Source organism: Longibacter salinarum (assembly GCF_002554795.1).
Classification (GTDB): Bacteria; Bacteroidota; Rhodothermia; order Rhodothermales; family Salinibacteraceae; genus Longibacter; species Longibacter salinarum.
Genome location: NZ_PDEQ01000002.1, coordinates 461,372 through 519,042, shown reverse-complemented (window position 1 = coordinate 519,042; position 57,671 = coordinate 461,372). Strand labels below are relative to the sequence as shown.

The window sequence follows — 57,671 nt, the reverse complement described above, 5'->3', positions numbered from 1 at the left end:
GCTTCGCGAAGGAGGCGAACAATTCGAACGAAGAGTCCTGCGACGACCACCGCGCCGAACGGATGAGCAGCGAAGGAAGCTGCCCACTCTCCGCGCGCCATAAAAGCAATCGCATGACCGAGACCACAGCCCGGACACCATTCAATACCTAGGCGGGCAAAGAGGCACCACGTTTCGCCTTCAGCCGACGGATTCATGAAGGCCATGAGCACAAGGCCCGCCGTCCAGAGACCGGCTTCGACGGGAAAGCGGCGCATATGCCCGCCCATCGCCCGTGTAAGTATGTGTCGCGTCGTCATGGCAGTGATTGTCTCCTCTCAATTCACCCACAGCACGTGCTCGCCCGTATGTTTGTTACGCACGGCTCCGGAAATGTGGTAAGCGGAACGCTGATGGTTGTGACGGAGCATGTCGACTCGTATCTTTTCAGCGGCTGTCTCTCTCGACGCTCGAAATCTGGTCTCGACGGCCACCCCGACCGACCTCTCCACGCCCCTCCTCGGTATGCGATTTTTAGCTTTACTCTGTACGCTCGCCCTCCTCGGCGGTACCATCACGCACGCCCAACCTGCCGCCGACGCGAACGCCAGAACGTCTGAGCTCTCTGTCGAGCAGATCATGCAGGACCCGGAACGTTGGGTCGGTGACTGGCCGGAGAACCTCCGCTGGCACGACAACGGACGGATCGTTTACTTCGACTGGAATCCCGGTGGCGAATTCCCCTCCGACTCCCTCTTCTCCTACAATGTGGAGACGGGCGAGCGCCCTGCGAAGGTCTCTCCTGAAGCCCGACGTGCCGCCCCACCCACGTTCTCGGGCTGGCACCACGGCGAACACGTCTACGACCTCGACCAGCAGCGCAAGGTGTACACTCGCGATGGCGACCTGTACCTGTACGACCGCTCTGCCGACCGGATCACGCGTCTGACGGATACGCCCGACACAGAATCCAGCCCGCGGTTTTCGCCCGACGGACGTCGTGTGGTGTACCGACGCGCCAATGAGCTCTTTTCCCTCTCCCTCACAACGGGTCTGACGCGACAGCTCACGGATCTCCGATCCGGACGCGGTCCAGCGCCCGACACGACCGCTCAGGATGCCTTTCTCTACGAGCAACAGACGGCCCTTTTCGAAACACTCAGGGAAGAGCACGAAAAGCAGGAAAAAGCAAAAGCTGCCCGCGAACGGGAGCGCGCGGCGGACAACGATCCTCCGACGTATTACTATGGAGATGGCTCGCTTCGCCAACTTCAGATTGACCCGTCCGAGCGATTCGTATCGTTCACCGTGCAGGAAGAATCGCCGGATGCGGAGGAAACCCTCCTCGCCGATTACGTAACGCTCTCCGGTTTCGCGGAGGCGATCGAGGCGCGTCCGAAAGTCGGCATCCAGCCGGGTGCATTTGCTCTCTACGTGCAGGACGTTCAGCGGGACACGACGTACGAAGTTGACCTGCATCAGCTGCCTGGTGCCTACGACATTCCGGCGTACCAGCAGGAGCAAGGCGTCGAGATGGATTCGTCAGAAGCTAAGCGCTCTCTCTACGCGTATGGGCCGTACTGGAATTCCGAGGGGAGCAACGCGGTCCTCGTCGTTCGGGCGGACGACAACAAAGACCGATGGATCGCACGCCTCGACGCGGCAACGGGTGATCTTACCGTTCTCGACCGCCAGCAGGACGACGCCTGGGTCGGAGGCCCCGGCATCAGTGCCTATGGCGGTCCCGGTACAATCGGCTGGATGCCGGACGGGGAAACCGTCTACTTCCAGAGCGAAGCCACCGGCTGGAGCCATCTGTATACCGTGGACGTGTCGTCTGGAGAGATCACGCAGTTGACGACGGGCGAATTCGAAGTCTCCGATCCACGGCTCTCCGAAGACGGCTCGACCTGGACCTTCCAATCGACAGAAGAGTCGGCCCACGAGCTCCACGTCTACGAAATGGACGCGGATGGCGGAGACCGAACCCGCCTGACCGACCGAAGCGGACAGCACTTCACGCCGCCCTCCCCGACCGGCACGCTCGCAACGCTTTACGAGTACAGCAATCGGCCTCCGGACATCTACGTTCAGGATCGTTCGGAAACGGCTGAAGCCGAACGCGTCACCTCTTCTCCCACCGACGAGTGGCTGGCGTACGACTGGCGCGATCCCAAAATCATCACGTTTGAAGCGTCAGACGGGGTCGATGTGCCGGCCCATCTCTACCGTCCGGACGATTCGAACGGCGCGGCCGTCATGTTCGTCCACGGCGCCGGATACACCCAGAATGTGATCAAAGGCTGGCCGTATTACTTCCGCGAAATGATGTTTCACAACATGCTCGCGGACCTCGGCTACACCGTCATCGACATCGACTATCGTGGATCTGCCGGGTACGGCCGCGACTGGCGGACGGCGATCTACCGGCACATGGGCGGTCGCGATCTCGGCGATTACGTGGACGGCTCTGCCTACCTCCAGGACGAGTTCGGCATCAATCCCGAACGCACCTTCATCTACGGCGGCTCGTACGGCGGCTTCATGACGCTGATGGGGCTCTTTACCGCGCCAGAGTCGTTCGGTGGCGGCGCCGCCCTGCGCTCTGTCACGGACTGGGCACACTACAACGACATTTACACGTCGAACATCCTGAACACGCCGGCGACGGACTCAATCGCATACGCTCGTTCTTCACCGATTTACTTCGCCGAGGGCCTCGAGGACCCACTGCTGATGCCGCACGGCCTGGTCGATGCCAACGTGCAGCCGCAGGACATCTTCCGGCTCTCGCAACGCCTGATCGAACTGGGCAAGGAAGACTGGGAGCTTGCGATGTACCCCGTCGAGCCGCACAGCTTCGAGAAACCGTCAAGCTGGACAGACGAATACCGGCGCATCTTCGAGCTCATCCAGGAGTCGGTGGGCCCGATGTCCGAACACGCGGACTCATCCGCGCCATAGCACATCAACACTTACGCTGTGTCTGAGGAAGCAGGCCGTCTCGCACTTTGCGGGCGGCCTGCTTTTTTGGTTGTGTAAAACACAAACCGACGGGCCGTTGGTAAACCGCCTCATAAGTTTTCCGAATGATATTGTCGGGACCGCCCAAACCGTGACCTAGCAGCAGCCCCGATTTGGGAAGAGAAACGATTCAACAATACACGTTCAAACATTCTTCTGCCTGGGTGTGGTGCGTTTGCCGAATCGAATCCGTTGGAGACACCGACATTTCAAAGTTGAAACGGTATTACTCAGGCCACAGAAGTAATCCACGTAAAAAGGCGACACCCTCCGGAGAAGGTGCCGCCTCACAGTCGCTGTAAGTCTTTTCAGATCAGCTTACGGACGTGCAGGCGGATCTGCGAATACACGTATTTGAATGGATGCGGACGGGTTGCTTTCCGCCCCCCCTGCACCAACGGCGGTTACCCGATAGGAATAAACGGTCCCGCTTTGCACGGACGAATCTGAGAACTGTGTATCACTAATAGATGACTCCCCGTTCACGGGCGTGCCCGACACATTAACCTCTGCATCTCCACGTGCACGATAAACGTTGTACCCGTCTGCACGATTAGACGCTTTCCATGTCACATCTACGGCTGCGCCCTGCTGCACAGCATCAATCCCGGTCGGTACAGAGGGGGCCTCACCCGAAGGACCGCTATCCCCGCCTGAATCACAACCTGCAGCGAACAGAAGTACGACTACGAGCCCCGTTGCTGTCAGACGGCGCAATGGATTAATTACAATTCGGCAGAGCGGTATCATCGGATTCGATCTATAAGGAAGCAAAGAAAACAGTCGGGTATGATAGACAATCAGCGCACGTGCACGACTTTGTGGACGTGCTGAACAGCCCCCAGATTCATGCGGACAAAATACATCCCGCTCGACAAGGACGCACCGTTACCTCTCGTGCCGTTCCACCGAATCGTGTGTTCTCCGGCTGATTGGCGCTTATTAACCAGCGTGTGCAAGCGACGCCCGAGAAGGTCATACACTTCAACTTTGACGTCCTTCGATTCAGGGAGCACGTAGCGAATCGTGGTGGCATCCCGGAACGGGTTCGGGGCTGGCGGTTCAACAACGACCTGATCGGGAGATGCATTTAGCTCCGAGCTCACGTACGCTTCGGTGCCAACCAGTAGCGTCCACGAGGTCGACGTTTGGGACGGATTTACGGACAGCGAAGATGTAGAAGTCAGATCATGACGTACGCCGCTTTCGTCGTTGACAAGAATGACTCGCGTGCCAGCCTGCGCCGGCAGCGATTGCACCCCAAGCGTCACAGCACGGGCATCTTTCGAAAGTAGACGCAACGGGTATGTCTGACCCCCATTCGCGGGTGCGCGTAGATCTCGCGCCAGATATTTCTCCCGTTTGTTGTCAGCCCCTGGTGCTTGGACACGAAGCGCCGTCCGCGCGAATCCCGTTGGTGGAGCGACGTGATCGTACGGATCAATCCCACGGTGAGCGTTCTTCATCTCCCCGACTTGGATCCGGGAGACGTTTCCGCTTCTATCCGTGACCTCAAGCTCCACATGGCGGGTCATATCTATACTGTGTGTCGCAAGTGTAGTGGGGGTCGAGGAAGCCCCGGTCGGAATCGTTAGTTCGGTTAAACCCTGGTCGTTCAGGAAGTAAAACGCTTCCCCTCCGGTTGCAGCCGTAAATGATGCTGTCTGCTGGAAGCTCCCGTCCCATTGCCAAATCGGTTGCAGGGAACCGCCATTCGCGCTAACGACCGCACTCCAGGAAACGTCTAGCGGAAGCGGGTTCGAGATGATATTCCATCCGTCATGAAGCGGGACCGTGGTCGTGTTATTCGAGACATTGACGTTCGACACCGTTTCGGACACGGTCCAATCGCTCGTGCTAAGAAGCCAGAATCCTCGCCCCGGCCTGAAGTTGAACGTATCAGAACCATCGTACGTTTGCAGGTAGTCCTGCGACGCACCCGTATCGTGGAATGCCGTCCAAGAAACTTCTGGTGCTCCGGACAGGGTCGTAGCGATCGACCGATCAACTTGTCCAGCAAGGCCGACGAGACGATAACTGGCCGTCTCCCCTGTACTTCCGAAAGAGAGTGACACATCTAGCTTTGTTTCGTCGGGGATCGTCCCCCCTGCACCCTGTAGATCGCTCGTAGCTAATCCAAGAAGTTGATAACCAGTGTCTGGTTCGTCGCTTTCGAAGCCTTCCCCATTAAACTGCCCAAGCGCACCGGCAAACGTGGTGGTGACGGGAATTTCGACGCCGACAAGCGGTGATCCATCCGGAATGCGCATCGAAACGGCGTCTGTGGGGGTCCCAAGAGAGGCATCGGTGACCGCATAATTTGTGCTTGCCTGAAACGTTGCGTCCCCGTTGGCCTCGATCTGAATATCTTCAACGCGAACAAGTTCAGCCTCATAGTCCTCACCGTTCGAGACGATATCACTCAGCGTGACGACCGGTGGAGTCGGAAGCGTATTTCCCTGTGAGACAGCCTCATACTGACCGTCAGCCACATCCGTGAGCTCGAGGAGTCCGTTGTAGTATTCTAACGAACCCGTAACGCAGAGCTCCGTGCCGACCTGGATGGTGTTGCCAAGATCGCTCCCGAACGCCCCCTGTGACTCGAATACGTAGAGGCCGGCCGTGGCATCCTGGATGTACGGCCCATCATCTGTTAGACGAGTAACGGTACCTTCGACTGTTACGGTCGCTCCCCCGCCTAGCTGTCGAGCCTCACGAATGGAAATAACCGTCGGCGACGGCGAACCCCCACCACTGAAGTAAGCCCGGTCGATCAGCGTAGGATCGACGATAAACGGGTTCACCTTATTACCCTGGTAACTGGCCTGGATGATGTTACGGCGGACCTCTGCCGCATCGACGGGGTCGTCTTGGTGCCACTGAAACAGTGTCTCTCGCTGCTGCTCGTAAAACTGCAGGTTCGCGCGATTGGGATACATCGTGACGAAGTAGAAGGCGGCTCGTGCCACATCACCCTTTACAGCCTCGCGCGGCTCAAACCGCCGGTCGGTTCGGGTGGGACTATCGTCAAGCTCACTCCACGCGTCGATATTCGACGCCGGGATGGTGGATTGCGACTGATCCTCAAAGAACCACGTGTCTGTCTCCGTATTCGGAATCTCACCATACGCGTAGTTGCTTCGCGCGGAGTTAACACTCCCGAAGGCCGGTGCCAGGATGTGCATGTCGCTCAGCGCCGGCTCCTCCTCTGCTCCCTGACTACGCGGCCAGATGTGCTCCGTATTCACTCCATCATCACCGGCCTGCTGACTGGCATCACCTCCGTTCGGATCGACCGTTGCCTGAAAACCAGTGTAAATGCCCTCTACGATGCCACCGTCGTTGTAGATGGTACGGTAGAGCGAATCCCGAGCGATGTCGTATCCGAGTGTCGGTGCCGACCCAAATGTAGCCTGAAGAGTCTCGACCAGTATATCACCCGTCTCCCCACTAGCGACGGTCCCCTGCGCCGTTGCGTCGTCACGAATCCAAATCGTAAACCGACCAGGCACCGCAATGGCACCATCCGCGGACGAGAGAACGAGTTCCAGGCGCTCGAGCCCCTCCGTTTCCGTATCGTCAGAGACATTAACTGAAATGGACTGTGGCGCAGGGTCCGCATCTGTAAATGTCAGCGTTTGGGGTACCGTCAGGCCGGTTACATCCGTACCCACCTCAGCCGTGCTCCCCGCTCCAGCGTCTACGGTAACGGATACGGTCTCGCCATCTGCCACGTTAAGGGCGGAAACGTCAACCGATACCGTACCCGTCCCTTCTTCGACGTTGGCAAAAATGCGATTGAACCGGAATGAGCGAGACGACTGCACGTCGCTTTCCAGTACCGGAATCAACTGATAATCATTGATAAACTGACCAACGACGCCTTCATATTCGAACGCACCTGCCGGAATTGTAGTGCCGGCGAGTTGCGTCTCATCCGCTTGTTGAACGCGGAATGGGAATGATCCTGTTTCTCCTACAACAGTGTAGTCTTCGCCATTCGCAAAGACGCCACTCGCGCTTTGAAAACTGAGGCTCGAAATGGACACCAGTTCCGATTCGTAATCCTCTCCGGCTGACGCCAAGTCATCAATCGACACAGACTGGGGGGCTGGAACGGATCCCTGACCTAACACCTGGTAATCACCCAGGTCGCTCTCATTGATTTGTAGCAGTCCATTAAACTCGGACAGCGTACCGGTCACCTGGAGCTGCGTGCCTGCCGTGATGACACCACTAGTCACATCTGTGTTGAACGGCCCGCTGGTCTGGCGGATGACGAGAGCACTCGCTCCCGTCGTACCGCTATCATCTTGAAGGCGGACGAACGAACCGAAGGCACGGGTCACCGTCCCTTCCACCGTCACCGTCGCATCGACACCCTGGCTCCGCGCCTCAGCAATCGTGACCACTGACTGGGCGACTGTGCCCGATGTGCTGGCAACGACCAATAGCGCCAGGAACGTGAGAAAGCGTAGTAGCGGTTGCGTTCGCATAAAAAAGCAAATACGAGGAGACGAATGTATGGACGCGGCAGATCTACGTCTGGCCACGCTCCGTAACGTACAGGTACGAATATCAAAAAACGAACGGAGACGGTTAGAAAACCGTCTCCGTTCGGTGATTTCTCACAGCCTCCGCCGTTTTGGCCAGACTGTGCGCTCTCAAATCAGCTACCTACCGGCTTACTGCAGATCGCCGTCGCGAAGCGGAAGGAGCTGATAAGCGCCCTGATACTCTCCGACTACGCCCTGAAAGGTGAAGGGCTGTCCTGGAACAGATTCACCCGCGTAGAAGCTATCGCCCTGGATACGGAAGGCCATGCTACCTGACGCGTCGGTCGCGGTATACGTTGTGCCTCCCGAAAATGTACCTGTGGCATCCACTGAGAGACCGGTGACGCGCACTAACTCGCCTTCGTACGCTTCGCCATCGCTCGTGATTTCGTTGATGGTGGCATCAACCGGCGTTGGCAGTGTGTTGTTGCTCGAGAGCACTTCGAAACTGGTTATGGTTGGTCCGACCTGACGGAGGCCGTTGAATTCACCAACTTCGCCTTCAACACGGAGCTCATCGCCGATTGCTGTACCTGAGGCGATATTACCATCAAACTCAAAGGCCACAATGCCAGCGGTATCGTCCTGGAAGAACACATTTTCACCATCGTAGCGCGTGATGATGCCCTCCACTATGACGTTTGTACCGTCGCTGGCTGCCCGAGCCTCAGCAATAGTAATAGCTGGAGCACTGGCGTCCTGTACGTCAGAATCAAGGAGGCCGAGCAGCTGGTAGCCGGTGTTATCATCCGGCTCGCCAAAGTTGTTAAACTGGCCGAGTACGCCCTGGAAATTGGCCGTAGCAGGAATCGGGTCTCCCTCAAGTTCGGAGCCGCCTGGAATCCGGAGAGTGAGCGAACCAGAGGTGTTGCTAACCGGGTAGTTGGACCCGCCGGCGAACGTTGCATCCCCACCGTCGTCAATATCGAATCCTTCGACGCGGATCAACTCGCTTTCATATTCTTCGCCATTGCTCTCGAGTTCTCCAAGCGTTACGACCTGAACATCCGGCAGACTATTTCCAGAAGAAAGAGCCGTCAGGCCATCCGTTCCAACGCTTTCGATCTGAAAGAGACCGCTGAAGTATGTTGTCGAGCCATCGACACGAACCTCGTCGCCTTGAGTGACCTCACTTGAAATGGAGCTGTCGAAGACGAACAACGCGCCGGTGTCGTCTTGGAGATAAAAGCCGTCGCTCTCGACGCGGGTCACAATCCCATCAACGATCGCTCGCTCGCCTTCCGGAAGGGCCTTCGCTTCCATGGTCGTGAGAGTAACATCATCCTCCGTTACCGTCAGCGTAAATGTCGACAGAACCTCGTCCGTTGACGCGCCTGTTGCGTTTTGGAGTTCGAGAATGATGGTTTCATCCCCTTCCAGGAACGTATCATCATCAACGACCTCAAACGTGAACGTTTTCGATTCCCCGCCGGTCGTGCTCTTCGGGAACGACAGCGTCGTGTTCTCCGGGAGCTCAATCTCCGAGGGATCAATTGTGCTGGCCTGGGACAGAACGACATCGACCGTCAATTCCTTGTACCCTGGATCATTGACGACAACGTCAACCGAGTACGTGGACGTATCTTCTGGAGCCGTATCGCTTTCTTTGGCGAACGCAATGGTAGAGTCGTCGCCGACGTCGGACGGAATGCCGGAATTGCTGTCGCATCCGGCGAGCACCGCTGCAAAAAGCAGGAGCGCAAAAGGGATAGAAAGAAACCGTAGCATAGGCTTGCAGATCATAAATAGAGTCTGACGGGGGATGCGCTTGGGGTCATGCCGCGAAGGCAGCGGAGGCCTCACCGAGGCGAGGCCTCCGCGCCATGCGAGCTACTGCGTGATGATGTCGGTCTCGCGAAGCGGAAGGAGTTGATATTCGCCCTGGAACTCACCAACAACTCCCTCAAACGTGAACTCGCCACTCGGGACGTCGGCGCCGCCCACAGGACTGCTTCCCTGAACCCGGAAGGCCATGGAGCCGCTTGCGTCGGTCGCCTCGTAGGTAGTACCCGACGAGAAGGTGCCCTGCGCATTCGTCGTGATGTTCTCGACGCGCACAAGACGACCTTCGTAGCTTTCGCCCGCGCTCGTGATATCGTCGATCGTGACGTTGAGCGGATCGGGGAGATCATTGCCGGTGGATATCACTGAGAAGCTGTTCACCGTCGGACCAACCTGGCGGAGACCGTTGAACTCACCGAGCTCTCCGTTCACGACAATCTCGTCGCCAATGCTCGTCCCGTCAGCGATTTCGCCGGCAAATTCGAACGCGACGATGCCGGCTGTCTCGTCTTGGAAGTAAACATTTCGATCGTCATAGCGCGTCACAATGCCATTGGCAGCAACGGTCCGTCCATCGTCGAACTGCCGAATCTCCCGAATGGGGCGAAATCCGATGGAAACCTCGATCTGGTTGTTGCCGACTGCAATCTGCTCTGGTGAAGAAACGTTCTGCAGGGCAAAGAAGGCCGATTCTCGTGCTTCTGCGTCGAGGGTGTCGAGAATGTTGTACGTGAACGTCCGGGTGACGTCGTCAGTTGTCCCCGCCGGGAACGTGAGCGTCTCGACGACGAAAGCATCACCAATTTGCGGGAGCCCGTCCGTCGAAAACCCAAGATCTTCCGGTCCCGCCGAGCTAGCACCGGCGGCGTAAATAAGTTCGGCCGTGACCTCTGCGCCGATCGGGTTTCGGAGTTCCACGTCGAAGGAGATCGTCGTGTCAATCTCCGGTGCTGCGACTGTGCTGCTTGAGATGGATAGAGTCGGCGCTCCCGGTCCGGATTCCTGTCCGGGCGCCGTGCCGCTGTCGCACGCCGTAAGGCTGAACGCGACGAGCGTCAGAATCGAGAAGAAAAGCGTTCGCAATCGATACATAGGGTTAGTAGAGCGTTGTAGCAACGTTAGGGAGTCATGTGCTACGGTTGGGGTACCGCAGCCGGTGCAGTGCATCAAGCCAGCCGAGCCCACCCCGAAAAAAACGGGGCAGGCGCGGCGGCGGCTGCGTTAGAACGTGTAGCGTAGGCCAAGCTGCACCTGCCAGCGCGACCCGATGTTCGACGTCTGGAAAAGCTCATCCGAAGCCGTTTCCTGAAGATTCGACTCGTCGAAGCTAACGATCGGCTTGCCAACGTCATCTTGCGTAAGGATGCGGCCACCGAGTTCACTTCCGACATCCGCCGATTCAACGTAGCCGCTGAAGTCCCAGGCAACACTGTTCTGGAACTGCACGAACTGCTGACGGCCCCAGTCGTCGTTGATCCAGTTCAGGACGTTCTCCATCGTGGCTGTAATCTCCAGCTTCTGCTGTTGATACGTCACGATGTTTTGCGAAATCTGCAGATCGATCTGATGGCTCCAGGGACCCATGTCGATGTTTCGCTTTGTAAAGCCGCCACGGTAATCATCAAGGCCATCCCAGGCATTGATGAAGGCGTTCATCGACTCCCAGTTCTCCGACTCGAGAACAACATCGTTCGGCCCCTCGGGAACGTACACGAGATCGTTAAAGCTCTGCGTGTCGCCATTGGCATTACCGGCGTAAATCCAGCTAAACGGCTGTCCGGAGCGACCATCGTAAATTAGGCCAACGGTCGTAGCGAAGCGATCCAAGTACTCCAGACGATAGTTCAGCGTACCGAGCACACGGTGACGCAGGGCCTGATCCGTCCGACCGAGACGCGGGTTATTCACGTCCACGTTCTCGTTGAACTGCCAGTTAGAGATCGCACGGCTCGAGGAGCCGGTATTTACCGAGCGAGCTTCGTTGAGTGTATACGAGAGCGACCCGCTCAGGCCTTCACGCACCTGGCGCTGAAGCTGAATCGTCCCGCTGTATGAGTAGCCCTTGTTTGTATTCTTGAGAAGAAGGGCGTTCGTGAACCGGGGGCTCACCGTCTGGCCGTAAATCGGACGACCGTACTTCGATTCGTCCGTCTGCTCGTAATTGAGGTTGGTGAAGGTGACGCCATTCACCGTGCTGGAATAGAGTCCCTCAAGCGTAACAGCGAAGCCATTTGGTAGCTGCTGGTCAATCGCAAGGTTGGTCCGGAAGACCTGCGGGTACTTGAAATCATCCGAAATCACGTTGATCTCGGTCGTAGCAACCGGGGTAATCAGCGCGTTGTCACCGGCACGCGGAAGCTTCTCGCGCGTGTTCTCACCGAGATCCGTCGGGACGAATCGACGACCAGGGGTGTCGTTCGGGCCGTCGTAATAATCATCGTACCCAAAACGCTCTTCGATGCGAACAAAGTCGGCCCCTGTGTTGCTGAACTGGTTCGAGATCCAGACAAATGGTGGGTCTCCGGCGAACAGGCCGATACCACCTCGGACCTGCGTCTCGAAGTCTTCACCGAGGTAGTCGTTGCTGTAGTTAAAGCCGAAGCGCGGTGACCAGATTGGATTCCCCGTCGCAACGCTCGATGTGCTAACCCCAAACGCCTCGTATGCTGTTGGATTGAACGTTGGGTTGTCTGGGATGATCGGCATGTCTGCACGCAGTCCGAACGTCAGGCGTAGATTTTCAAGTGCTTGCCACTCATCCTGAGCGTAGAGTCCTACCTGGAAGGCCGTAAATTCGGCGATCGGTTTTTCCGTGCCGGCTGCCTCCGTGGCGTAGCTGTAACGATACACGGTCGGCTGACCTCGCTCATACGCGTCCAGAGCCGAGATCACACGGTCACCATCACTCTCGAGCGGCTCAAACTCAAACTGTCCGTAGAAGTCCTGGATGAACAGGTTGCTAAAGCTCCAGATCTGATTGTTCGTGCCGAGCGTGAAGGTATGATTGCCACGCACGTACGAGAAGTCGTTGGTGATTTCGACAAGGTCCTGATCGAGGCGGTTCGCCTGATTGAACCGGCCAGGTCCTAGCTGGATCTGTGAGTCCGATGACGGCACGAGCGTGACATCGGAGAATGTTTCGTCGCCGATGTCTCGCGAATCACGAATGCGCGTGTAGACGACGCGTGCCTCGTTAAACATGTTGTCACCCAGCGTCGTGTTGAGCTGGAGCACCGTCGAGTTTTGCACACTCGAAAACTGATAGAGCTGGCTCGAGAAATCGAAGCTGTTCTCGCCTCGCCCAAGCCCACTATCGTCAAGACCCTTCACGTAGTTGTGGCGAAGCGTCAGGCGGTTATTGTCGTTCAGGTTCCAGTCGAGCTTCGCCAGAAACTTATAGCTATCCTGGTTCTCCGAGATCACGGATGTTCCACCAGGATTGTAGCCATAGACGTTTTGCGAGATGTCAGCGACCTGGTCGATGTAGTCTCGCGTGTCCACACCGGAGATCTGGAAATTATTCGGTCCCGGCCCGATCCCCGTGTTCTGCGGATTCTTCTGCGTGACGTACTCCGCGTTCACGAAGAAGAAAAGCTCGTCTTCGATAATTGGGCCGCCGACGTTGCCGATGAAGTACTGACGGCTGAACTCTCCTGTACCTTCGCCCTGAAGATCGCCGGTGAAGCTCTCATTCCGACCGAAGTAGCGAACGAGTCCTTCGAACTCGTTGGAGCCACTCTTCGTGACGGCGTTGATTTGACCACCCGTGAAGCCGCTCTTCCGAACGTCATACGGGGCGATGTCGATCTGAAACTCCTCGATCGCGTCGAGGCTGATCGGCTGCGTTCCCGCCTGGCTGCCGGGCACGGCATCGCCGAGGCCAAATACGTCGTCGAGCGTGGCGCCGTCGACCGAGATGCTGTTGTACCGGTCGTTGTTACCGGCAAGGCTTCCACCTCCAGTGTACTGAGGCGTGAGGCGTGCGTAATCCGTGATGCTACGGCTGATCGACGGCAGCGCGTCGATCTGCTCCTGACGAATATTCGTCGCAGCACCGGTGCGATTGGCGTCGATGACGCCCTCTCGCTCCGCGATCACTTCCACGCCTTCAAGCTCTTCCGTCTTCGGGCGGAGCTGGAAGTCAATGGTTGCTTTCTCGTTCAGGTCGAGCATCACGCCGGTCTTCTCAACCGTCTGGTACCCGACGAAAGAAGCGCGTACGAGGTACGGACCTCCCACGCGCATATTAAGAATCGAAAACCGACCCTGTGCATTCGTTGCCGTTCCGTACTGCGTGCCGGTCGGCTGGTGGATGGCGACGACGTTCGCACCTGGAATCGTTTCTCCAGACTGATCAACCACCGATCCGGTGATCGACGCCGTCGTACTCTGACCGAGGGCGGGAGCCACCGGAAGCACGAGGAGGAGGCATATCAGCGATAGCCACCGTGTAGCCGTAAGCTTCATATCGAGGGGTGTTGGTGTGTTCAAAAAGAGGCCGTGTGCTGTCGAGGGGTCACCCTGGTCCATATCAGGACGTCAGGAGACGATTTGCCCCGCCGGAGCGGTCCTGCAGGGTTCGACACGAGCGGTTTGCCTTCGACCACCGAGCCAAACGCATATCCTCGGTTCGCCCGATGCCCACGAAACAATCGGGCATAGAAAAAACCGGTCGCTTCTGCCTGCTCGGCGACGAGCAGCCAGTCATTGACGAGAGACCGGTCAAAGAGGAGAGACGCATGACGGTAGGCGACTCGTCCGACCTCGATATCTGACACCGAAAGGTCGAAGCGAGCAACTCGCGAAGCCAGCGTGACAGGAATGGGGAGGGCATCCGCGCAGACCCAGGGGGCGATTTATGCAGCGCGCGGAGCGTGTCTCAACAACACGGCTTCATAGTAACGTGGCGGCACTTGGGCATGGTAAAGATCCTGTTTAAAGAACCAGGTTTACAAAACGATAATCTGCAGACACATCGCACACACGCCGATTTCAGGCGAAACTAAAGCGATGTTCGCGATCCAAAGTTGCATCTCTCAAGACCTGCCGTTCCGCCGTGTCAACGGTTTAAATATGCAGTGCAAAGTCGATGGAATGCGTTGAGCAGTAAAAAAGCGGACGGCCGCGTATAAACGACCGCCCGCTAGATGATATGCGGAGCAGAAAACGTGACACAAACACTTCGCACGTCGAATTACGAACTTCGCACTCGCTTAGAAGGTGTATCGGAAGCCGATCTGGATCTGCCAGCGGGACCCATAATTGCTTCCCGAGTCGATAATCTGGTCACGGAAGACGTCGTCTTTGCTATCGTACGCTTCGATCGCGCGCTCCAGCTCGTCCTGCGTGAGGCTCGTTCCGTCGAACTGCGGGTTCTCATTCAGGAAATTGGTAAACGGCCGAGTGAACGAGTAAACTGGCGTGTAATCGCCGTTCGGGCCATCGACGAAGTTCTCGAACTCGGTGACGCTGAAGTCCCCGACGCCAAAGTATCGGCGCCCCCACTTCTCGTTGAGGAGGTTCGTGAAGTTGAAGATATCCAACGTGAACTCGAGCGACTGCTGACGCTCGAACGTCTCGTCGAAGAACTCGCCGAAGATTTCCTGGCGGAAGCGTAGGTCGACCACGTGTTCGAACGGTGTCCGGTCGTCGTTGCGCTCCATGTAGCCGCCACGGGTCTCGGACAGCGCGTCGATGCCGTTGATAAAGGCATCCAGCGCCTGCGCCTGCTGTTCGGCCGTTACGTCGAGCTGACCACGAACCGTGATATCCTCGAAAACGAGATTGCTCGCATTCTCCGGGACGTAGAACAGTGCACGGTCATCTCCCCCACCACCGGCGCCGACCATGAATCCATCGCCGCTACCGCCGATGATATAGGAGAAGGGACGACCCGATTCCCCATTATACAGGACGGACAGCTCAGTGCCACCGACCTTGTACCGGAACGAAGCCAGCACACGGTGACCAATCGAAAAGTCGGATCGAGACCGGCCGACACCATTGAGCCCGTTCACGTTTTCGACATCCTCCCAGTTGGAGTTAATCTGCGAGGAGGTGCCATCGTTGACGGCAAACGCATCGCCGTAGGTGTACGATACGCTCGAGTTGAACAGACCGTACTGCGTGTCAACCGTATTCTGCAGTCGACCGGTAATATCGTACGTGTAGCCTTTGCTGGTGCTGCCGACGCGATGAATCGCCTCGTACCGCGGGTCGATCAAGGCCTCGCTGATATCCCACTCGCCATCATCCGGCGTGCCGTATGCCCATATGGGACGATCGTCGGGACCGTTCAGCGTCGCGTTAGCCGGTTTAATGTTCATATTGAAGACCGTCAGGTTGCTGAGGGTCTTCGTGTACTGTCCTTCCAACGTCGCCACAAAACCGTACGGCAGTCGCTGGTCGATGCCCAGATTGGTTCGAACGACCTGCGGATACTTGAAGTCGTCCTCGAAAATCTCAAGGCGACCGCTCGGTGCGAGGGCCTCAGCTGACGTTACCCCGCCGAAATCACTCGGGAAGTCGAGTGGCGTCAGGCCATTCGCTGGATCGGGGCGCAGCGGATTCTCACCGAAACGCGCGTAGATTCCGTTGGACACGCCGTTGTTCAAGAACATGCCACCGGGCCACACATAGGGAACGCGGCCAGTGAAGATACCAACACCCCCACGGATTTGCGTGGCGTTGTCTCCCTGCACGTCCCAGTTAAAGCCGGCACGCGGCGAGAGCAGGAACTGCGCAGCAGGCGTCTTGCCCGGCTCGGCCCCTTTCAGATCGTACCCGTCGAACCCACTTACATTTGTGAACGTGACGTCTGTCTGGAGCGGGTCGTTCGGGTCCGCCTGCACGTCGATCTCCTCTCCTTCCCGGATCGCGCGGAGCGTCGAGTTAAATACCCCGTCTCCGTCGTCTCGGCCGTCAAAGTTTTCACCGTAGAACGGCGGCTCCGTCGTGATCTTCGGCACATCGAGACGAAGACCGAAGGTCAGGCGGAAGTTGTCGCTGATCCGCCATTCGTCTTGTGCATATAGGCCGAGTTGGAAAGCGTTGAACGTCTCCGAGCTGTTGGCATTGTCGCCGAACTGTCCCGTGCCATCACGCAGATCCGGGATGGAGAAGCCGCGCTGCGCAAAAATGACCGCATCCTGCGCGTTCGGGTAGTTGTTCTGGCAGAAACTACTCTGGCCTCCACCGGCAGCACAAACGCCTTCGAGGAATTGCTCGGGACTGTCGTAGAAGTACCAGCCGTAGTTAAACGGAATGAAGTTATTGAAGATGGAGTAGAACTCGTTGTGCGTCCCGACGGTGAGGGTGTGATCACCGACGAAGTAGCTGAAATTATTCGTCACGGTGAAGACATCCTGCTCAAGGATGTTGGCCGTCGAGAAGGGCTCCGCTCCGAGGTTAATTTCTCCCTGTCCATCGGTGATATTGATCGTTGGGAAAATGGCCGCAGCGTTCCGATCGTCGCGAACACGGGTATACCCGAGGATAAATTTGTTCGACATGTTGTCGCCGAACGTCGAGTTCACCTCAAACGCCGTAGAGTTGGTCGTGCTCGGGAAGACCTCCGCGGAGGACGTGTAATTGATCTCGCCGCTGGCGCTTCTGAATTGGTCGGTGTTCTCGCCCTTCGTGTAGCTGTGCCGAAGCATCAGCTTGTGATTCTGGCTGACGTTCCAGTTGAGCTTGGCGAACACCTTCGGACTCTCCACGGTCGTCGTCTTGTCGCGGAAGCTGCCTGGATCGAAGTTTAGCTCCTGCTGAAGCACGGACTGGATCGTCTCGAATGTATCGTCTCCGGAGTCGCCGATGTACGTGCTTGGAGCATACGGCTGCGGAATTGCGCGATCGAGGTATTCCGCGTTCACGAAGAAGAACAACTCGTCTTGTACGATCGGGCCGCCGAGGCGGAAGCCAAAGCGATTATCGGAGAACTGATTCAGCCGTCCACGCACGCCGTCCGGCCCCGCAATCGGGTCACGCCCGGTGAGCCAGTCGCGCCGGCCGAAGTAGTAAAACGATCCTTCCAGCTGGTTGGTACCGGACCGCGTCACGGCGTTGATCGCGCCACCGGTAAACCCGGACTGTGTGACATCGAACGGCGAAAGCGAGACCTGAAACTGTTCGATCGCGTCGAGGCTGATCGGCGTAACGCCCGTTTGCCCGCCGTTCGTCCCCTGAGCGGACAAGCCGAAGACATCGTTATTGACGGCGCCATCGATAAAGATCGAGTTGAAACGGTTGTTCTGTCCGGCAATCGAAATGGCCGGGCCGTCATCGTCGTCATTCTCGACGTACGCCTGAGGGGTCAGACGCGTGTAGTCAGCGAGGTCGCGTCCGAGCGTGGGAGCGGAGTCGATTTCATCCGCACCGATGCTCCGCTCAATGCCGGTTCGCTCGGCATTGAAAATGCCTCCCCGTTCGGCCGTCACTTCGACACCTTCCAACTCCTCCGTCCCAGGACGCAGCTCGACATCGAGCTCGTATACCTGATTCAGATCGAGCGTTAAACCGGTCTGCGTGTACGGTTCGTATCCGACAAACGTGACGCGGAGACGATACGGACCGCCGACGCGCATATTGGGAAGCGTAAATCGACCGTTGGGGTTGCTGGTCGTGCCATACTGAGTCCCAGATGGTTCGTGTACCGCGATGACGTTCGCCCCGGGAAGGGGTTCACCGGTGTCGTCCGTGACCTGACCACGCATGGTCGCTGTCGTTACCCCCTGCCCCATCGCTGGTATGGCGGACACCACCAGAAAAATAGCGAGCAAGATTGGGATTGTAGCCCATCGTTTCATGGGATCGTGCATGGTATGTGAGTTGAGTGGCGGGCATGCACTCCAGCAAGTCGAGTCACCACCAGTTGCACAAAGACCGGCCCATCACTTGTCGTCCATCGATTGGTCCAGACGACCCTGCATCATCTCCAACAGGCCGGTGCACGTGGCGCCAGTGCAACCGTTCTCGCCGTGCAAATGCGAGTGCGATACAGAACATACTCTGTTTCTTCGGGCCTCTTCAATGAACGGAAGATGTATAACTATTTGTTGATGTTGCGATTGCAGTAACCCAATATGATCGTTGCAAGCCCGATGCATTTAGGATTGACATTTTAAACATCGATGTCTCATCCGCTGAAAACGAAGGCCGCCGACGTATTTCACGAACGGACCGAATACGCTTGGCCTCTGGTGCTCGGCCGGTTTTTATTGCACGATAAGTGCCCGAATGCTCGTAGGATATTCCCTACAGCGACGCCGCCCCCGCGTACTCTTACCTTTCAGCGTGCCTCTCTGCTTGATCGAGCACACGAAGAACATTCCCGCCGAGGATTTTCCGAACGTCCTTCTCCGAATACCCCCGGCGAAGCAGACCGTACGTGATTCGAGGCAGGGCTGTCACATCTGAAAGACCGCGCGGCAGATCGAAGACGCCATCGAAATCAGACCCCAGCCCGACGTGGTCAATCCCCGCGACCCTGACGGCGTGATCAATGTGTTTGACCACGTCGCCCCACGTCGCACCCGATCGCTTCCGTTCACGTCGGAGGTCGTAAACGGCCGACCAGAGATACGCCATTCCACGTCCAGACGACCGCACCCGACGCCGAGCTTCGGCAAAAAGATCGGCGTCAAGATGCGGATTGACCATCGCGTCGAAAAAGTTAATCATCACAACACCGCCGTTTTCCGCCACGGCCCGCAGCTGTTCGTCACTTACGTTTCGCACAGTCGGCGTGAGAGCCCGACACGATGAATGGCTCACGATGACGGGAGCACGCGACACGCGGACAGCATCTGCGAACGTGGAGTCCGAAACGTGCGCAAGGTCGACGAGCACACCAAGATTATTCATGGTGCGCACCATCTTTTCCCCGAGCGGACTGAGCCCGCCGTGCTTCGCCTCATCCTGCGAGCTATCCGCCCAGCCATTGGTGTTCACGTGCGTGAGCGTAACGTAGCGAATCCCTTCAGCCGCAAGTGCACGAAGCGTATCGGGCGAACCAGCGATCGCGTGTCCTCCTTCGAGCCCAAGTACAATGGGCGTTCCCCCGCGCCTCGCGACATCTCGTACGTCCTCGGCACGTGTCGCCAGTACGATGTCACCTGGCGCGTCACCCAGTTGACGACGAACGGTTTCGATCTGAGCACGAGCCCGGGCGACAGCTCTCGCTCCCTCTCCGTAGTACGGTGCGACGTAAATCGAGAAGATCGCGCCGTCCAGTCCGCCTTCGTGCATTCTCGGAAGATCGACGTGACTCCGGTTCGACGAGTGCCGTTGCGTGATGTCGTACTCATCGTCAACCATGAGCGTGGGGACATCCACGTGACCGTCGAGAACGATCGCGTTGAAATGAATCTGCATCGCTTTCGCCCAGAGGGAGTCGTCAGCTACCAGGGATGCAACGCGTCCGCTCGCCCAGGCTATTGTGTCTCCGTCGGTAGCTAGAGTCGGAGGCAAGAGACGAACGATTGAGGTGTCCACGACGGAGTCGGTCGGCAGTGTATTCGCCGAGTCCGGTTCACTGCTCTGCCCACGGCATCCCGATACGGGCATGGACACTGCGACCAAAAAAATCGCGACGACGAAACGAACCGGGAACAGCATGATCTTCTTTGGGACGAGACCAGAAGCAACGACAACAGAGGATAAGCACAACCGAGATCACGGTTGCACATGCATCAACAACACGTCACCGCTGTTCTTCGGACGGCCAAGGACACGGAACGTGGCGTCGAATGTGTACGCTGTACGGTCAGACCCACCGAATCAACACCCAAAAGCCCCTACTGTACGGGAAGGAATCCAGAATGGCATGGTGGGTCAAAAACCTGCATCCGTCTCAAATCCGATTTGGATGTTGGATGTATGCGCCTCTGCAGAGGCGCCACCCGCCTGTCTCCTCTATGTCCGACCGGTTCCATGATGTTCTCCCTCGTTGAGATCCTCCTGATTGACAGGCCTGCAACTCCAGGTGTCGACGCCCGCCCTGTCCGTTGGTCAAAGCCCATCGCACGACGCGCCATGTTCGTGGTTACAGGGCTGCTTCTTGTTCTCTCCGGTTGCACCAGCACCTCGACGGTACGTTTTCCGGAGCATCGTGCAGCGACGATCGCGGCCCCTCGCGGCCTCGACTCCTTCCGAGAAGACGTACAGGGAAAGCGTGTACGCGTTGTTTTTCTAAATGACAGCGCTGTAGAAGGCACGGTCAACTATGTAGGTGCCGACTCCCTAACGATGCACGCCCCGCAACAAGCATATTCCCTCCGGTCGATCAAAGCCGTTGTCCGCGAAAAAGCTATACGGGGAGCCCTGGACGGAGCCGGGATTGGCTTTCTCTCCGGGTTCGGCGGCGGATTCCTGATTGGACTCTCCTCCGGCGGTTCGGGCATGACGATCATGTCGCCCGCTGCCAGTGCAGCTCTGGGGGGAACGATACTGGGTGTACTCGGCGTTCCGGTCGGAGCAGTGATCGGAGTCGTCCGCAAGCACCGACGAACGTGGGTGTTCGAGCACTCGAAGGAGAGAACAGACACGCCCCCCGCGACGAGCATTCACGAGGGAGACTACGACCCCGCGGATTCAGGAGACTGAGACGTGTCAGGCGATGCGGTCGAGGCGCCTGGCGTCTCATCAGAAATGATGGCGTTCTCAAACCAGGTAATCCGGTCATTGCCCTGCGAAGCGACGGTGATATCGACATCACCATCGGCATCGAAGTCGATCGGCAACACGGCGAGCGCTTCCGGCGCATCGCGCGTGATGACGTGGACCGCTCCGAACGTCCGGTCACCGAGATTTTCGTGCCACGCAACCACACCGGACCGGAAGGACGCCGTCATGACGTCGTTATCGCCGTCCATATCGACATCGGCAACCGCAATCGACTCTGGTTCATCGACGCTATCGGAAACGAGAATCGGGTCACTAAACGAAGCGGATCCGCTGCTTAGCGAGTCGGTGGGCTGACGGCGATACCAGACCACTCGATCATCCGTAGCGGTGCTGGCCAGCACGTCACGCCGCCCGTCACCATCCACATCGGCTGCTGCGACAGCGATGACGCCTCGCGCCGACTCGTCGATGCGGTGCGTGACGAATGTGCCAGTCCCATCGTTCTCGTGCCACGAAACGGTGTCCTCCTGATAATCCGCGGACGCAACATCCGGATCGCCATCACCATCGATGTCAGCTACGACGGCGGCTTCCAGACTCCCAAAACCCGTCGCGATCGTCTTCGCCTCGGAGAACTTGAAACCGCCCGATGCGCTTCGATTCTCAAACCAGACGATTCGCCCACTGATCTGCGACACCGCGACGACATCCGGTTGGCCGTCACCATTTACGTCCGCAGGTTGTGCGAGCAATGCACCTTCAACGGGCGTCGGCAGGGCAATCGGTTCGGAGAACGCAAGCTCCTCCCCTGTCGATACGTTCTGTACGATGTAGACGGCATCGTTCCGAAAGGCGGCCGCGAGAACGTCCACGTCTCCATCACCATCCATGTCTGCAGCCGATGCGTCGATCGCCCCGGTTGCCCCGTCCATCACTTCAACCGGTTCATCGCGACCCAGCGAAAAGAGCAGGATCCGATTGCCGGCGTATGTGGCCGTGAGGAGATCGAGCGTTCCATCCCCGTCGACGTCGGCCGGAGTCAGCACCTGCGGGTCCCGGGGAGCAACGAATGTGCGAGACGGCTCTTTGGAAAACGGAACGTGGATTCGCAAAATGCCATCGGAGAAATTGCTATCTGCATCCATCACGGTGTGATGAATCTCCGCAACCCCCGCGAACCCGTCTGCCGGCCGGAACTGAATACGTGCACTGTCGAGCTGAGATACCGCCCCCACGCTTCCGGGCAGCGCCATCACCGATGCAAGCCGGAGAGACCGGCCTTCCGGGTCTCGGTCATTCGCTATCACGTTGACCTGAACGACATCAGACTGTGTCGTCGCAAGATCATCTCCCGTGACCGGGGCCTTGTTCACTGGCTGTTTCGGGGCGCTGCTGCCGAGCACCGCCCACCAGCCTCCGACGATCAGGAATAGCGCGATGGCCGCGACCCCGCCGATCTGTAGTGCGCGCTTCGAATCCGTGGACCCGAACGCCATGCCACCAACATCAGACGATTTGGCGGCCTCATCGGTCGTCGTATCCGCGTCCCCGTCGTCACCATCGGCTGTGCCACCACTCGACATGCTCCGACCGATGCGCGCCCAGTAATCTGAGAAATCGACCTTCTTCATGCGGTCGGACATCGAGCGCGCCACCGTGGTCGTCGCATCTCGCGTCCGCCCAATGGCCTCCGAGGCTTCCGTAGCGACGCGCTTGCTCACCTTGCGGGCGGCCCGGGACGCGTGATGAAGTGCGACCTCGATGTCGGACTGGGCGGTCGTGTCATCGTCAGCCGAATATTCGACCTGCACCCGTGACAGAGAGCGCTCCGGCTCGTCCGTTGTGGTCTCACCGGGCTCCGCTGGGGAATCGTCCTCTGATTCCGTCTCTTCATCTCCAGACTCTTCAACCGCCTGCCCGTTCGCATCCTTGGACGAAGCCGAAGACTCTTGTTCTTCGTCTTGCTCTTTGCTGACGTGAGCATCGTCCGATGCAGCGTCTTCGCTCGGTGCTACATCGACACGGCCCGTTGACCGAGCGTCTTCACCGGGTGCAATCGTTTCGGTCTGTCCCGTGGACTCACGCACCGGCGACACCTTCGTGGCCGGGAAGGTCGGGGCATCCGGCCCAAACGTGACGTGAACAGCGGTGGGGCTCTCCGGGCTAGCGCTGATTTCCGACTGCCAGATCAGGTCGTGAAGTGAAACATAGTCGCCCTGATTGCTGGCGGACGTCGTCGCAGTCGTCGTCAGAGTGGCGGTTCCACCGGACGCAGCCGCCCGGTCCGTGCGCACGGCTCGCAGGCGATGCCAGCCGCTGGACAGGTTCAGGGAAACGGTTTGCCCAGCTTCAAGGATTTCGGAAACCCGGCCATTGACGTAAAGGCGACAGTCGGCATCCGTGCGGATCTCGACAACTGCATCGCCAAGGTCATCCTCGGAGGGCTCGTGATCGTGCGGGACACGGTTACCGTCGATCCAGGCTGCCGCCGTGATGTCGGGGCGGGCGGGAAGCAAGTCCCGGAACGCTTCAATGCTCTGTGGCCGGCTCTGCGGAAGGACTTCGAGTCCTGCCACGACCGCGTCGTTGATTTCCTCCGACAAGCCCGGCGAGATCTCGCTCGGTGGCACAAGATCCTCACTCATGACACGAGCCGGTGCCTCAGGCGGCTTGTACCCGGTTAGGGTCCGATACAGCGTCGCGGAGCAGGCATAAATATCGGTCCAGGGCCCTTGCTCTCCTCGCGAGTGATACTGTTCGTGCGGTGCGTACCCCCGCTTCAGCATCACCGAGAGCGTCTGCGTGCGCTCACCGACAGCGGTTCGCGCCGCACCGAAGTCGAGCAAAACGACCCGGCCGTCGCCATTTAAATAGATATTCGACGGGTCGATATCACGATGCAGGACGCCCGCGTCGTGGGCCGCCTGAAGACCGTCCAGGACGTCGTGGATGATGTAGAGGGCCTCGTCTTCCGGCAGCCAGCCCGACTGGGACTCGATATACTCTTCGAGGGTAAAGCCCTCGTAGAAGTTCATCACGAGATAACCGGTGCCGTTCTCGCCAAAAAACGTTCGCACCCGCACGATATTCGGATGGTCCTCAAACTTGGCGAGCGTCCGCGCTTCCTGAAGGAATCGCTGCAGCCCGAAGTCAAAGTCGGGATCCTGCGTCGACGAGCGAGGCTTAACCGTGTTATTATCCGTCCGATCGACGGCAAGGTGACGCGGAAAGTACTCCTTCACCGCCACCGGTCGTTCCAGCAGTTCATCAAAGCCGAGGTACGTGACACCAAACCCTCCGGCGCCGAGCACACGGCCAATCCGAAACTGGTCCCGTAACAATGTACCGGACGGGAGTGCGATCGCCAGGCGATCACCAGTTTCATGGAAGATGTCTTCTCGATCCATACCTCCGCTGGAGGGTGTGAATGAATCCTCCGCCCGGCTGTTGGGACGGAAGAATGCATGGGCATTAGATAACGTACAAGTAAGTCAACGGAGAAGCACATGTGCTCCGTTCCGCATCCTTACATCGATAGCGGTGATTTTACTCGTCGTCGCGTTCCGTTTCGCATTCCAACTCAAACTTATCCTTTTGGAAAACGAGGCCGGTCAACATCAACCGAACAAAAGCGGTCGACTCGATGCAGACGGGTATCTATAACGGAAAGGTGATACATTCATACTCGAAGCCCTACGAAGATCATGCCACGCAAAAAGGCGCCGACCCTTTCCCGGACCGACGCCTTCGAATTTGCGGTAGTGTCATGTAAACGACTGTCGAGACGAAACCGGACACCACCTGATGAACGTCACGTCATCGATGCTCACGCGGTCACCGGATCCGAATGGTCGATACGCGTGCCGAGAACTTCGAGAAAGGCCGCGATCCAGGCGGGATGGGCGGGCCATGCCGGTGCCGTCACCAGATTACCGTCGGTGACCGACTCGCTCATGTCGATATCTTCGTACGTGCCGCCCGCGGCTTCAACTTCCGGCGCACAGGCTGGGTACGCAGAAAGGCGTCGCCCGTCAACCACATCTGCAGCCGTCAGAAGCTGTGCGGCGTGGCAGACCGCTGCCACCGGTTTATTCTCTTCGAAGAAGTGGCGGATGTACTCCAGCACCTGGTCGTTGAGGCGCAGGTACTCCGGCGCCCGTCCGCCTGGCAGGACCAGTGCGTCGTACTCGGTCACGTCGATGTCATCGAACGTAGCGTTTAGCGCGAAATTGTGGCCCGGCTTCTCCGTGTACGTCTGGTCGCCCTCGAAGTCGTGGATCGCCGTTTTGACCGTCTCACCCGCTTCCTTGTCCGGGCAAACGGCGTGCACGGTGTGGCCCACCATCTGCAGCATCTGGAAGGGGACCATCGTCTCGTAGTCTTCGCCGAAGTCGCCGGCGATCATCAAAATCTTTTTAGCCATCGGTGTACCTCGAATTGGTTCGGATGAGATCCGCAGTTTGTACAGCTAGGCATATCCATACACCTCGGCGACACGAGATGGATTCACCGGGACGCCTCCGATCGCCGCGGAGACGCGACAAACGCATTCATGTTAACAGTTCGTTTCAATTACGCACGTGGCGTCGAACGCGGGCGACATATCAGATCGCCTGGCCGAATCGTACAGCGTCGTAGCCTCCGTCCCGGTCCCATCGTTCAGCCGCCTCGATGGCGCCGTCAAGAAATCCGGGATGGTCCTGCGCCGTTTCTGCTGCAATGAAGTGCAGCTGTCCGTTCCAGTAGGATGACGCGAGTTCCGGTACCGGCTCTGGATGCTGGCCCTGACACGCACTCCCCTGCTCGGGCGTCGTGAACGAATCGGCAGTCCAGTCGTGGGTGTCAACGGCGACCGGGTCCGCCGCATCGGGGCCGAAGCAATGCGTGAGTTGTTCGATGATGGCTGTGCGTACCGTCGCCGCGTCGACACCCGAGACGGCGCCCGGCGGACCGAAGCCGAACAGTGCTCCCGCGCCCGAGGCCCCGTCATGATCTCCCATCGATGACGGCGGAGTGGCATCGTGCCAATCCCCGATCGGGCCAGCGAAGCTACGAATTCGTCCAGAGAGCCCGTCTTCCCGCCAGAAGGGTCGTTCGTATACGACGCCTGCCTTCAAACTGTGGCTCATCCATGTGGGCGTACGGCGGAGCGCGGAGCGGATCGATACCGGTAGGTCGGGACCGAAGTCGATTGTGTGCGCAACGAGACGGGGCGGGACGGCACACAGGCAAATGTCAGCCCGCACCATAAATGAATGGTCTTCCTGCTCTCCTGAGACGACGACGGCCCCTGTATCCGCCTCGCCGCCCTCCCGGTCGACGGACCTCACGCGACTTCCCAGGTGCAGGACGGCGTCAGGCAGCTCGGCGGCGATGGCATTCGCAATGGCCTGAGCCCCTCCGGCAACGCGCCAAGATGGGGGTGGGACATCGGGCCACTCGAATTTCTGCACCGGGCGGTCGCGCTGAGGCTCATAGATCGCGACACCGGGCTCATGCTGGCGAAACCGCTCCAGGCTAAACTCCTCCAGGATTCGCGGCACACGCTTGTGCTCCTCCCAGTGCCACGCCGCACCAAGGTCGACGTGCACGCCGCCCGCTTCCATGCTGTGGCAGCGCCCGCCGACGCGATCCCTCGCCTCCAGAACAATGACCTCTAACCCCTCCGATGCGGCACGATACGCCGCGAGCAGTCCGGAGATGCCGGCACCAACGACGACGACATCAACCGATCCGGAAGGAGCTATTGGCATATCGACCGTCAACGACGTTCAATCCGTTCAAGAAAAGAATGATGGAGCACCCAGCGATGAGACGCGGCTTCAGGCCGTTTCTGCGGTCGACGAGGAGAAGCGGTTCTCGATCATCGCGTCGAGACTATACCGTCCCGGCCCAAGCAGAAGCAGCACGACGAACACGGTCAGCATCTCGGTCGCGTGCCAGGGACCACCGTCGATCATTCCTGTGATGTGCCCGGTCGCCGCCACGATCATCGTTGCGATGAGCAACCCCAGCGCCGGACGGGTGAACAGTCCAAGCATGACGAGCAGTGCACCGCCAAACTCGGCAAATGAGCCCATAAAGCCCCAGAACATGGGCCAGAAGTCAATACCGAGGGCCGCCATGTTTTGTCCCAGCTGCGACCATTGTTCTGGACCACCGAAGAGCTTTCCGAAACCGTACACGAAAACAAACGAGATGCCGATGCCGACGCGCAAAACAAGTAGCGCCGCATCGACGGAAGACCACCGAGACGTGTTCATGGTGAGATACCCAGAAGAGTGAGAACGTGAGTCGATATCAACGTGAATCAGCAACGCGAGCCAGCACTCGTCCCTCGCATCCCACCGCCAGAACCGTCGATGGGCTAACCGACCATCTTGTCTGCACTGTATTTGCCGGGACCGTAGAGAGCAATCACAAGAAAAGCGACGAGGTACATTGCCGCCTTTTCCGGGCTCTCCGCCTGCATCAAGTGGGACGAAGACGCTACAAGCATGGTAAACCCAACGAGGAGTGCCGCCGGTCGCGTCACGAAGCCAACTGCTACGAGCAAGGAGGCAACAAACTCAGAAAATGCCGCCATAAACCCCCAGAACGTCGGCAAGAAGTCGAGACCGAACATCGCCATGGTCCCACCAACTCTCGCCCAGACATCCGGACCGCCCATCATCTTACCCCAGCCGTGACCGATCGCCATGTACAGACCAAATACGACGCGAAGGAGGAGCAATGCAAGGTCAGGGTACGTCTTAAACTTGTTACCAATCATGAGCGGGAATCCGGGTGAGGAGAGAAAGTGAGGGCAGATACTTCCGTGGCGACGCCACAACACTTTGGAGAGGTTTGGCCAAAGTGGAGACGCCGCCACATACATTCATTTCCAATACGTCAGAAGCCACCGGGAGACGTTACTCGATCTCCCAGGTGTTGCCCCGACGGAGGAGTTCGTCGAGGTCGCCGGCTCCTCGCTTCTCGACAACGGCTTCGATCTGCTGGTGGAGCAGATCTTCGTACGTCGGGCGCTCCACACGGTACAGCACACCGAACGGGCGCGGCAGATCGTTCCGCCAGAACATACGACCGATGATCGTCGCCATCTCCTGGCTGGTCTCGTCGTACACGAGGCAATCGTCGGCGGACCACTGGCCGTTCGTGAGGTCGACCGGCTCGGGGCGCAGGCCGTCTAGACGAATGCCCTTCGCGCCATTCGCGTAGGTCAGCGGCTTGCCATCTTCGACAAAGAGAGCACGGTCGGACTTCGTCTCCCGCTCGGTGAATTCGAAGAAGGCACCGTCGTTGAAGATGTTGCAGTTCTGGTAGATCTCCAGGAAGCCGGTTCCATGGTGATCGTGCGCGGCCCGCATCATCTTCTTCATGTGCTTCGGATCGCGGTCCATCGTTCGGCCGACGAACGTAGCGTCCGCTCCGAGCGCGACGGCCACCGGGTTGAACGGCTGGTCGATGCTTCCGTACGGCGTGCTTTTCGTCACCTTCCCCATCTCCGACGTCGGACTGTACTGTCCCTTCGTCAGACCGTAGATCTTGTTGTTGAAGAGCAAGATCTGCGTGTTGAGGTTGCGGCGAAGCACGTGGATCAGGTGATTGCCCCCGATCGAGAGGGCATCGCCGTCCCCGGTCACGATCCACACGTCCAGCTCCGGGTTCGTCGACTTGAGCCCCGTCGCGAAGGCCGGCGCGCGGCCGTGGATGGAGTGCATCCCGTATGTGTCCATGTAGTACGGAAAACGCCCCGAGCAGCCGATCCCGCTGATGAACACGACATTCTCCTTCTTGACGTCGAGCTCCGGAAGGAGCCGCTGCACGGTTGAGAGGATGGCGTAGTCACCACAACCGGGGCACCACCGCACGTCCTGATCACTGGAAAAGTCTTTCCGCGTCAGACCGCCGCCGTCCCCGCTCATGCCGGGCGGCATCTTCGGTTTCTTCGACCCGGGAGGGCCAGCCGGCTTCTTACCGGGCTTTTTCGCTCCGGGCGGTCCCGCGGGCTTCTTCGCACCCGGCGGTCCAGCTGGTTTCTTCGCACCGGGAGGCCCCGCGGGCTTCTTCGAGCCGGGTTTCTTCGAGCCAGGCGGCCCGGACGGCTTTTTCGTCCCGGGACGATTCGACTTCGAAGCAGACCCATTCCGGGCGTTGTCGGAAGCGTTGGATGTCGACGGATCGTCGGCCATGTCGTTCGTTGCGTCGTCAGGTAAAGCAGGTCCGGCGGTCGGTGAGCACCGGACACAGAAAGGGGAAAATACTGCGTGGAGAGCTCGTGCCGTCAGGCGGGCGTGGCGTGACCGAGGAGACGACGAACTTCCTCCAGGATCTCTTCCGCGCGGAAGGGGCGGCCCTGCACCTTGTTCAGCGGGCGCACATCTTTGAGGTATTCGTCGCGCAGGAGACGCGAGAGCTGCCCGTTGTTGAGTTCGGGCACCAGAACCTGGTCGTAGCGATCGAGCAGGTCGCCCAGATCGCCCGGCAGCGGCCAGACGTGGCGAAGCTGTGCCCGTGCGACGGGGAGCCCATCCTCAACGGCCCGTTCGACGGCCTCCTCGATAGCGCCTTTCGTCGACCCCCAGCCGAGAACAAGCAGGTCGGCATCGGGGTCGCCGTGAACCTGCGTCGGAGGAATATCCTGGCGCACGCGCTTCACTTTCTCCGCGCGCAGCTGCGTCATCTTCTGGTGGTTCGCTGCATCGTATGAGACGTCGCCGGTCTTGTCCTGCTTCTCGAGCCCGCCGAGCCGATGTTCGAGATCGGGCGTACCGGGCTTGGCCCAGACGCGGGCGAGGGTCTCCTCATCCCGGACGTACGGCAGGAACTGCGGATTCCCGTCGTCATCTTCGTGGAAAGTCTTGGCCCGTTTCTTCGTCTCGAAGGAGACGTCGAACGGCTTGAGTTTGTCGGTATCCGGGATGCGCCAGGCCTCGGAGCCGTTGCCGAGGTAGCCGTCGGCCAGCAGAATCACCGGCGTCATGTACTTCGTGGCAATACGGCAGGCTTCGTAGGCCGCGTAGAAGCAGTCGCCCGGCGAAGTGGCCGCAATGACCGGGAGCGGGGCGTCACCGTTTCGTCCGTAGATCGCCTGCAGGAGATCGCTCTGCTCCGGCTTCGTCGGCAGGCCCGTGGAGGGTCCGCCGCGCTGCATGTCGATCACCACGAGCGGCAATTCCGTCATGACGGCCAGGCCGATCGTTTCGGTCTTGAGCGCGAGGCCCGGACCGGATGTCGCGCAGACGCCGATGCCACCGGAGAAGCTCGACCCGACGGCCGCGCCCACGGCGGAGATTTCGTCCTCGGCCTGAAACGTCATCACGCCGAAGTTCTTGTGCTTGCTGACCTCGTGCAGGATGTCCGACGCCGGCGTGATCGGGTAGGAGCCGTAGAAGAGCGGGAGCCCACTCTTGTCCGCCGCTGCCACAAGGCCGAGTGCGAGAGCCTCCGCGCCACGAATGGCCCGGTATGTCCCGGACCGCATCGCGGCTGCATTCACCTCATAGCGAACCGCAAAGGCCTCGACCGTTTCGCCGTAATGCGCGCCCTTGTGAAGGACGTGCAGGTTGGCGTCGCGAATCTCCGGCTTATCCTCGAACTTCTTTTTGATCCAGTTCTCCGCCGGCTCAATTGGGCGCGAGTACATCCAGAGCGCCAGTCCAAGCGCGAACATGTTCTTCGACCGGTCCTTCTGCTTCTTCGACAGGTCGAACGAGTCGAGCGCCTCGTGGGTGAGCTTCGTCAGCTGCACCTCAAGCACCTGATAACCATCCAGCGTCCCGTCTTCAAGCGGATTCGAGTCCAAACCGGCGAGTTCGAGGTCGCGGTCGGTCATCTTGTCGACGTTGAGGACGACGGTGCCACCCGGACGGACCCGGTGCAGGTGCACCTTCAGCGCCGCCGCGTTCATCGCGACGAGCAGGTCGACCTCGTCTCCCGGCGTGTGGATGTCCACCTCACCGAAGTGAAGCTGGAATCCACTGACGCCGTACGTCGTCCCGGCGGGGGCACGAATCTCTGCGGGATAGTCGGGAAGCGTAGCCAGATCGTTGTGCGCGTACGCCGAGGCCAGGGTAAACTGCGAACCCGTCAGCTGCATGCCGTCGCCCGAGTCACCGGCAAACAGGATCGTCGCCTCGGGTATCTGCTGCACGTTGGTCGAGGGGGAGGCGCTCATTCGAGACACTCGTACTTTAGAATAGATCTAAACAGGGGGATAAAACGACGGACCCGGTGCGATGATTCCAGACGCGCGCTCGAACGCACGGGAGGTTCACCAAACACGGAACCCGGTCCATAGAACCCAAAGCTGTATTCCATTTTTACGTCGCAGAACAGAATGCAGAATGCCCTGCGCGGGTCCGACAAAGATCTCAATCCGTGCGGAGTTGCCAAAAACGAAACAGTGAGCCGGGATCGGGGGAAGGTCCAGACAATCTACCAATTCGCGCACCCGGTCTGCACCGGGCGGCTCCCCATCTGCCTGCCCGGCGATTCCCTACATTATTCGGGATCGATGGCGCCGAAGGATATCCCTGCATCAGGTGTGGATGCCGCACTCGGACTTGTCGGTGCCGTCCCAACGACCATCCCGCGAATAGCCGGATCCGTCGACGGCTTTCGTACACGGGATGCAGCCGATGCTCGGGAAGCCACGGTCGTGCAGCTCGTTGTACGGCAGGCTATTTTCGATGATGTAGCGCCATACGTCCTTTCGCGACCACGTGGCCAGCGGGTTGACTTTCACGACCTCGCACTTCGGCGCCCAGTCGACGATTCGTGCTTTCTTCCGTGAAGACGACTGATCACGCCGGATGCCCGTCACCCAGGCTGTGCGCTTCGCCAGGAAATTCTGCAGAGGCTCGACCTTTCGCAGGAAGCAGCAGCGGTCCGGGTCGCGGTTCCAGAGCTCCGGCCCCTCCGCTTCCGCCTGTTCGTCCGGCGTCGCTCCGCCGTGAACGCGGGTAATGCTGATCCCAAGGGTGTCCGCCAGCTCGTCCTTCAGGTCGTAGGTCTCGGGAAAAAGAAGGTCGGTGTCGAGATAAAAGAACGTGGTCGACGGGTCGATCTCGGACAGCATGTGCATGATCACGACGCCCGAGGGCCCGAAGCCCGTTCCCTGAGCGAGACCGCTGCCGAAGGTCTGAACCGCCCACTGCAGGATCACCTGCGGGTCGCGCGGCTCGAACTGTGCGTTCAGCGCGGCGAGACGGCTGCGCGTCCACGACTGTGGGTCCGTTGCGGCGGGCGGGGTGATGGCGGACAGATCCACGACCGGATCATCCACGTCGCCGAAAGCAGCATCCGATGCATCCGGGCGCCCTTTCGGTGGACAATCATCTGCCGAAGAGGACGTGGGACTCGAGGACGTGCTGGAAGCGGACGCAGCGGAGTCGTCAGACACAGAAGAGGAAACCATTCACACGAAGGGATGAAGGGTGGGGGTAGCAATTTCAACCGCGGGCAATGCCCGTACGGAAAGAATGCTACGATTCAATGCCGCGCGACATCCAGGGGAAACAACAGGGGATGGAGTGCGGGTTCTCGTATTACACGTCCCTAAAAGACGGACTTTGTTCGACTTCTTCAAGCCGCCGACAGGGTGGAAGCCCTTTCTTGAAATCGACGGCAGAAATCGAACAATTGGTAACAGTGCCGTTACAGAGTACTGTTCGGCAGGATTTCTGCCGGACGTAATCTGCCCTACGCCCCCGACTCCGATCGCATCGTCAGCATCGTGTGCTCTGGACCCCGCTCGGGGCGAAGCAACCTCGATTCTGCGCCGCACGCATCACTATGTTAAGCTACGCCACCAAGACTCGCGACATCCAGATCACTGTCCGCCCGGTCTATCTCGACGGGAAAACGAACATCCTGGAAGGCTCGTTCTCGTTCGCCTATGCTGTGTTTATCGAAAACCAGGGCGATGACGAAATCCAACTCATTCGACGCCGCTGGACGATCCGGGAGTCCGATGGTACGCTTCACGACACGGAAGGCGACACCGAGCTTCGCGCCCAGCCCGTTCTCGCCCCCGGCGAAGAGCACGTTTACGACGGATCGTGCACGCTCAGCTCGTTCGTAGGCTCGGTCGAGGGCAACTACCTCGTCCAGCGCTCCGATGGCGAACGCTACCGCGTCGACATCCCGAGCTTTCCGCTCCAGGCCGCGGCAAACTAGCGCGGACAAACATCTGAGAAAACGCCGATGGCATGGCCGGGGCCCGGTCATGCCTGACGTGCATCTGGGCCACGGTTAGCTCGCGACGACGTCGAGACGGATGTCGTGATCGTCCGTCGTCAGCGTGATCGTCTGATTCTCGTTGGCGAGTCCATACTCGTTAATCGCGTCCGGGAGCTTGTCGTCCGGCGTGTCCATTTTAAACAGGACATCAGCGACAACCTGCCAGTCCTGCGCGGTCAGGTGAACCTGCGCGTCTCGGCCTTCGGCAACCATCGGGGCGTACTGTAGCACCTTGTTCAGATGGTTGACGGCCATCTTTACGTGCTTGTTTGCTGGAATTTCGGGATCCATATCTCGTCGTCCGTTCTCCGTGCTGGGCGGTCGAATCTGGTTCTTCGCGCCAACGATAGCGCGTTTTCAAACGTTCCTGCCGATGGCCGCTCGAACGACGTTTTCCCGCGCCGTTCGTACACGGCCCATGCCTGCGCTTCCTCGCGCACCAACCGCAGAGATCGGCGAATCGCTTTTTCGCCGCTTCCAGCCGTTCTTTTCGAGAAGGTCGCGGGTGATCGTTCGAATCGGCTTGAACATACGCCCGACGTTTCTAACATTTCCGGTTGACCACTGACATTTTCGTTCGGGCCAACACATGGAGCAATACATCGATTACCTTCGCGACATCCTGGAGAACGGCACCGAGCACGCCGACCGCACGGAAACGGGCACGCTGCGCGTGTTCGGACGGCAACTTCGGTTTGATCTCAACGCCGGCTTTCCGCTCATCACGACGAAGCGGGTGTGGATGCACGGCGTGGCGACGGAGCTCTGCTGGTTCCTGTCCGGCGGCACGAACATCCGGCCGCTGCTCGAGCAAGGCGTCTCCATCTGGACAGACTGGCCGCTCAAGCGATATCGCGATGTCACGGGGGACGACATCTCGCAGGACGACTTCGAACAGCGGATCATTGAGGACGAGGTCTTCGCCAGCAAGTGGGGCGAGCTCGGGCCGGTGTACGGAAAGCAGTGGCGCCACTTCGAGGGACCAGACGGATACGTCGACCAGATCGCTACGCTCGTGGAGCGGCTCCGGGAGAGCCCGGGATCGCGCCGCCACCTCGTCTCGGCATGGCATCCGGCCCAAACGAATCGGATGGCGCTCCCGCCCTGCCACTACGCCTTTCAGTGCTTCGTCGAGGGCGAGCCGGGCGACGGCCGCCTTTCGCTGATGTGGCAGCAACGGTCCGTCGACTCCTTCCTCGGGCTCCCGTTCAACATCGCGAGCTATGCGCTGCTCACGCACATGCTGGCCCAGCAGGCCGATCTGACGCCGCACCAGCTCATTTTCAACGGCGGCGATTGCCATATCTACACGAACCACCTGGATGTCGTCCACGAACAGCTCGAACGGACGCCGCACCCGCTCCCGACCTTGAACCTGACGCCGCGCGACTCGATCTTCGACTACACGATCGACGACATCACCATCGCGAATTACGAACACCATCCTGCACTCCGCGCGCCAATCGCTGTGTAGCGATCCCGCGCTGCCGCATCCGTCGGACCTGTCTCCGACACCCATCATGTTTAGAAATCGACTTCCTGTTCCCCGACCCGGGCCCCTCGCCCCATTTCGTTATGGAGTATGACGGCGATAAAGTGGATGATGTGATGCTCGCCCTTCTCTGGCTCACCGCGTTCGACGAAGAGATCGGCGACGACGTAATCCAGACGCGCGCGTGGAAGAAAATGGCCCATCGCCACATGGACCGGCTTCACGAGAAAGGATGGATTGAAGATCCACGCGGTAAGAACAAATCCGTCGTCTTCACCGCGGAGGGGCGGAAACGTTCGCATGACCTCTTCGAACAACTCTTCGGGGATCGTTCGCCTGGCTCCCGCTGATCCCGCTGTCTCTCTGCCCCGACTCGCTTATGCCGAACGTGGACCTTCTCTCCTCTTCCCCGACATCCCGCCCGCCGACGGCCACCGACCTCGCCCACAGCATCCGAAACGGGGAGATGTCGGCAACCAAAGCGCTCGAGGACACGCTGAAGCGGATCCAACTGCGAAACTCGCAGCTGAACGCGGTCGTCACGCTCAACGAAACCGGAGCACGCCGCCGGGCGGAGGAGGCCGACGAGGCCCTTCGACGCGGAACGGTTTGGGGCCCGCTGCACGGTGTGCCGATCACGGTCAAGGATCAGTTCAGCACCGAGGGCCTGCGCACGACCTACGGCCTGCCGTCCCACCAGAACTGGGTGCCCGAGCACGACGCCGTCATGGTGGCCCGGCTGAAGCGGGCCGGAGCGATTATCGTCGGGAAGACGAACCTGCCGTTCGCCGCGTACGACTGGCAGTGCTGGCATCCGTTCTTCGGGCGCACGCACAATCCCTGGGCGCAGGGCTATACGCCCGGCGGCAGCAGCGGAGGGTCTGCCGCGAGCCTGGCGGCGGGCTTCGTCCCGCTCGAACTCGGCGCGGACGTCGGCGGCTCCATTCGACTCCCGGCCCACTTCTGCGGCGTCTGCGGCCTTCGCCCATCCGACGGACTGCTTCCCACCGATGGGATGATGCCGAGCGACCGGCCGATGACGGTGAAAAACATCGTCGTCCCCGGACCGATGGCGAGGAGTGTCGAAGATCTCCAGCTTGGCCTCCACGTCCTCCGCACGCCGATAGACACTCCGCTCGAACCGCCCCACCGGCCGTCTTCCCCCGACCCCGCCAGCCTCAACATTGCCGTCACGGACATGCTCGGCGGTGTACCGGCCGACGCCGATACGCAGCGCGTGCTCCGAAACGTGGAGCACCGTCTTACTGAGGCAGGTGCGAACGTGCGGTCGGTCGCCTGCCCGATCGACATGGACGAAGCTCTGATCGTCTGGGGCCGAATCCAAGGGTACGAGTTGTCGCGCGGCCTGCCCTGGGTCTTTCGGGATACGCCCGGACGCCATATCATCTGGAACGGGGTCATTCGCTTCCTCTTCGGCTTCCTCGCGTCGTACCTCGTCGCGGGCGCGAAGCTCAGCAAGCGGGAGTACCAGGAAGCGTTGCAACACCGAGACGACCTTCGCGCTGAACTCGATTCGTTCCTCGAAACCGTCGATGCCTGGATCACGCCGACGGCGTCCATTCCCTCGTTTCCGCACTGCCGCACGGGCCGCTCCCTGGAGATCGACGGCGAATCGGTCCCGTACGCACTCCCCTTCGCCTATCATCTCCCCGCTCTCGCGGTCACCGGCCACCCGATCGTCACGCTACCCGCCGGCTTTACGCAGAAAGGGAACGAGCCGCAGCGTCCCATCGGGGTCCAGGTCCACGGCCGCTACCGCCACGACGACGCTGTTCTCGCAACGGCGCACGCGCTGGAAACCGTGATCGGCACCGATTGAATGATTCCGGCTAGCTACCGGGCCGTTTGATTTCTAACCCGAATGTCTTCGTTTGTCATATACAAGCGAACCTCGTACGCCTCATGCGTCCCGAAAGCGAGGCCGCATCTCCGATCATGACTTACTCTCACACTCCCATACTCTCATACTCTCATACGCCCGCGCATTTCGAAGCCGCCGCACCGGGGGGTGCTGAAATGACACACTCTAATGAACGTGTCCGGTAGATAGTGATTCCGGCTCGATCCTCCGCGCGAATCCCGAACCTGCGGGCAAGATTCGAGGTAAGAATTGACCCCGTGCTTCCCGTACCTGAAGCCGTCGTGCTATGCCTGACCCGTACGAACCGCTGTCCGGTTCTCGTGAGACGTCTGCGAGCCGTACCGTCATTATCCGCGATCTTATTTTTTTCCAGATCAAGCTCTGGCTCGACGGCATCAAGGATATCGTGCTGTCGCCTCTCTCGATTATCGGGGCTGGTATCGACATCCTGTCGGGCCGCTCGGGACAGAAAAGTCTGTTCTATAAGGTGATGCGCCTCGGGGAACGGTTCGACCTGTGGCTGAACCTGTACGGACCGGCGCGGGAGGCGGCCACACATCCGGATGGCCTCCTTGCCCGGCGCGGCGTTCGCAGTCGCGACCTCATCGAGCAGATCGATCGCGCCTCCGACACGGATCGAAACGCCCTCGACGAACATACATCCTCTCCTCCGTCGCGCACGACCTGACGCTTCCTCTTCTCTTTTAACCGAACCCATTCCCTGTGCCCGAAATCGTCCTTATTGCCGCCGTCGCCGAAGAGAACCGTGTGATCGGTCGAGATCTCGATCTTCCCTGGCACCTCCCGGAAGATCTGAAGCGGTTCAAGCGGCTCACGACGGGGTACCCGCTCATCCTCGGTCGGAAAACCTTTCAGTCCATCGTCCATCAGTTCGGCGGACCGCTCCCGAACCGCCGGATGATCGTCCTTACGCGCAAGGGACTCGACGAGGACTACGAAGAGGTGGAAACGTATTCGTCGCTCGACCGGGCGCTCGAATCTGTGGATGGCGAAAACACCGTGTTCATCGGCGGCGGAGAGGCCATCTACCGCCAGTTCCTCCCGCACGCGGACCGGCTCGAGTTGACGCTCGTAGAGGGCGAATATGACGGCGACACGTACTTCCCGGAGTACGAGCACCTCATCGGCGACGTCTTCGAAGCGACCGAGGTGGACGAACGCGACGGCTACCGCTTCGTGACGTTCGAGCGAACGTAGCGAGTCGGAAATAAAAACGGAAGATGGAGAAATCGGCACGTCGATCCGGCGTGCCGTTTTTTTTAGTCTATGGTGTGTCGGGTTGGAGGCCGCGACCGCGTATGTGTAGGTGGACGGCGACTACAAGGGTCGCCCGAACTTCCGTTCTCTGAAACCAGGCCAACGGACCGCCATGCGCACGCTCCAAACGCTTCTGACTGCAGACCTCGCGGCGGGTCCCGAGCGGACGCGCTATACCGCCGCAGCCTATGGCTTGCTCACGTCCCTGTTCGTCTTCGTCCTGTTGATGATGGCAGCCTGACGTGCGAGGCCTGACCGGCCATCGCTTCTTCCGTGATGATGTGCGTGGGCATCACATGGGGGGAAACGAATTCATTTCCGAACGTACATCGATAATTTTGCAAATATCGTTTCGGAACATTAAGGTAGACAACGGCACGCGTTATCACTTCCTTCACAAAACGACCACATCACCATGCCGATCGACAAAGATACCGATACGAAAGAAGAACCTGAAGAGCCGGTACCGAGCACGGACGGCGACGACTAGGAATCGGTTTGAATGATTCTGCACGGAGCCCTCTGAATGATATATCAGAGGGCTCCGTGCATTTTGCGAAACTGCTTATGGGATCAATGATTGATCACACATTTGCAAAACCGATCGTATCTCAGCACCGGCGTCTTTGCCGTACATCTGTGTACCAATTTCCGAGTCATGGAAGATTCGATCATATTCGGTCATGATCTGGCACCGTTCTCGCTCACGACCCATGTTCTCAAGTAAATCAGAATAGAAGTTTAAGGCCACAAGATACGGTCGGGCGACCCGACGATACTCCAATTTTTGGACGGTACCGTCCGTGATCTCGTCCGGATACATCCCACGGACCGATCGAAGAACGATCTGATGTTGTGCTGCAGCCGCTTCGAACCGATCCGCCTTCTGTAGGGTCGCCGCAAGATTTAAGCGCACGTAGGTGGCCTTCAACGATCTACGTCCGTGTTCCGAGATACGCTCCTGAAGGACATTTTTCAGCATAGAGGCGGCCTTCTCGTTCTGCCCAATTGAGCTGTATACGTTGGCTAATCGGAGCCGTGCATCCAGAGTGTGTTCATGACTTTCCCCAAACTCGGAGACGCTAATCTTGAGCGCCTCCCGGAAATAGGGCACGGCATCTTCGTATCGGTCCAGATTGACGAGAGCATTCCCAACATGATTTAACGTGGGACGTAGCGACGGGTGGCTCTCTCCATAAATTTGTTCGCTAATTTTCAATGCCTGACTCGCGGTCTCGTACGCCTTCTGGTCATTCCCCTTACGGACATACATCGGGATCATATTGTTCAAGATCATCTCTACCTCCTGAGATACGTGCCCATACCGCTCTTCCCTGAACGCGAGCGTTTTCGAAAACAGTGAATCGGCGACCTCATATTTCCCCTCGTCGAGATAATACCCGGCGAGTATGCTGTATTCGCGCAGCAAAGTCTCATTCTGGTCCGAACCGCCGGCGTCTTTGAACTTTTGGATCAGTACATTAATCGTGTCAACCTGCGCACGCGCTCGTTCACGGTCCACCTTTTCTAATACAACGAGATAAGCAAGTCGGACTTCGATTTCGGAAATCAAAACGTCTTTTTTCGAAACCGAAGACTCGAACCAGTCCCCGAAGGCGCTTGCACGGGATGTCGGCGTCGACCTATTGCTGATAATCTCTACAGATCTCTTCCGAAGCTCCAGTGCCTCGTCTCGCTGGCCAAGTTCTTGACGAGAAACTGCGGCGGCTCCAAGTGCCCTGGCGTACTCCTTCGCGATTGCGAATCGGTCTTCCACCGCATACGCATACAGCGAATCGTACATCGCCACAGCTGAATCCCCGAACGCGATCGCCCGATCATATTCCCCGAGGTTGTGCTCGTACGATGCGAGACGTGTATACGTCCACGCCTTGAGCCTCGGGTACCCCTGGAACTGCTGTCGTGCTTGCTCGGCGCTTCGGTTCAGCATGTCGCGAACCGTCAGCGTATCCCGATATTCCGCGCTCGGCTCCGCGACGTCGAGGATTGAGGTGAACATGTCCTGCACCTCCGCGCGCCGCTCGGACTCTGCCCGCACATCCGCAAGCGCCGTCTCCAGGCGATCCGTCTGGATCATCAGCGAGACGACGAACCCGGCAATGAGCACGGCAATGGCCGCTCCGATGAAGACTGGCGTTCGATTGCGGCGTAAAAACTTCTTCGTGCGATACGTCCACGTCCCGCGCCGCGCCTCCACCGGACGCCCCTCGCGATAGTGCTTCAGGTCGTCCAGCATTTCGCCAACGGAGCCATACCGGCCGTCTGGGTCTTTCCGAAGCGCCTTCCTCGCGATCGCATCGAGATCCCCGCGTACACTCCCGATCAGGAGTTCGGCGTCCGTCCCGTGCGTGCGCTCGACCGTTTCGGAATTGCGCGTCAGCACGCGACTGGGGTTCTCCGGGTCGGTCTGTAGAATGGCGTCTTCGGCCGCCCGAATCCGGGAGCGACCGGACTTCCCCTCCGTCGCCTTGTAGAACGGACGCTCACCCGTGAGCATCTCGTACATGAGCGTGCCCAGTTGGTAGATGTCCGTCGCCGTCGTCACGGCCGCACCGGAGATCTGCTCGGGCGCCGCGTACTCCGGCGTCATCAGCCGCTCATCTTCGCGGGTAAGCGGCTCCTCGGTATCGTCAACTTCCAGCAGCTTCGCGATGCCGAAGTCGAGCAGCTTCACCGTCGGGCGCACGGCCCCTTCTTCGCCGTCACCACCGACCGGCTGCTCTTCGACGATCAGGTTCGACGGCTTCAGGTCGCGGTGAATGATCGCACGGCGATGCGCAAACTGGACTGCCCTGCAGGCCTGCTCGAACAGCTGGAGGCGTTCATCGATCGTCAGACCGTTGTCGTCGGCGTACGTCGTGATCGTCTTACCATCGACGTACTCCATCACCAGATACGGCCGCCCCCGATCCGTCACGCCGCCGTCGAGCAGGCGAGCGATGTTCTCGTGACGAAGGGTTGCCAGAATCTGCCGCTCGCGTTGGAACCGCGCCTCGATCTCGCCGCCGCGAAGCCCCTGGACCCGCACCAGCTTGAGCGCGACCTTCTGCTGGTAGGTCCCGTCGTCGCGCTCTGCGAGATAGACCTCGCCCATCCCGCCTCGTCCAATCAGCTTTTCGACGCGGTACGGACCGACCACCATGCCCCGCTCGAGGTCGCTCGGCCGCGGCGGCAATTTTCTCCCACCCGAACTGAGCGTTTCGAGCGCTCGCACGGCCGTATCGTCGAAGTGGTCATCCTCCTCCACCACCGGAGAAATGAGATCGAACGCTCCGCGATCCAGGACGTCCGCCTCCGACGACTCGTTTGCAAGCATACGCGCGACCGCCTCTCGAACCTTCTCGGGGACGTCAGACGACGCCACGGCGTCGCGTTGCTCCGATGGCTCCATGTCGAGGACGTCGTCGAGCAGCGCCATCGCCTCGCGCCATTCATTCTGCGTGAGGTCTTGCATGCGAGTGGGGGAAAGAAAAGTTCAGAACGACGAAGCAAACAGAGGCAATCTTGGGCCTTGCTCTCAACCTGAAGTACGCAAAAACCGCCGTCAACAGGACATAAAATGACTGGCCGGTGAAGACCACCATATTCCTCACCGGTCAAAACACGTGAGCGCGCACTGGAATCTGAAGCAAGATCATCATGGACGCGCCGATCTCGCTGTCTCTGTGCGAGCGAACCGCGAACGGGTCTCCGGGTCGGCTTACGAGGACGCTCCCTCGGCGTCCAGAAATTCGCGCAGGATGAGCTTCGATTTCCGCCAACGGCGCTGAACGGTCCGAACGTCCACCCCTTCAAGCTCGGCAACCTCCCGCTGCAGCATGCCGCCGAAGAAAATGAGCTCGACGACACGGGCCAGATCCTCGTCCATGGCCTCCAGGCGCTGCAGCGCAGATTCGACCGTGAGCAGCGTTTCGAGCGGCTGATCCTCCGCCTCCGGCGACAGCACGTCCTCGAGCGCCAGATCCGGCTCTTCTCCGCCGCGCTTCTGCCGCGTCTTGTAGCGCGCGTAGTCGATAATCGCCGACCGCATCGCCCGGGCCGCCGTGCCGAAGAAATGAAGCCGGTTCGCGTACTCACCAATCTGGCCTTCGTCCCCGTCTACGAGCCGGAGGTAGGCGCGGTTGACAACCGACGTGACCGAGAGCGTGCCGCCAGAGTGGCGACGCCGCAGCTCCCGGCGGGCGATCCGACGCAGCTCGTCGTACGTCAGCCGAAATAGTTCTTCGCGGGCGGTGTCGCTACCGTCCCTCGCGCGATGAAGCAGTTGCGTTACGTCGACTTCTGGAAGCGGCTCCTCTGCATCGAACGAATCGTCGTTGCTGTTCTCATCTTCAGAATCGGGCTTCTCGTCGAACTCAGAACCAGCCATGGCGCGCCGGAGCGAAGATTGTGGGGGGAAATAAGATCGTCCACGGACATGGATCGGATCAATATAATTTACGACGATGGAGAAACGCTATTGTCGCCGATCATCGTGCACGATCCTTCTTGTCAAATCCGTTTCGCGACCTTTTTTGCCACCGAGACGGATGCGGGTACTGGTCGCGCCCCGCCAACACCTGCTGGAGACGTTCCTCTCGACACGCGTGCTAAATCGTCTTTCGCGCCGGTCCGTCTTTGGCTTTCGATCTATCCGGATCACCTACGAGAAAGGCCTCGTCGACTCGACAGACACAGGCGTCCATCCGGACGATTCTCCGAATCGTGCGACGAGGACCACATCTTGTCCAGTTGCCTCGCTCCAGACGTGTACCGCATCCTGGATTGCGGCCTCGGATGGATCCTCGCCGTCGAGCACTATATCTGAGATCGAAAGAAGACACCATCCCGCCGGTCGACGGATGGCAACGTGAATTGGAATTTGTACCCATTCGCCATCCGTCCCGATAGCGCAGTTGGCAGGCGCGGGGTGAACGGATACAGCATCCGCCAGCCATTCTGAGAAACCGGCATTGAGCAAACGCCGAACGGCGGATTCCAGCCGGTCCACCGCGTCGTCCTGCGCCTCGTCCGGAAGAAGCGAGCAGAGGTGTGAGGTTTGCCCGATCCGTTCGAGCTCTCCGGGCACGTGATAGACGCTCACCGCATCGACCACCCAGCGGCGCAGCGCCTCCGTAACGATCGACTCCTCGTGTGTTTGATTCGTGCGCACCGTGGCGGCAGAGCCCGCATCAGGCGTTCCGGTCACTCCAATCACCTCGCCCGCATCTTTGCCGACGCCCTCGGGCAGGGACGTGTCGATGCCGAGGACGGTCGCGCGCCCCTCGTGCCGCCAGAGCACCTGGCTCATTTGCCAGCGTCGGGCGGCCTCCGCGTCGGTCTCCGGGGCGACGGGGGCTTCGCTCAACTCCGCGAGCCGCGCCCAGTCGTCCTTCGTCAGCAGGGACATCGACCCCTTCTCTCGAATCTCCTCAGCCGCCGCCACGGCAACAAAATGGTGTCGCCGAGAAAAGCCCGCGCGGTCGAATGACGTGAGGGACACCGCGTCCGGGTTCTCCTGATGGACGGCCGCGCGGATGCCACAGGCGTGGAGCTTCTCTTCGAGCTCATCGAGGAGATCTGCAGGCGCGGCAATTTCGATGGACGACGCGTCTAGCGCTTCCTCATCCATCTGCGTCTGAATCCATTCCACGGCGGCACGCAGCGAATCGACGCGTACGCCGCCCGTCTCCTCCGACCCTTCTACGGCACCGGTTTGGGGAGCCGGCGCATCCGCAGACGGAGGAGCGTCAGACGACATGTGAGACGCGAGCGCCGCAGATGGAGCGTGCGTGGACGAAATGGGGTCTCCAAGGCGAACGAACGATCGTGCCTCACGCCGAATTGCGTTGAGAAAGGTCGCTCCCGCCGCGCCCACCGTCGTGTCATCGAAGGAAACGATCGTCGTCTGGCCGAGCCAGGAAATGCGGCCGTTACGCACCTGCGCCGTGGCCCAGCCGAACACATCCGAGGGTCCGGCCATTGGCCCGTTCAAGAGCTCCCGGTCGTACGCCTCATAGCCGACGACGAGGGCCCGGTGCGCGGGCGACAGCGAGCGGCCGAGGGACAGAGCGTAGAGCGTCGCGGGCGAGATGTCGTTTTCGCGGAGCCGGCGTACGACCGGGACCATCGCCTCCACGACTGACTCCAAGCTTTCCCCCTGAAACAATTGATCGCGAACCCGTTCGCTGATGCCCTTCAGGGCGTCCATCAGGATGCCGAACGTATCGCCTCGTCCCACAAGTCTAGCGGTCCGTGCGGACGGGTGCGTTCTCCCCAGCACGCGCGCAAACTGCGTCGGCGTCGTGATCCACATACCGGTCTGCCCTGTGCCCTGCCGCAGAAGCGCTGTACGAATGGACCGCCCCACATCATCCGTCGGAGTCAGCACCACGAGCGGAGACGCGGGGGCGTCCCGGTGGCGTGACACGAGGTCACGGAGATATGATGGACAGGGCTCGTGCATGCTATGAACGTGACTGAAGACGCGGGCTGCGGCCGCAGGATCTGAGCAGGTACCGGAGTCGAGGAAATCAGGTGTACGTCGAAAATAAAAACGCGACCCCTGCCGTGTGGCAAAGGCCGCGTCTACGCTGGCTGTGTTGGTCGGGGCAGCCGGATTTGAACCGGCGACCTCTTCGTCCCGAACGAAGCGCGCTACCGAGCTGCGCCATGCCCCGTGATTTCGCTACCCTTATAGGCTGTTTGCCCTTCAGGGATCCCAACGATACCACTCGAAACGCGTCATCTTCAAGCGATCGAGCGGAGTTCAACCTTTATCCACACGGTGGCTTCGCCATCAACTGAGTCTTCAATAGACGAAGCTCCACCGTGCGGTGTACGGCGTGGCCTATCGTTCAAACTTCGCATACATCGCGTCAATCTCCTCGTCGTATCGAGCCACGATGACGCGTCGCTTCAGCTTCAGCGTCGGGGTCAGCGCGCCGTCTTCGACCGTGAAGGGCTCAGCGATCAGGTGGAAGTTACGGATTTTCTCGTGAGCCGCTGCGTCGCGATTGTATTTGCGAAACGCCTGGTCGAAGAGCTTTCGAACGCCATCCATTTCGATCAACTCGTCGTTCGTGTACTTCGACTCGTCGATGCCCTGATCGCGCGCGGCCATCCGAAGCGACTCGAAGTCCGGCACGACGAGCGCCGTGAGAAACGGTCGATCTTCTCCAACGATCATGATCTGGTCGACCCACGCGAGCGTTTTGAACTCATCCTCGAGCGGACCGGGGTAAATGTTCTTTCCGCCCCGTGAGACGATCATGTGCTTGATGCGATCCGTAATCTGCAGGTAGCCGTCGTCAAACTTCCCGACGTCGCCGGTGTGGTACCAGCCCTCCGGATCGAAGGCTGCCCGCGTTTCCTCCGGCAACTTCCAGTACTGCTTCATGACGTTCGGGCCCTTCGTCACGATCTCGCCCTCTCGGGTCGTCAGATCCGTGGGATAATCGTCGCCAGACACCTGGCCGATGATGCTCCCGTCTTCGATGTCCTGAATCGCGACCGTCACGCCGGGCAGGATGTGACCAACGGTGCCGTACCGCGGAGCATCGAGCGGGTTTACCGCCATCACCGGAGCGGTTTCGGTCAGACCGTAGCCCTCGATAATCGTAACCCCGGCGGCCTGGAAGAACTTGCCGATCTCCTTCGGCAGCGCGGCTCCACCGGAAACAGCAAATTTCAAGTTTCCGCCCAGCTTCTCGTGCAGTTTGGAAAACACAAACCGGTTGGCCATCGCGCGCTGGGCTTTGAGGAGCGGCCCTGCATTCCCATTATCTGCAGCTTCTGCGTATTTGCGGCCGGCGCTCACGGCCCAGTTGAACACCTTTTCTTTGATCGCGCTCCCGCTCGTCGCCTGCTTCGAAACCAGGTTGTACATCTTCTCGAACATCCGCGGCACAGAGATCATCACCGTGGGGTTTACCTCCTGCAGGTTCTGACTGACGGCCTCGATGCTCTCGGCATAGCTGATCGTCGCGCCCGCCGACATGACCGCCGTGTACCCGGCCGTCCGTTCGAACGCATGGCAAAGAGGAAGAAACGACAGGTGGTGGTCGTCCTCGTCGAACGGAACGACCTTGAGTGCCGCCTTCACGTTCGAGCAGAAGTTACGGTTCGTCAGCACCACGCCCTTCGGCTCGCCCGTCGTGCCGCTCGTGTAAATAAGCGCGCTCGTGTCATCGGGCTGCACAGACTCGGCGATGGGCTCCAGCTCCGCCGCGTTCTCGGTCCAGTACGTCCGACCGACCTCGAGCGCATCATCCCAGTGCGTCATGTTCGACGGCGGATCGTCCGGCAGGTCGCTCATGACGATCACCCCTTCGAGATCGGGACACTCGTCCATGATTTCCTCGACCTTCTTCCGCTGCACGGGGACGGAAACGACCACGAACTTGGCGCCGCTGTCCCGGAGGATGTAGGCCACCTTCGCCGGCGGCAACGACGTGTAGATCGACACGTTGACCCCGCCAATAAGCTGCGTCGCGAGGTCGGTCATGGCCCACTCCGGGCGATTTTCCGACAGCAGCGCGACGCGATCTCCTTTCCGAACACCTTCCCTGTGAAGAAAGCCGGCCAGCGACTCGACTCGGTCGCGCAGAGACTCCCACGAAATGTCAATCCATCCCTCTCCTCGTTCTTTGTATCTGAGGATGGTGCGTTCCTGGCCGTCGTAACGGTCACAGAGTCGCGTGAAGAGCTGCGGGATGGTATCGAAATCAACCTGTGCGGGCATAAATAATCGGCAAGAGCTGGGCCGGATGTCCGAGAAAATACGAGGGCAATGAAATGAGGCGGTGAAGCGAGAATCGGTGCCCGAAACGACAGCAAAGCATCGGTCCCGACCCGTTGAGGTCGTCCTCCAAAATGCTGATAGGCCAGCAAAACGGAGCGTTACACCACCATTGCGCAATATTTAGAAACCAATCGCCGTGTACTGTATACGCGCCAGGCTGTTTCCAAATGAGAACGCAACTAACTCTGACGCTGCGCCTCAATTTTGTGCCATCACCCGCCGCCCTAATGACGAAGCATCCAAAACCTGTTTAGCGGATGGATCGCGAAAAAGGAAGCGGGAAAGGAATCGAGGGAGAGTCAGACCTGAGCGGCTTCGCCAATCTGGGATCGCGTCCCGACCGCTTCACCGATATTCGTGTGGTCGTCTCGTTTCATGCGCTCCACGAGTCCCTGTTTGATTTGTTTGACGAGGCCCGGCCCTTCATAGACCAGCCCCGTGTACATCTGGATGAGGGACGCGCCGGCGCAGATCATATTGTATGCTGTCTCCGCATCCCGGATGCCGCCAACACCGATAATTGGAGTTTCACCGTCGGTGGCACGATAGAGGTATCGGACCATCTGAGTCGAACGGGCGTGCAGCGGGGCGCCGCTCATCCCACCCTGCCCGATCTGGTCCAGATCGGTCTCCTCTGCCGTCAGGCCGGAGCGGTCCGACGCCGTATTCGTCGCAATGAATCCGTCGACGCCGTGCTCGACGGCGATAGCGATCATCTCCTCCAGCTCACTGTCAAAGACGATTCGTGGACTATTGGGAGGGCTCACCTTGATTAGAACGGGAACGCGGCGCTCTGGAGCCTCGCGCTCCTTCATGATCACCGTCAGAAGTGCATCGAGCGCCTCGGGGTCCTCGAAGGTCTTGCCCTCGCGTGTGTTCGGGCACGACACATTCAAAGCAACATAGCTCGCCTGCGGTGCAAGCAGGCGAAAGCTCTCGCGGAAATCCTCTACCGCCGCCTCGCCCATGATGTCGGGGGAGTGCGTTTTGGCGATGTTCACACCCAGCGGACGTTTTCTCTGAGACCGCGTCTCACCGAGCCGTTTCGCCACGGCCGCTGCACCCTCGTTGTTTAGCCCCATGCGATTGATGAGGGCGCCGTCCTCCTGGACACGAAAGGCGCGAGGCTGCGGGTTGCCTTTGGATGCCTGTGCTGTGACCGAGCCGACTTCGACGAACCCGAAGCCAACCGCTTCCCAGAAGTCGACGAGAACAGCGTTCTTGTCCGCGCCCGCTGCGAGCCCGAGCGGGTTGGAGAACGTGGATCCCAGCAGACGCTGCTTCAGCCGCTCGTCCTCAAACTCAAACAGCGACGACACCATGCCCGGCGTGAGCGACTGCGCGTACTTCGCCATGCGGAGGCTGACGTCGTGTGCACGCTCCGCATCCATGCGGAAGAGGAAGGGACGGAAGAGCTTGTACATAACGGTGAAGTCGGGCCCGATCGATAGCGAAGAATCCCCGGCAACGGGGGACTCGTTGGACGATGGTCCTGCGCTCACGTTTCCATAATGCCTCCACCGCCGATGTCTTTGTTTCAGGTCGACGCCTTTACGACAACGCCGTTCACGGGAAATCCCGCCGCGGTCTACGTTGCGCCCGAATTTCCGTCCGTCGACTGGATGCAGAAGCTCGCAGCGGAAATGAACCTGTCGGAAACCGCCTTCGTCGTTCCCGTCGCTCCAACGGCCGAGCCTGCGGCGTACGCCCTCCGGTGGTTCACGCCCACGGCCGAGGTTGACCTCTGCGGGCACGCCACACTCGCGACCGCGCACGTCATCTGGTCGGAATCGGACGACGTGAACCATGGCGACGGCTCCGGCCCAGGCGCGATCACGTTTGACACGGCGAGCGGAACGCTGACGGCGACGCAGACGGACGACGGCTCCATCATGCTGGACTTCCCCGCAGACCCGCCCCGTCCAGCCTCCACTCCAGACGGACTGCTCGACGCGCTCGGCGTCACGAGCCCGATCTTCGTCGGTCGGAGCGAGCGAGATGTCGTGGTTCACGTTACGGCCCCCGCAATCGTCGACCGCTGCCAGCCCGACATGAAGGCGCTGGAAGCAATCGACGCCCGCGGCATCATCATCACAGCAGCTGCGCCGGACGCGATGGACGATGCGGACTTCGTGTCGCGATTCTTCGGCCCGGCCGTTGGCGTGCCAGAGGATCCGGTCACGGGCAGCGCCCACTGTGCCCTCGCCCCTTACTGGGCGGAGCAACTCGGCAAAGAAAGGCTCGTCGGCCGACAGGTGTCTGCCCGAGGGGGACGGGTTGGCGTCGACGTATCCGTTGATGAGCGCGTGACACTGACGGGAGAGGCCACTACCGTCTTTCGCGGAACGCTATCCGACCCTGCCCGGCTGGAGGTCTAACTCCAACACCTCCCATGCGCTCCGAAACGATGATGGTTCGTACAGAAAACGCCCTCACGGATCCGCTTGGATATCGTGAGGGCGTTCTGGTTTAGTCTGTATGCGTGTTCAGGAAGCTGCTACCATCCGGGACGGAGCACGAGCCCGAAGTTCCAGTCCTGATCGCGCTGAAATGTACGCGCGTAGAAGACCTCGAAGATAGCCGCCCCGAGGAGATTCATCCGCGCAGCCACGCCGGTACTCACAACCGGGCGAGCCGGCACCGTTCCCTGCTCGGTCACGGTCGACGTCGAGAACCGAACATTGTCGAAGCTCAGACTCTCGTTTGTCCAGGCCACGCCGGCATCCGTGAACACGACAAACTCCGTCGGGACGAAGGGAAAGTTCACCAGGCCAAAGATGTCGTTCCCAAGAAGCGGGAGGCGAACCTCCGCGCTGGCGAGACCGAGGCGTGTGCCGTACAGGCGCTCGACCCGGCATACCCGACCTGACCGACACGACTCCTCATCGAAGAACGACGAGAAGCTGTAGCCCCGAACGAATCCGAGTTGATACGGCGATCCGAGGGTTTCCCGAACGAAGAGATTGTCATAGTCATTCGAACCGAGATTTTCGGACGTCGCACCGTAGTTGCCGGATTGCAAGCCGCGCACGGCCACGGTTACCGGGTTGAAGAAGAAGTACCGCCGATAATCAACCAGCACGTTCACAAACTGTCGGGAGCCAAAATTCGGCGTCACCTGCACGCGGTAGCGTCCGCCCTGCGTCGGCGAGGTGAACCCGAAGTTCGAGAAATCCCCGACATAGGCGAGGCCGACGCGCCCGAGATACACCTGTTCCGGTGCTTCTCCTGCGCCGAGAACAAGATCGGGATCGATTTCTTCGCGTCCGCCGGCTGTCAGTGCGAAGGTTTCGATGTCGAAGCCGTAGCGAACACCGGTCGCGCTAATCTCGAATCGACGCGTTTGTGAGAGCGGGTAGCTCAGGCTGACTCCGCCCTGTGTCTGGAAAATACGCTGCAGGATCTGTGCGAACGGCTCACCCACATCGCGAAATCCGTTATCGTTGACATCCACGATGCCGAAGCCACCGTAAAGGATCGGGACGTGAGCAGCCCCCATCCCCCAGTTGAGCCGGTTTTCTCGGTTCGTGTAAAACGCACCGCCTCCGATGTCTTTCAGCGTACCGTTGGCTTGCAAGAAGACATCAAGGCTCTGATTGCCCAGCATGTCGCTGAAGAAGAGCCCGACACCACCGTAAATCTGCGTACCGAAGCCCTGAGAGTATCCACCTCCAACTGTCGGCGGAGCAATTCGGTCGAGCCGCAAGCGATTGCTTGCCTCGGCGGCCTCGAAATTCTGAGGCGGCGGCAATCCCGTGTTGGGATCACTGAGGTAGTTCCCCACAAGCCCCTCATCCGCGCTCTGAATCGGGGGCAGAAGTCCGGCGTTCGCCCCGGCGACAGCAAACGACGTATCTGCATCCGTAATCGGAATACCTTCCGTCTCATCCTGCTCCAGCGCTACAATCGTATAGCCGCTGTTCGAGTAGACGCTAAACATCATCCGTCCACTCTGACTTGCCACGGACATGGCCGGCGACAGCGCGGTGATCCCACTCACACCCGTCTGTAGTGCCGTTACGCGGTAAGACCGCTCATCGGCAAGCGAGTACCGGTAGATATCCTTGAAGCCGTCCCTGTCGGCGATAAAGTAGAGACTCCGCCCGTCCGGCGAATACTGCGGATTATGATGCATAGATGACGGAAACGGACGAATCGTCTCGATTTCTCGCGTCTCCACGTTCACCGTTCCAATCCGGTACTTTCCGAACTCGAGCGTTTGAAAATTCGTGCCCTCCGGACCGCGATCCGTCGTGAAGGCGAGCGTGGTTCCATCCGGCGACCAGGCGGGTTGCAGGTCCGCGTACCGGTCGTTGGTAATCTGGCGAACCGTCCGCGTATTGAGATCCAGAATATAGAGATCGCTGATCCCTCCGTCGATTCCGGTGAACGCGACGTACCGTCCGTCCGGAGACCAGGCGAGGTTCTGGATCGCCCCCACGCCTTTCACAGCAATTCTCTCGGTGACCTCCCCGCTCTCGACGTCGAACGTGTTGATCTCGTTGTCACCTTCAACAAAGGTCACGAAGGCAAACCGGCGCCCATCCGGAGACCATGCCCCGGCGGAGTTTATAAATCGCAGGGCGTCGAAGTGGGGATTCGACTTGGTCGACTCGAGCTCCGAGATGATTTGTCCCGTCTCCGAGTCAGCAACATAGAGGTTCGTATTAAAGATGTCGCGCCGCGAAATAAACGCGACGTACCGACCATCCGGACTCACGGCCGGCGAAATATTTAGTTCACGCTTGTCGCCCGGTGTGCCAATCACGGCACGGCCAATGCTGTCGACGGGCGTCCGGCCCTCCGTCCCAGGCAGGTACGTATCCCGAACGGACTGCTTCCATTCCTGCGAGAGCGAGTCGGCGGAAATGTTGAGGGCGTAGACGAACGCGGAGTCAACCCCGACGCGGCCACTCAGCTTGAACAGGTTGGTGACAGCGGCATCGCCGTACTTCCCCCCGATATACGCAGAGTAAGCTTGCCCGTATCGGTAGGGGAAATAGCTCGCCATATCGCGCGTCATCTGCTCGACGGTCGGCAGGTCATCGCGAAGCGCCGCATCGCGAAGCCACATGGCCGTGTGCGGGTCGTTTCGCCCAACCGACAGGTATTCCGCCATCCCCTCGACCAGCCAGAGCGGCAGGCGACGAAGGGAGAAGCCCGGCGTATCTCCTCGAAGTGCGATGTCGTACTGGAAGGAGTGCACGAGCTCGTGGCCGAGAACGTGATCCGTCTCCTTGTAGCTGCCCGTGAACGGCATCACGACACGCTCTTTCAGACTTTCGGTCACACCGCCGGTGCCCTGGCCTAGCTGCCCCTGGATGACGTTGGTTTGCTGGAAATCCGCGTCATTCGCGTAGAAGATCAGCGGCTTCCGCTCATTAAACTCACGAAGGAAGGTTCGCGAGTGGCGCCGATACCAGCGTTCGGCCATCCGAGCGGCATCTTCGACGGCGACACGCTCCTCCGGATAGAAGTAAATCTCAAAATTGTCTGTCTGAATCGTCTTGAAGTCGAAATCGTCGTACTGAACTTTATTTCGACCGAAGTACTGCGCCTCCGCAGGCGTCACGCTCCAAAGCAACGTCAGAAGAGTCAGTAGAACAGCGGGTAAAAACGTCGATCGGCGCATTGGGGAAACGGCTAGATCGTGGACTTGAAGAAAACTACACAATGGCGCTCGTCTACTACACACGGAGCGCCGTGGGGTTCACCTGAAGGAGTTCATTTTCTTGTACCTCATGGTCCATCAGAGACCCCATAGCCCATCCAAACATCCGGCTGGACTCCGATGCGGACGCGGGGATGATACAGTGTTGATTCCGTCGCCCGAACGAACGTTTCTCCAAAAAGATCAAACATTACCCAGGATACGCTGCAAGTTCGGGCTACGACATCTTTGATCTCTTGAGAAACATGCCTGCATGAAGAGTACCCGCGAACGGTAACAAGCAACTATCCGTCAGGTTTGACGTACGGGTTACGGCGCGCGGTTCGTACTTCTTGGGTAGTCGCGCACAGCGCCTTCTGGCGTGGAGCTGACTGTGCACAGAGGTGTTTCGACAGCAGCAGCGGCATTATATTTGATCTAAACCAGTTTCGCTGGCGACCTCTTTCTGCCAGCACCGGCCAATTCCGTAGCATACTGTTCGGTCGCGCTTTTTATGATGGCGCACGCTACGCCGAACGGCCAAGCCGTCTTCCAGCTGTATCGACCCGCGCCCCTCACCACCCCTTTCATCCCCCAGAGCCTGCTAGATGGACGAGTTCCGGAACCGAGTTCGTGTGTATGCTGGCGTCGTCGTGGTTATCCTGGCGATTCTGTGCATTCGGCTCATCCAACTGCAGGTAGTCAGCGCCGAGGCCTACTGGGGAGCCTCGCAGAGTAATGCCGTTCGTGAGCAGCGCGTTCAGCCCGCTCGCGGCGCGATCTATGATCGTTCCGGGACGCTCCTGGTCGACAACCAGCCGAGCTACACGATCATGATCACGCCCCGCTTCTTCGAGGACGACAACGTCCCGCTCCTCGCCGACCTGCTCAGCGTGCCGGATACAACGGTTCAACGGAAGCTGACGGAAGCACGCGACTGGAGCCTATTTCAACCGAGTCGGTCGTTTCGGGAGGTCTCGTTCGACACGTTCAGTCGCGTGCAGGAGCATCTCTACGAGTTGCCTGGCGTGACGTACGAAATCGAACAGCGCCGCCGGTATCACACCGAGGCACATGCAACGCATGCGCTCGGATACGTTCGCGAAATTGATGGCCGCGCACTGGGGAAAATGCGCGACGACGGCTACCGCCAAGGAGATCGGATCGGCAAAACGGGTCTCGAGAGCTACTACGAAAAACGGCTACGAGGCGAGCAGGGCAGTGAATTCATGCTGGTCGACGTGCGCGGGCGCGAAGTGAAGGCCTATCGCGACGGTCGGGAAGATCGTGCCCCTACCAGTGGCTATGATCTTCACCTGGCCCTCGATCACAAGGTCCAGGCGCTGGCAGAATCGCTCTTCGTCGGCAAACGCGGCGCCGCCGTGGCACTCGACCCGGACAATGGAGAAATCATCTCGTTTGTTAGCCACCCCGACTTCGACCCCGGTATCTTCTCCCGGTCGGTCAGCGGCGCGGAATGGGACAGCATCCGGACCGCCCCCGCGGACCCGCTCTACAATCGCGCAACGATGAGTGGCTTCCCCCCGGGTTCGACGTGGAAGCCGCTGATGTCGCTGATGGCGCTTCAAGAAGGAGTGATCACGGCGAACCAGCGCGTCAATTGTCCGCCGGGATATCGCGTCGGCAGCCGCGTTTTTCATAACCACGGCTACAAGGACGAGGGCTGGATCAACGTCAAGAAGGCGCTGGAGGTCTCCTGTAACACGTTTTACTACCATCTCATGATGGAAACCGACGTGAACACATGGAGCCGTTACGCACGGATGTTCGAGTTCGGACAGCGAATTCCGCTGGACGTCGCGGATCAGAGTGGTGGCCTCATCCCAGACTCCACGTACTTCAACGAAACCTATGGACGCTGGACGGCCGGCTACACCGTGAACCTGGGCATCGGTCAGGGCGACATGTCAGTAACGCCCATGCAGCTCGCGCGGTATGTCGCAGCAATAGCGAACGGAGGCACACTCCACGTTCCCCATTTCGTCCACGAGCTCCAGCACCCGGAGACCGGCGAAGTCGTCCAACCGGACATCCCCAAGCCGAGCACCGTCCCGATCGACAGCGCGCACTTTGCGACCGTCCGAGAAGGAATGCGTCGGGTCATGGAAAATGGCACCGGGCAATGGGTCCAAGTTCCAGGCGTCACGAGCGGAGGCAAGACCGGTACCGCGCAAAATCCGCACGGTGAAGACCACTCGCTCTTCATCATGTTCGCGCCATTCGACGACCCGGAAATCGCTATTGCCGTCGCCGTGGAGAACGCTGGCTACGGGGGAAGCGCCGCCGCCCCAATAGCGAGCCTGATGGCCGAGCAATACCTCAACGGTAAGATCGATCTCGACATCTGGCAGCGACGCTACTGGATCAAGCGCCTGATGGAAGAGGTCCGCTCCGCACCACCGAAAGGATTTGGCGCTCCGCCCGACGAGGAAGAATCAGAATCCGAACGGGTACTCAATGCAGACGCTGCGCCAGATACCGTCGAGGAATCGCGCAGCCGCTCCACCCGCTCCGTTCGCCTCGAGCCGATTGCTCCGATCCGTAGCACGTCGACCACGGACAACGACTAGCCGCACCGTCCTCCCGACCGAATCTCCTCGCCTCTGTGAAGCGCTCCTGGTACAACACGCTCGATGTCGGCACCCTGCTGACGTGGCTCGCCCTCGTCGGCGTCGGGCTGACGGCGATCTACAGCACGACGCACGGTCCGGCGGCCGAGCAGATGGCGGCGAGCGTTCAGTCGAATTTCTACCGGCAGTTTACCTGGCTGGCGATCTGCTCCGTCGGGATCGGCATCTCATTGATGCTCCCGGTCCGCTTCTTCCGGCACGCCGCGTTCCCAATTTACGCGACGACGATTCTGTTGCTCATCGCAGCGCTCGTGTTCGGAAAGGAAGTCAACGGGGCGAAATCCTGGCTTGTGCTCGGTCCCCTGCGACTGCAGGTGTCCGAGCTGGCGAAGGTGGGGACGGTCCTTGCCGTTGCTCAGCTACTGGCTGACCGCCGGGGGCGTCTTGGAAGCAGCGTCGAGTACGCGCTAAAGGCCAGCGGCCTTATCCTGGTGCCAGCGATCCTGATCGTGATGCAAAACGACATGGGAACGGCGCTGGTGTTCTTCGGGCTCGTGCCCATCATGCTGTTCTGGAGCGGGCTCCCGTTCACGACCATCCTCCTCATGATCTCGCCAGCCGTAGCGGGCTACCTCTCGCTGGTGTACATGCCAGCCGCGATCGCCTTCTCCGTCCTCTTCACAATCGGCATGGGATGGTACACGGGTCAGCGCTACATCGGCGCCATCGCTGCCGCGTTCACGGGCGGGGTAGCAGCCATATCGTCCATCGCCATCTCGTACGTGCTGCAACCCCACCAGGTCGCCCGTCTCGTGTCGTTTACGAACCCGGAGGCCGAAGAATTCCGGCAGGGCGTCGGCTTTCACCTGGTTCAGTCCAAGGCGGCCATTGGCTCTGGCGGACTCTGGGGCAAAGGCTTTATGCAGGGTACACAGACGCAGGGCGCATACGTCCCGGAGCAGTCGACCGACTTCATCTTTAGCGTGATCGGCGAGGAATTTGGCTTTGTGGGCTCCCTGGTGGTACTTGCCCTCTTCGCCATCCTACTTCTGCGCCTGATCAAGCTGGGCACCGACGTCAAACATCCCTTCGGCTCCATCGTGGCCGCGGGGGCCGTCGGCGTTTACCTCTTGCACATCTTTATCAACATCGGAATGGCGACGGGCATGCTCCCGGTCATCGGCATCCCGCTCCCCTTCCTCTCGTACGGCGGCTCTGCACTCCTCGCCAACACCGCCATGCTGGCAATCGTGCTGACGATCCACATGCGCCGCGACGACCTGTCGATCTACGGCTATTGAATAGGTTCAGGGTTCAGGGTTCAAAGTTCAGGGTTCGACGGGGATGCTTTGTTGAATCGCGGGCGTCTTGGGGTGAGCGGGTTGATGGTCCGTGGTGCATGGTTAGTGGGATTCGGCTTCGAACGTTCGGAATTGACTCAGAACGACCGGGCGCCAGTCCAATTCACGATCCACAATCGACAATCCACAACCCAAACTTCGCATTTCGCACTTCCCATTTCGTATTTCGAAATCGCTCACCCGACCTTCCGGAGCCGAGACGGCCGGGCGTCGTCTCGGCGGTCGTTTTGTCGATCAACGCTGTGCGCGATGATTGAGCCGAAGAGGTCCTCGACGAGGTCGGGAGAGACGTCGTGGTCGCGGGCGATCCCACGGAGGCGATCCATCAGCTGTGATTCGCGGTCGGGGTCACGGACATTGTCGTTTTTTTGCTCCTTGATGTCGGCGATGTCATCGACGGCCGACTGACGCTCGGCCAAGAGTTCGACAATCGCTCGATCGAGCTGATCGATGCGCGAACGGATGTCACGAAGCGGGGTACTTGAAGAAGACATGGTGAGGAGTGCGTAAACAGGGTCGATGGAGGCGCAGACGACGCCGCTCGACCGGTGCGACAGGCCCACAAACAAAAAAAACCCGCGGGCCTGGCGGCCGGCGGGTCGTAGCATGTGGGTATGAAAACAGAAAGCCTACAAGCCGCCGGTTGAGGTCGCATAAAAATAAAAATACGCATAGCCAAAAAAGATAAAGGCATATGCGTACGATCCCAGTGCAGCGGCAGCAGCCGTTGCGTCTTCAGTGCCCAGTTGGGGGCAGGCGGTTGGGAGGTCGATTGCTTTCATGTTGATACCACGGTACGAGAAAGCAGCACGGATGTCAAGTTTGGTTCAACGTTCAGGGTTCAACGTTCAGGGTTCAAGACGAACCACCGTCGCACGGCCGTGCGACGGTGGTGGTTCAATAGTGGAGTTGCCCCGTTTCCCACCTTCACACGTCCATACGTCCACACGTCCCCACCTTGCCCGAACGTTCAGATTCCGGCAAATCGGCAATAGCGGGTTTCCTCTCCCAGTTCGCCCGGATATCTTAGGGCGTCGTGTGGCACTGTGCGTGCCGTCGTTCCGCCTCGCTCACTCTTCAAGCCTGCAATGAAGGATTACCTACGTTCCACCATCCGCGCCGTCCTCGATGAATACGAGGCCGTGCCGGACGACTTCGAGATCGAGCTAGAAAAGCCGGCCCGTGAAGAGCACGGCGACCTTGCGACGAACACAGCGATGCGGCTGGCCAGTGTGCTCCGTAATAACCCGCGCGCGATCGCGGAGGACCTGACCGAGAAGCTGCGCGAGGCCGTGGATCCATCCCGCATCCAGGCCATCGAGGTCGCTGGACCGGGGTTCATCAATTTCCGCTTCGCGAGCGACCACCTCCTGGACAGCCTCGCCGAGGTGCTCGACGCGGGCGA

The 57,671-nt window shown here is 59.6% G+C and carries 38 protein-coding genes and 1 tRNA gene (2 of these 39 running past the window's edge); 14 read left to right on the top strand and 25 right to left on the bottom strand.

What is annotated here, in order from left to right; genetic code table 11:
• Positions 1 to 299, bottom strand: partial view of a DUF2752 domain-containing protein gene (locus tag CRI94_RS05525; RefSeq protein WP_218919354.1) — the 5' portion only. Its footprint begins 46 nt before the window's first position; 299 of the gene's 345 nt are visible here — the first part of the coding sequence; it begins with the start codon at positions 297 to 299; the stop codon falls past the left edge of the window.
• Between the two features lie 109 nt (positions 300 to 408).
• Between CRI94_RS05525 and CRI94_RS05520 the strand changes: the two genes are divergently transcribed.
• Positions 409 to 2,943, top strand: coding sequence for a prolyl oligopeptidase family serine peptidase (locus CRI94_RS05520; protein ID WP_245846083.1), 2,535 nt, complete (start codon positions 409 to 411; stop codon positions 2,941 to 2,943).
• Positions 2,944 to 3,803: 860 nt separating this feature from the next.
• Here the strand turns inward: CRI94_RS05520 and CRI94_RS05515 are convergent.
• The 4 genes from CRI94_RS05515 to CRI94_RS05500 all read right to left on the bottom strand — a co-directional run bounded on the left by CRI94_RS05515 (position 3,804) and on the right by CRI94_RS05500 (position 13,808).
• Positions 3,804 to 7,499, bottom strand: coding sequence for an endonuclease (locus CRI94_RS05515; RefSeq protein ID WP_098074658.1), 3,696 nt, complete (start codon positions 7,497 to 7,499; stop codon positions 3,804 to 3,806).
• Positions 7,500 to 7,688: 189 nt separating this feature from the next.
• On the bottom strand, positions 7,689 to 9,287 hold the full coding sequence (locus CRI94_RS05510) for a DUF5689 domain-containing protein (protein WP_098074657.1): 1,599 nt from the start codon (positions 9,285 to 9,287) through the stop codon (positions 7,689 to 7,691).
• 102 nt (positions 9,288 to 9,389) lie between these two features.
• Positions 9,390 to 10,433 carry a DUF5689 domain-containing protein gene (locus tag CRI94_RS05505; protein ID WP_098074656.1) on the bottom strand — a complete coding sequence of 348 codons (1,044 nt, stop codon included), beginning with the start codon at positions 10,431 to 10,433 and terminating at the stop codon, positions 9,390 to 9,392.
• Positions 10,434 to 10,562: 129 nt separating this feature from the next.
• On the bottom strand, positions 10,563 to 13,808 hold the full coding sequence (locus tag CRI94_RS05500) for a TonB-dependent receptor (RefSeq protein WP_098074850.1): 3,246 nt from the start codon (positions 13,806 to 13,808) through the stop codon (positions 10,563 to 10,565).
• A gap of 170 nt (positions 13,809 to 13,978) precedes the next feature.
• Here CRI94_RS05500 and CRI94_RS17635 point away from each other — a divergent pair, with 170 nt between their 5' ends.
• Positions 13,979 to 14,116 carry a hypothetical protein gene (locus CRI94_RS17635; protein WP_179862176.1) on the top strand — a complete coding sequence of 46 codons (138 nt, stop codon included), beginning with the start codon at positions 13,979 to 13,981 and terminating at the stop codon, positions 14,114 to 14,116.
• 438 nt (positions 14,117 to 14,554) lie between these two features.
• On the opposite strand, the gene CRI94_RS05495 is transcribed toward CRI94_RS17635, so the two are convergent.
• The gene (locus tag CRI94_RS05495) at positions 14,555 to 18,148 is read right to left on the bottom strand and encodes a TonB-dependent receptor (protein WP_179862175.1); all 3,594 of its coding nucleotides are present in this window, start codon (positions 18,146 to 18,148) and stop codon (positions 14,555 to 14,557) included.
• Between the two features lie 475 nt (positions 18,149 to 18,623).
• Entirely contained in the window at positions 18,624 to 19,907 is a 1,284-nt protein-coding gene (locus CRI94_RS05490) for a dipeptidase (protein WP_098074849.1), read from the bottom strand.
• A gap of 468 nt (positions 19,908 to 20,375) precedes the next feature.
• On the opposite strand from CRI94_RS05490, the gene CRI94_RS05485 reads away from it, so the two are divergent.
• The gene (locus tag CRI94_RS05485; RefSeq protein ID WP_098074654.1) at positions 20,376 to 20,945 is read left to right on the top strand and encodes a hypothetical protein; all 570 of its coding nucleotides are present in this window, start codon (positions 20,376 to 20,378) and stop codon (positions 20,943 to 20,945) included.
• On the opposite strand, the gene CRI94_RS05480 is transcribed toward CRI94_RS05485, so the two are convergent.
• The 8 genes from CRI94_RS05480 to CRI94_RS05445 all read right to left on the bottom strand — a co-directional run bounded on the left by CRI94_RS05480 (position 20,918) and on the right by CRI94_RS05445 (position 32,223).
• Entirely contained in the window at positions 20,918 to 24,373 is a 3,456-nt protein-coding gene (locus CRI94_RS05480) for an FG-GAP-like repeat-containing protein (protein ID WP_098074653.1), read from the bottom strand. The genes CRI94_RS05485 and CRI94_RS05480 overlap by 28 nt on opposite strands.
• Positions 24,374 to 24,792: 419 nt before the next feature.
• A complete protein-coding gene (locus CRI94_RS05475) occupies positions 24,793 to 25,389 on the bottom strand; it encodes a DJ-1/PfpI family protein (protein ID WP_098074652.1) in 597 nt (198 codons plus the stop codon).
• A gap of 181 nt (positions 25,390 to 25,570) precedes the next feature.
• Entirely contained in the window at positions 25,571 to 26,719 is a 1,149-nt protein-coding gene (locus tag CRI94_RS05470) for a flavin monoamine oxidase family protein (RefSeq protein ID WP_098074651.1), read from the bottom strand.
• Positions 26,720 to 26,788: 69 nt separating this feature from the next.
• Entirely contained in the window at positions 26,789 to 27,229 is a 441-nt protein-coding gene (locus CRI94_RS05465; RefSeq protein WP_098074650.1) for a DoxX family protein, read from the bottom strand.
• A 104-nt stretch (positions 27,230 to 27,333) separates the two neighbouring features.
• The gene (locus CRI94_RS05460) at positions 27,334 to 27,738 is read right to left on the bottom strand and encodes a DoxX family protein (protein WP_098074649.1); all 405 of its coding nucleotides are present in this window, start codon (positions 27,736 to 27,738) and stop codon (positions 27,334 to 27,336) included.
• A gap of 139 nt (positions 27,739 to 27,877) precedes the next feature.
• The gene (locus CRI94_RS05455) at positions 27,878 to 28,903 is read right to left on the bottom strand and encodes a 2-oxoacid:ferredoxin oxidoreductase subunit beta (RefSeq protein WP_425437374.1); all 1,026 of its coding nucleotides are present in this window, start codon (positions 28,901 to 28,903) and stop codon (positions 27,878 to 27,880) included.
• Positions 28,904 to 29,250: 347 nt separating this feature from the next.
• Complete coding sequence (locus CRI94_RS05450; protein WP_098074848.1) at positions 29,251 to 31,143, bottom strand: 2-oxoacid:acceptor oxidoreductase subunit alpha; 1,893 nt, start codon at positions 31,141 to 31,143, stop codon at positions 29,251 to 29,253.
• 363 nt (positions 31,144 to 31,506) lie between these two features.
• The gene (locus CRI94_RS05445) at positions 31,507 to 32,223 is read right to left on the bottom strand and encodes a phosphoadenylyl-sulfate reductase (protein WP_281253303.1); all 717 of its coding nucleotides are present in this window, start codon (positions 32,221 to 32,223) and stop codon (positions 31,507 to 31,509) included.
• A 539-nt stretch (positions 32,224 to 32,762) separates the two neighbouring features.
• On the opposite strand from CRI94_RS05445, the gene apaG reads away from it, so the two are divergent.
• Positions 32,763 to 33,146, top strand: coding sequence for a Co2+/Mg2+ efflux protein ApaG (apaG, locus tag CRI94_RS05440; RefSeq protein WP_098074646.1), 384 nt, complete (start codon positions 32,763 to 32,765; stop codon positions 33,144 to 33,146).
• Between the two features lie 75 nt (positions 33,147 to 33,221).
• Here the strand turns inward: apaG and CRI94_RS05435 are convergent, their stop codons facing one another.
• On the bottom strand, positions 33,222 to 33,500 hold the full coding sequence (locus CRI94_RS05435) for a hypothetical protein (protein ID WP_098074645.1): 279 nt from the start codon (positions 33,498 to 33,500) through the stop codon (positions 33,222 to 33,224).
• Positions 33,501 to 33,798: 298 nt separating this feature from the next.
• Between CRI94_RS05435 and thyA the strand changes: the two genes are divergently transcribed.
• The 6 genes from thyA to CRI94_RS18000 all read left to right on the top strand — a co-directional run bounded on the left by thyA (position 33,799) and on the right by CRI94_RS18000 (position 38,102).
• Complete coding sequence (thyA, locus tag CRI94_RS05430) at positions 33,799 to 34,683, top strand: thymidylate synthase (RefSeq protein ID WP_098074644.1); 885 nt, start codon at positions 33,799 to 33,801, stop codon at positions 34,681 to 34,683.
• Between the two features lie 101 nt (positions 34,684 to 34,784).
• Positions 34,785 to 35,051: a DUF6429 family protein gene (locus CRI94_RS05425; protein ID WP_098074643.1), complete on the top strand. Its 267-nt coding sequence runs from the start codon at positions 34,785 to 34,787 to the stop codon at positions 35,049 to 35,051.
• Positions 35,052 to 35,080: 29 nt separating this feature from the next.
• Complete coding sequence (locus tag CRI94_RS05420; RefSeq protein WP_098074642.1) at positions 35,081 to 36,541, top strand: amidase; 1,461 nt, start codon at positions 35,081 to 35,083, stop codon at positions 36,539 to 36,541.
• Between the two features lie 328 nt (positions 36,542 to 36,869).
• On the top strand, positions 36,870 to 37,271 hold the full coding sequence (locus CRI94_RS05415; protein ID WP_098074641.1) for a hypothetical protein: 402 nt from the start codon (positions 36,870 to 36,872) through the stop codon (positions 37,269 to 37,271).
• A 35-nt stretch (positions 37,272 to 37,306) separates the two neighbouring features.
• On the top strand, positions 37,307 to 37,801 hold the full coding sequence (locus CRI94_RS05410) for a dihydrofolate reductase (protein WP_098074640.1): 495 nt from the start codon (positions 37,307 to 37,309) through the stop codon (positions 37,799 to 37,801).
• A 172-nt stretch (positions 37,802 to 37,973) separates the two neighbouring features.
• A complete protein-coding gene (locus CRI94_RS18000) occupies positions 37,974 to 38,102 on the top strand; it encodes a hypothetical protein (RefSeq protein WP_281253293.1) in 129 nt (42 codons plus the stop codon).
• 324 nt (positions 38,103 to 38,426) lie between these two features.
• Here CRI94_RS18000 and CRI94_RS05405 read toward each other — a convergent pair whose 3' ends face one another.
• From CRI94_RS05405 to CRI94_RS05380, 6 genes are all read right to left on the bottom strand, one after another.
• On the bottom strand, positions 38,427 to 41,336 hold the full coding sequence (locus CRI94_RS05405) for a serine/threonine-protein kinase (RefSeq protein ID WP_098074639.1): 2,910 nt from the start codon (positions 41,334 to 41,336) through the stop codon (positions 38,427 to 38,429).
• A gap of 246 nt (positions 41,337 to 41,582) precedes the next feature.
• Positions 41,583 to 42,251 (bottom strand): ECF-type sigma factor, encoded by a 669-nt coding sequence (locus CRI94_RS05400; protein WP_098074638.1) that lies wholly within the window; start codon positions 42,249 to 42,251, stop codon positions 41,583 to 41,585.
• Between the two features lie 273 nt (positions 42,252 to 42,524).
• Complete coding sequence (locus CRI94_RS05395) at positions 42,525 to 44,291, bottom strand: hypothetical protein (RefSeq protein WP_143815310.1); 1,767 nt, start codon at positions 44,289 to 44,291, stop codon at positions 42,525 to 42,527.
• 173 nt (positions 44,292 to 44,464) lie between these two features.
• Positions 44,465 to 44,541: transfer RNA gene (locus CRI94_RS05390), tRNA-Pro, on the bottom strand.
• A gap of 170 nt (positions 44,542 to 44,711) precedes the next feature.
• Positions 44,712 to 46,604, bottom strand: a complete 1,893-nt coding sequence (locus CRI94_RS05385) for an AMP-dependent synthetase/ligase (RefSeq protein WP_098074636.1) — start codon at positions 46,602 to 46,604, stop codon at positions 44,712 to 44,714.
• A 359-nt stretch (positions 46,605 to 46,963) separates the two neighbouring features.
• The gene (locus CRI94_RS05380) at positions 46,964 to 48,088 is read right to left on the bottom strand and encodes a quinone-dependent dihydroorotate dehydrogenase (RefSeq protein ID WP_098074635.1); all 1,125 of its coding nucleotides are present in this window, start codon (positions 48,086 to 48,088) and stop codon (positions 46,964 to 46,966) included.
• A 102-nt stretch (positions 48,089 to 48,190) separates the two neighbouring features.
• Between CRI94_RS05380 and CRI94_RS05375 the strand changes: the two genes are divergently transcribed.
• Positions 48,191 to 49,042 (top strand): PhzF family phenazine biosynthesis protein, encoded by an 852-nt coding sequence (locus CRI94_RS05375; RefSeq protein WP_098074634.1) that lies wholly within the window; start codon positions 48,191 to 48,193, stop codon positions 49,040 to 49,042.
• Between the two features lie 119 nt (positions 49,043 to 49,161).
• On the opposite strand, the gene CRI94_RS05370 is transcribed toward CRI94_RS05375, so the two are convergent.
• Positions 49,162 to 52,296 carry a PD40 domain-containing protein gene (locus CRI94_RS05370; RefSeq protein ID WP_098074633.1) on the bottom strand — a complete coding sequence of 1,045 codons (3,135 nt, stop codon included), beginning with the start codon at positions 52,294 to 52,296 and terminating at the stop codon, positions 49,162 to 49,164.
• Positions 52,297 to 52,922: 626 nt separating this feature from the next.
• Between CRI94_RS05370 and mrdA the strand changes: the two genes are divergently transcribed.
• Entirely contained in the window at positions 52,923 to 54,905 is a 1,983-nt protein-coding gene (gene mrdA, locus CRI94_RS05365) for a penicillin-binding protein 2 (RefSeq protein ID WP_098074632.1), read from the top strand.
• A gap of 35 nt (positions 54,906 to 54,940) precedes the next feature.
• A complete protein-coding gene (gene rodA / locus CRI94_RS05360; RefSeq protein WP_098074631.1) occupies positions 54,941 to 56,206 on the top strand; it encodes a rod shape-determining protein RodA in 1,266 nt (421 codons plus the stop codon).
• 236 nt (positions 56,207 to 56,442) lie between these two features.
• Here the strand turns inward: rodA and CRI94_RS05355 are convergent, their stop codons facing one another.
• Positions 56,443 to 56,760 (bottom strand): chorismate mutase, encoded by a 318-nt coding sequence (locus tag CRI94_RS05355; RefSeq protein ID WP_179862174.1) that lies wholly within the window; start codon positions 56,758 to 56,760, stop codon positions 56,443 to 56,445.
• Between the two features lie 135 nt (positions 56,761 to 56,895).
• Positions 56,896 to 57,048: a hypothetical protein gene (locus CRI94_RS17630; protein ID WP_179862173.1), complete on the bottom strand. Its 153-nt coding sequence runs from the start codon at positions 57,046 to 57,048 to the stop codon at positions 56,896 to 56,898.
• Between the two features lie 306 nt (positions 57,049 to 57,354).
• Here CRI94_RS17630 and argS point away from each other — a divergent pair, with 306 nt between their 5' ends.
• Positions 57,355 to 57,671: the start of an arginine--tRNA ligase gene (argS, locus tag CRI94_RS05350; RefSeq protein WP_098074629.1), read on the top strand. The gene runs 1,372 nt beyond the window's last position; only the first 317 of its 1,689 coding nucleotides appear in the window; it begins with the start codon at positions 57,355 to 57,357; its stop codon lies off the right edge, out of view.

Bases quoted from the DNA above. Each gene is read 5' to 3' on its own strand.
- CRI94_RS05420 (WP_098074642.1), top strand. From the start codon at position 35,081: ATGCCGAACGTGGACCTTCTCTCCTCTTCCCCGACATCCCGCCCGCCG.
- CRI94_RS05470 (WP_098074651.1), bottom strand. From the start codon at position 26,719: ATGCCAATAGCTCCTTCCGGATCGGTTGATGTCGTCGTCGTTGGTGCC.
- CRI94_RS05500 (WP_098074850.1), bottom strand. From the start codon at position 13,808: ATGAAGCTTACGGCTACACGGTGGCTATCGCTGATATGCCTCCTCCTC.
- CRI94_RS05465 (WP_098074650.1), bottom strand. From the start codon at position 27,229: ATGAACACGTCTCGGTGGTCTTCCGTCGATGCGGCGCTACTTGTTTTG.
- CRI94_RS18000 (WP_281253293.1), top strand. From the start codon at position 37,974: ATGCGCACGCTCCAAACGCTTCTGACTGCAGACCTCGCGGCGGGTCCC.
- CRI94_RS05380 (WP_098074635.1), bottom strand. From the start codon at position 48,088: ATGTACAAGCTCTTCCGTCCCTTCCTCTTCCGCATGGATGCGGAGCGT.
- CRI94_RS05385 (WP_098074636.1), bottom strand. From the start codon at position 46,604: ATGCCCGCACAGGTTGATTTCGATACCATCCCGCAGCTCTTCACGCGA.
- apaG (WP_098074646.1), top strand. From the start codon at position 32,763: ATGTTAAGCTACGCCACCAAGACTCGCGACATCCAGATCACTGTCCGC.
- CRI94_RS05370 (WP_098074633.1), bottom strand. From the start codon at position 52,296: ATGCGCCGATCGACGTTTTTACCCGCTGTTCTACTGACTCTTCTGACG.
- CRI94_RS05515 (WP_098074658.1), bottom strand. From the start codon at position 7,499: ATGCGAACGCAACCGCTACTACGCTTTCTCACGTTCCTGGCGCTATTG.
- CRI94_RS05425 (WP_098074643.1), top strand. From the start codon at position 34,785: ATGGAGTATGACGGCGATAAAGTGGATGATGTGATGCTCGCCCTTCTC.
- CRI94_RS05405 (WP_098074639.1), bottom strand. From the start codon at position 41,336: ATGCAAGACCTCACGCAGAATGAATGGCGCGAGGCGATGGCGCTGCTC.
- CRI94_RS05480 (WP_098074653.1), bottom strand. From the start codon at position 24,373: ATGGATCGAGAAGACATCTTCCATGAAACTGGTGATCGCCTGGCGATC.
- CRI94_RS05490 (WP_098074849.1), bottom strand. From the start codon at position 19,907: ATGCCCGTATCGGGATGCCGTGGGCAGAGCAGTGAACCGGACTCGGCG.
- CRI94_RS05520 (WP_245846083.1), top strand. From the start codon at position 409: ATGTCGACTCGTATCTTTTCAGCGGCTGTCTCTCTCGACGCTCGAAAT.
- CRI94_RS17635 (WP_179862176.1), top strand. From the start codon at position 13,979: ATGCCCACGAAACAATCGGGCATAGAAAAAACCGGTCGCTTCTGCCTG.
- CRI94_RS17630 (WP_179862173.1), bottom strand. From the start codon at position 57,048: ATGAAAGCAATCGACCTCCCAACCGCCTGCCCCCAACTGGGCACTGAA.
- CRI94_RS05355 (WP_179862174.1), bottom strand. From the start codon at position 56,760: ATGTCTTCTTCAAGTACCCCGCTTCGTGACATCCGTTCGCGCATCGAT.
- CRI94_RS05505 (WP_098074656.1), bottom strand. From the start codon at position 10,433: ATGTATCGATTGCGAACGCTTTTCTTCTCGATTCTGACGCTCGTCGCG.
- CRI94_RS05400 (WP_098074638.1), bottom strand. From the start codon at position 42,251: ATGGCTGGTTCTGAGTTCGACGAGAAGCCCGATTCTGAAGATGAGAAC.
- CRI94_RS05450 (WP_098074848.1), bottom strand. From the start codon at position 31,143: ATGAGCGCCTCCCCCTCGACCAACGTGCAGCAGATACCCGAGGCGACG.
- CRI94_RS05475 (WP_098074652.1), bottom strand. From the start codon at position 25,389: ATGGCTAAAAAGATTTTGATGATCGCCGGCGACTTCGGCGAAGACTAC.
- CRI94_RS05455 (WP_425437374.1), bottom strand. From the start codon at position 28,903: ATGCCGCCCGGCATGAGCGGGGACGGCGGCGGTCTGACGCGGAAAGAC.
- mrdA (WP_098074632.1), top strand. From the start codon at position 52,923: ATGGACGAGTTCCGGAACCGAGTTCGTGTGTATGCTGGCGTCGTCGTG.
- CRI94_RS05460 (WP_098074649.1), bottom strand. From the start codon at position 27,738: ATGATTGGTAACAAGTTTAAGACGTACCCTGACCTTGCATTGCTCCTC.
- CRI94_RS05485 (WP_098074654.1), top strand. From the start codon at position 20,376: ATGTTCGTGGTTACAGGGCTGCTTCTTGTTCTCTCCGGTTGCACCAGC.
- CRI94_RS05435 (WP_098074645.1), bottom strand. From the start codon at position 33,500: ATGGATCCCGAAATTCCAGCAAACAAGCACGTAAAGATGGCCGTCAAC.
- CRI94_RS05415 (WP_098074641.1), top strand. From the start codon at position 36,870: ATGCCTGACCCGTACGAACCGCTGTCCGGTTCTCGTGAGACGTCTGCG.
- CRI94_RS05375 (WP_098074634.1), top strand. From the start codon at position 48,191: ATGTCTTTGTTTCAGGTCGACGCCTTTACGACAACGCCGTTCACGGGA.
- thyA (WP_098074644.1), top strand. From the start codon at position 33,799: ATGGAGCAATACATCGATTACCTTCGCGACATCCTGGAGAACGGCACC.
- CRI94_RS05495 (WP_179862175.1), bottom strand. From the start codon at position 18,148: ATGAAACGATGGGCTACAATCCCAATCTTGCTCGCTATTTTTCTGGTG.
- CRI94_RS05510 (WP_098074657.1), bottom strand. From the start codon at position 9,287: ATGCTACGGTTTCTTTCTATCCCTTTTGCGCTCCTGCTTTTTGCAGCG.